The following is a 54,663-nucleotide window of genomic DNA, read 5'->3' as shown; positions in this document are numbered from 1 at the left end:
AGCTGGTCAAGGAAACCGGCATCAAGCCGGACTGAACAAGCCCATGGCTGACTTCCTGCCCCGGCGCCGATTCCTGCCCCTGCTGGGTCTGCCCTTGCTCGCCATGGCGCGGCGTGCGCATGCGGCGGCCGACTTTCCCTCGCGGCCCGTGCGCATCATCGTGCCCTTCACGCCCGGGGGCTCCAGCGACATCCTGGCGCGCGCCGTGGGGCTGGAGCTGGGTCAGTCGCTGGGTCAGCCTGTCATCGTGGAGAACGTTCCGGGCGCGGGTGGAACTTTGGGCTCCGAGCGTGCCCTGCGCTCGCCGCCCGACGGCCACACCCTCTTCATGGGCCACACCGGCACGCTGGCGGTCAACCCCTGGCTGTACCCGCAGCTCGGCTTTGACCCGCTCAAGGCGTTCGCGCCCGTGGCGCTGGTGGCCCGGGTGCCCAACGTGCTGGTGCTCCATCCCTCGGTGCCGGCCGGCAGCCTGGCCGAGCTGGTGGCTTACTCGCAGTCGCACCCCGAGCGGCTGGCCTATGGGTCGGGTGGCAATGGCAGTGCGGCCCACCTGGCGATGGAACTGCTCAAGCTGCAGACGGGGTTGAAGGCCTTGCACGTGCCCTACAAGGGCACGGCACCCTCGGTGAACGACCTGCTCGCGGGCCAGGTGCAGATGCTGTTCACCGGTGTGCCGGCGCTGCTGCCGCACATCAAGGCCGGCAAGATGCGGCCCCTGGCTGTGTCGGGCCGCCAGCGCCTGGTGCAACTGCCCGAGGTCCTCACGGTCGGGCAGTCCGGTGTGCCGGGCACGCAGGGCTTCGAGGCCGACCAATGGTACGGACTGGTCGCCCCCGCGCGCACGCCGACCGAGGTGGTGCAGCGGCTCAACGCGCGCACCAACGATGCCCTGGGGGCGCCGGCTGTGGCCCAGCGCCTGGGCAGCGAAGGGGCCGAGCCGACACCGGCCACGGCCCCGGCGTTCGGCGCCCTGATCGCCAGGGAAAAGGCCCGCTGGGAATCCGTGGTCAAGGCCGCCGGGGTGAAGGCCGAGTAGGGTAGCGCAGCCTTTCGATCACCCGGTTGTGTCTGCGGTCTCGCATTCCGCCGCCTTGATGTCGCCCAGCGGTGACAGCAGTGCCGGATCGAACACGCGCGGTGCCAGGCCATCGCGCAGGCGCTGCGGCCAGTCGGGGTTGGCGAGCGCGCCGCGCCCCAGGGCCACGAGGTTGGCGCCATCGTCCAGCGCGCTCGCGGCCCGCGCGGGATCGTGCAGACCGCCGTTGGCGATGAGGGTGACACCCGGCGCATGGCGGCGCGCCAGGTGCACCAGGCTGGCGCCCGCATCGGCGAAGGCCGGTCGCCAGGCCTCGAACTCGGTGACGTGCAGGTAGTCCGCGCCCGACTGCGCGAGGGCGCTGAACACGGTGGCCGCACCGGCCTCGGCCTCGGGCCACCGGTGGCTGAAGTCATTGACCTTGCCCTGCGAGATGCGCACCCCGACCGGCGAGGTGGTGCCCAGCTCTTGCTTCACGCCCTGCACCACCTCGCAGGCCAGCCGCACGCGTTGGCCGATGGCGCCGCCCCAGCCATCGCTGCGGGTGTTGGTATGGCCTGTGAGGAACTGGTCGAGCAGGTAGCCATTGGCGCCGTGGACCTCCACGCCGTCGAAGCCGGCCACCTCCACGGCAAGCCGTGCCGCCTGGCGAAAGCCGGCAATGGCCTCGGCGATGTCGGCCTCGCTCATCGCCACGGGCACCGCGTAGGGGCCTTCGCCGCGGTACAGCGCCATCTGCTGCCCCAGCGGGCGCACGGCCGAAGGCCCTGCCGTGTGGCTGCGGAACCGATTGAACTGCGACAGCGCGCCCGCATGCATGAGCTGTGCGAACACGCGCCCGCCCGCCGCGTGGATGGCCTGCACCACGGGGCGCCAGGCCAGGGCCTGCGCGCGGTCGCTCAGCCCCGGCTGGTGGGCATAGCCCTGGGCAAAGGCCTGGTCGGTGTAGATGCCTTCGGTGACCACCAGGCCGAAGCCACCCTCTGCAAATCGCGCGTAGTAGCGCGCCATGCGCTCCGTGGCCTCGCCCGTTGGCGTGGCGCTGACGCGTGTCATGGGTGCGACCACCAGGCGGTTGGGCAGTTCCAGGCTGCCGAGGCGGACGGGCGACAGCAGGCGCGTCATGCCTGCGCTCCAGGGAGGGTGGCGATGGCCTCGATCTCGATCATCGCGTCGGGCGAATACAGGCCCGAGACCTCGACGATGGTGTCGGCCGGGTAGGGCGCAGAAAACCATTTCCGGCGCAGCTCCACGATCTTCGGAAAGTGCGCCATGGAGGTCAGGAAGATCGTGACCTTGGCCACATGACGCAGGTCCGTGCCGGCGGCCTTGAGAACGCGGTCGAGGTTTTGGAAGGCCTGTTCGGCCTGGGCATCGAAGTCGCCCTTGCCGACGATGGCGCCATCGTCGCCGATGGCCGCCTGGCCCGAGACGAAGACCAGGTTGCCCAGCGCAATGGCCTGGGACAGCAGGAAGGGGGCATAGGGGTCGGGCTGGGTGTGGACTTGCGTGAGTGGCATGGTGGTTTCCTTGATGGATGAACAGGATTGGGTCATGTGCCGCCCGAAGGCGATGACATGCCGCCAGTTTCTTCAAAGGAGTGGCACTCGACAAAGGTTGATTTCTCAGGCAACGGATGAGTAGAACTAAACTGTCACTATGCGCAGACTTCCCCCCTTGGGTGCCATGCGGGTGTTCGAGGCCGCCGCGCGGCGGTTGAGCTTCAAGGACGCGGCCGACGAGCTGCACGTCACTCCCACGGCCGTAAGCCACCAGATCAAGCTGCTGGAGGAGCACCTGGCCGTGCGCCTGTTCGAGCGCGGCACGCGCCAGGTGTCGCTGACGGCTGCAGGGCACCAGCTGTTTCCGGTGCTGCGCGATGGGCTGGACAACTTCGAGCGCGCGGTCGAGCGCGTGCGCCGCACCGAGGGCCAGGTACAGACGGCCACGCTGTCATCGACCGTGGCCTTCATGGCCAAGGTGTTGGCGCCGCGCGTCGGCTCGTTCAGCGCACAGCACCCGGGCTGGGCCCTGCGCCTGGATGCCAGCCACCGGGTGGTGGACCTCGACACCGAGGCCGACGCTGCCATCCGCTACGGCAGCGGGCGCTACGCCGACATGGTGGTGGAGTCCCTGTTCCAGGACCGCTTTGCCCCCGTGTGCACCCCCGCCCTGGCGGCAGTGGCGCTGCGCGACCTGGGTGCCGTGCCGTTGGTCCATTTCGAGTGGGGCCAGGCGCCGCGCGACGAATCCCTCGCGCCGGTCTGGCGCACCTGGCTGCAGCGGGCAGGGCTGGTCGGCGACGCGCCATCGGATGCGGGGCTGTCGTTCACCGAAGAGATGCATGCCGTGCAGGCCACCGTGGCGGGCCAGGGCGTGGGCCTGCTCAGCCTGACGCTGGTGGCAGACGAGCTGCGCTCGGGCGTGCTGGTCCAGCCCTTCGATCTCGCGGTGGACAGCTACCGCTACGACCTGGTCTACAGCCCACGCGCGGCCGACCGGCGGGCCACGCAGGTGCTGCGCGAGTGGGTCCATTCCCAGTTCGGCAACCTGTCTTGACAGGTTTTCAGCGCAGCCCCATGTAGCTGGTCCACTTGCGCTCGTAGCCGTTCTTCTCGAACTCGTCGGCCATGAAGTCGATGAAGGAGCGCACCTTGGCCGACAGGTGCTTGCGGCTCGGGTAGGCGATGTTGATCTGGATGCGCGGCAGGTCCCAGTCGTTGAGCACGGGCACCAGCCGCCCGGCCACGATGTCGTCGTAGACGATGTAGCTCGGCTGCACCAGGATGCCCAGGCCGCTCAGCGCCGCGGCGCGCAGCACCTGGCCATCGTTCGATTCGAGCAGGCCCTGGATGGCCACGACGCAGCTGTCCGCGTCGCGGGTCAGGCGCAGCTCGTGCGCGTGGTTGGCGTACACATAGATCAGGAAGTCGTGCGCAGAGAGTTCGCTCGGCGACTGGGGCATGCCGTGCGACGCCAGGTAGGCCGGCGAGGCGCACAGCACCCGCCGGGTGGAGGCCAGCTTGCGGATGGTGATGCTGCTGTCGGGCTCGAACTCGCGGTTGCGGATCGCCACGTCGATGCCGTTCTCGATCATGTCCAGGTAGCGGTTGGCCGCCTCGATGTGCACGCGCACCTGCGGGTACAGCCGGTGGTACTGCGCCAGGCGCGGGGCGATCAGTTGCATCGAAAACGACAGCGAGGCGCTGACGCGCAGCACCCCCGAGGGCTTGAGCGTGCTGGAGTTGATGGCCGTCTCTGCGTCCTGCAGCTCGGCGAGCACGGCGCATGCGCGCTCGTAGAACTCCTGGCCCTCGCTCGTCAGGTACAGCCGCCGGGTGTTGCGCTCCACCAGCCGCGCCTTGAGCCGGCCTTCAAGCGATGCCAGGTGGCGGCTGGCTGCGGGGTTGGACAGCCCCAGCGCCTCGGCCGCGCCGCCCATGCTGCCCACTTCGGCGACCTTGATGAACAACTCCAGCTCGGTAAGGCGGTCCATATTTTCATTTGACGGAAATCTTCATTCCATTTTGACCTGTTTATATTGTTTTGTGGAAATCATAAAGTCCGGTCTCACAGCCAGCGAACACCACGGCGGAGACAGGAACCATGCGCAACCTTGACCAGGACAACATCACCCAGGCGGTCATCGCCAGCTTTGCCGGCACCGCCGACCCGCGCCTGAAGCAAATTCTCATCAGCCTGGTGCAGCACCTGCATGCCTTTGCCCGCGAGGTGGAACTGACCGAGGACGAGTGGTTCAAGGGCATAGCCTTCCTCACCCGCTGCGGCCACATCACCGACGACAAGCGCCAGGAGTTCATCCTGCTGTCGGACGTGCTGGGCCTGTCCATGCTCACCGTGGCCATGAACAACCACAAGCCCGAGGGCTGCACCGAGGCCACGGTGTTCGGCCCCTTCTACGTGAAGGACGCGCCGCAGTACGAACTGGGCGCTGACATCGCCAACGGCGCCAAGGGCACGCCCTGCCAGGTGCGCGGCACGGTGCGTGGCACGCGGGGCGAGGCCATTGCCGGCGCCACGCTCGATGTCTGGCAGTCCGACGACGACGGCCTGTACGACGTGCAGCACGAGGCGCTGGAGCAGGCGCAGGCGCGCGGGCAGCTGCGTGCCGACGGCGAGGGCCGCTACCACTTTCGCTCCATCGTCGCCGTGCCCTACGCCATTCCGCACGACGGGCCCGTGGGCGCCATGCTGCAGGCCACCGGCCGCCACCCCTGGCGCCCGGCGCACCTGCACTTCATGGTGAAGGCGCCGGGCTACGAGACGCTGATCACCCACGTCTTCCGGCAGGACAGCGACTACCTCGATTCCGACGCGGTGTTCGGTGTGCGCCAGTCCCTGGTCTGCGACTGGGCCGTGCAGCCCGATGGCAGCTACCTGCTCGCGTACGACTTCGTGCTCAACCCGGCGAAGGCGGGGGTCCCTGCATGAACCACACCAGCTCCACTGCCATCCGCCACATCGTGATGTGGAACGTGCAGGGCGACACGCCCCCCGAGCGCCAGCACAACATCGAGCGCCTGTGCGCCAGCTTCGCCAGCCTCAAGGGCCGCATCCCCGGCCTGCGGCACCTGGAGATCGGCGTGGACGTGAGCCGCACCGGCTACGCCTGCGACGTGGTGCTCTACAGCGAGTTCGATTCGCCCGAGGCCCTGGCCGCCTATGCCGAGCACCCCGAGCACCTGCGCGTGCGGGCCGAACTGGGCGCCATGCGCACCGCGCGCTACCAGGTGGACTACCCAGTGGCTGCGGCATGAGTGCCCCGCCGGAGAACCACCCCATGCACGACTTCGTCTACCGCCACCAGTCGCCGCGCACCGTGTTCGGCGCCGGGGCGCTGGCCCACCTCGAACGCGAGATCGATCTGCTGGGCGCGCGGCGCGCCCTCGTGCTGTGCACGCCCGGGCAGGTGGCGCAGGCCCGGCAGGTGGCAGACCGCCTGGGTGCGCGCGCAGCCGGCGTCTTTGCCCGGGCCGAGATGCATGTGCCCATCGAGGCCGCACGGGCGGCGCGTGACGAGGCGCGCCGGCTGGGGGCCGACTGCGCCGTCGCCATCGGCGGCGGCTCCACCATCGGCCTGGGCAAGGCGATTGCGCTCGACTCGGGCCTGCCCATCCTGGCCATACCGACCACCTACGCGGGCAGCGAGATGACGCCGATCTACGGCATCACCGAAGCCGGCCTCAAGACCACGGGCCGCGATGCCCGGGTGATGCCGCGCACGGTGATCTACGATCCCGAGCTCACGCTGTCGCTGCCCGTGCCGCTGAGCATCACCAGCGGCATCAATGCCATTGCGCATGCGGTAGAGGGCCTGTATGCAGAGGACGGCAACCCCGTCATGGACCTGATGGCCGAAGAGGGCATCCGCGCCTTGGCCCGGGCGCTGCCGGCCCTGCACCGTGACGGCAGCGACGTGCAGGCGCGCGGCGATGCCCTGTACGGCGCCTGGCTGTGCGGCAGCGTGCTGGGCAATGTCAGCGTGGCCCTGCACCACAAGCTGTGCCACACCCTGGGCGGCAGCTTCAGCCTGCCGCACGCCGAGACCCACACCGTGGTGCTGCCGCATGCGCTGGCCTTCAACCTGGGCCATGTGCCGGCTGCGGCCAAGCGCATCGCACGCGCCCTGGGTTGCGTAGCGCCTGGCGACGTGGCCGGCGCGCTGTTCGACCTGGCGCAGGCCGCGGGGGCGCCCGTGGCCTTGCGTGACCTGGGCCTGCGAGAAGCCGACCTCGACACGGCCTGCGACCTGGCCCTGACCCAGCAGTACCCCAACCCCCGGCCGCTGGAGAAGGGCGCCGTGCGCCATCTGCTGCAAATGGCCTACGAGGGGCGAAGACCCGCGCCATCGCCGTAACGAACAAGCATTCCACAGGAGACAAGCATGACAACGAAAGCAACCCAACCATCTCCCCGCCGCCACCTCATGGGGCTGGCGCTGCTCGCGCTGGCGCAGTGCCTGGCCACCCCGGCCCTGGCGCAAGACAAGTACCCGAGCCGCCCCATCAAGGTGATCGTGCCTTTCCCGGCGGGCACAGCGCCCGACGTGATGGCGCGCTTCTGGGCCGAGCGGTTGTCCAAGGCCGTGGGCCAGGGCGTCATCGTCGACAACCGGCCGGGCGCCAGCACCATCGTCGGCACGCAGCAGTTCGTGGCTGCGCCGGCCGACGGCTACACCTTCCTGTACACCGCCAGCGGCACGATCTCGATCAACCCCTATGTCTACAGGAAGCTGCCCTACCAGGTCGGCGACCTGGTGCCGGTGATCCAGACCCTGTCGATCCCGCTGGTGATCACCGTGGCCAGCAGCTCGTCCTTCAAGACCCTGCCCGACCTCATCAAGGAGGCCAAAGACAAGCCGGGCAAGGTGAGCTATGCGTCCTACGGCGTGGCGACGGCGCCGCATGTGTCCATGGCGCATTTCGCCAACAGCGCCAACGTTGCGATGAACCACGTGCCCTACAAGGACGGCGGGCTCAACGACATCGTGGGCGGCACGGTGGACACGGCCTTCAGCCCCATTGCCGACGTGCTGCAGTTCATCCGCACGGGCCGGGTGCGGGCGCTGGCCGTGTCGAGCCGCCAGCGCCTCGAATCCCTGCCCCAGGTGCCCACCGTGGCGGAGACCTTCCCGGGCTTCGAGGGCGACTCCTGGCATGGCATCTTTGCCCTGAAGGGCACGCCGCAGGCCGCCATCGACATGGTGGCCGCCGCGTCGCAGAAGATCGTGGCATCCGACGAGTACAAAAAGTACCTGGGCAGCATGGGCCTGGTGCCCATCGGCGGCACGCCCGAGGCCTTTGCCAGTGTGCTGCAGGTGGACGGCAAGCGCTGGGTCAACGTCATCAAGGGCAACAACATCACCCTGGACTGAGGGGGGCTTGCTCAGGCGTGGCCGCGGTCCGCTGCGGCCGGACGCTGCGCCAGCCCCTTCCAGGTGACGGGCTGCCACAGCGCCAACTGCGCCAGCGCCGGGCTGGTGTTGACCAGGTCGGCGATCGAGTAGCGATCGAGCTCGCGCAGGAAGACCTCGGTGGCCTGCCGCAGGGCCACCTCCAGGCCGCAGCCCCCGGTCAGCACGCAGTGGTTGTCTTCGCCCATGCATTCCACCAGTGCGAAGTCGGCCTCCAGCCGGCGCACCACCTCGCCGAGCGAGAGCTTGCGTGGGTCGGCCGCCAAGCGCATGCCGCCGTTGCGGCCGCGCACCGTGTCCACCCAGCCGGTCTTGCCCAGCGCCTGGGTGACCTTCATCAGGTGGGCCTGCGAGATGCCAAAGGCCTCGGTGATGTCGGCGATGGTGACCAGGGCCTCGGTGCGCGAGGCCAGCACGAGCAGCACGCGCAGGGAGTAGTCGGTGAACAGGGTCAGGCGCATGGGGCAGGGCAGGGTGGCATTGCGCCGGATTGTGTCAGTTGGCGTGCTGCACGGCTGTGGTGCCGTCCAGCGCATCGGCAAACCCGTGGTTCACATCGCGGTGGCCTGCCTCGTCGGCACGCACGGCCAGCACCACGTCGCGCAGCCGGGCGTCGGCCGGCAGGTTCCAGTAGGCGATGGCCAGGGCCGGGGCGGGGATGTTCTCCACGCGGCCTGCGTCGATCTCCTCCAGGTACAGGGTGTAGCTGACCACGGCCTGTTCTTCGAAGTAGCCCACCAGCCGGTGTGCGGTGCGCGACGAGACCAGGTACAGCGCAAAGAAGAAGACGAAGAACACGGCCTGGGTCAGCAGCACCACGGCGCGCTCGAACCCGTTGGGCTTGGCGATCTGCACGAAGGTCATCAGGTGCATGCGCTCGTTCTCGGCTTCGTCGAGCAGGGTGCGGATCCAGCCTGCGTCGTCCACCATCCAGCGCAGACAGCGCAGATGCACGAGCATGCCGCCCACCATGCCGGGAACGGCGGCTACGGTTTCCAGAACAATGGCGCGGTTGCCGTAGCGCTTGGCGAAGAAGGTGTCGGCCAGAAAGCGCAGCGCGAGCGTGATGGACAGGGCCACGCGGTCAGAGAAGCCGGTGGCGGCGTGGTGCGAATCGAGGTTGTCAGCGAGGTCGTTGTCGTGGGTCATGGTGCATTCCAGTAGTGGCGCTGGGATCGAGTGGCCAAGGTTCTGGGTGGTTTGCTGCCTACCGCGCCGCGTAAACATATATTTAATATATATGTTTTTGGGGGCAATGTCAATTCAGCCGACCTGTTGCGCCAGGCTTGCCGCGGTATCCCGGCGCCGTTGCTCAGGTCTTGGGCCGCAGCCGCGCCAGCAGCGGTGCGCCGAAGAGGTTGACGAACAGCCCCAGCATCAGCAACGCGCCGCCCGCGAAATGCACCGGCTGCAGTGTCTCGCCAAAGGCCAGCCAGCCCGTCGTCAGGCCCACCAGCGGCACCAGCAGCGTGAAGGGCGCCACGCGGTTGATGGGGTAGCGCGAGAGCAGGAAGGTCCACACCCCATAGCCGAACAGCGTGGCCGCCCAGGCGAGGTAGGCCACCGAGGCGAAGGAAGCCAGGCCGAAGCCCTGCAGTGCGGTCGAGATGGCGGCAGGCCCTTCGATCAGGACCGAGAGCGCCAGCAGCGGCAGCGGTGGCACCAGGCTGGCCCAGACCACGAAGGCCAGCTGGTTCATGGGCCCGTGCCGGCCCACGGCCCGGCTCACGATATTGCCGCAGGCCCACATGGCGGCGGCGGCCACCGTGAGCAGAAAACCCAGCAGCGGCATCGAGGCGCCATGCGCGCTGCCGATCAGCACCAGCCCCCCGGCCGCGAGCAGCAGGCCGGCCAGCTGGTTGCCCTGCCAGCGCTCGCGCAGCCACAGGGCCGTGAGCACCAGCGTGAAGAACGATTGCGACTGCAGCACCAGCGAGGCCAGCCCCGAGGGCATGCCCACGTGGATGGCGCTGAACAAAAAGGCGAACTGCCCCACCGACATGGTCAGCCCGAAGGCCAGGTACAGGCGCAGGGGCACCTTCGGCGCCTTGAAGAACAGCAGCGCCGGAAAGGCTGCGAGCATGAAGCGCAGCGCCCCCAGCAGCAGCGGCGGCACGCCGGCCAGGCCGACCTTGATGACGGCGAAATTGACACCCCAGACGAGGATCACGAGCAGCGCGAGCACCAGGTCGCGCGGGCGCAGGGCGGCGGGCGCGCTCATGCGGCGGACCTTGGACAGGCTGAACAGAGGGGGTGGGGCAGGGGAGTGATTCGGCAGGGCATTCCCGAATCTTAGGCCTTGCCCGTGTCCAGCTCCATGCACGCGGGGGACAACCGGGCGTCAGAATCGGACATTCCAGCGCCGCTTGGTGCCCGCGCTTTCAGGGCGCATCGATCACGATGGCCCGGAAGTCGTTCACATTGGTCAGCGTGGGCCCGGTCACCACCGCATCGCCGAGCGCGCCGAAGAAGCCATGGCCATCGTTGCGTGCCAGGGCGTCGGCCGGCCGGATGCCCAGGGCCTGCGCGCGCTGCAGCGTGGTGGGCGTGAGCTGGGCACCAGCGATCTCTTCCTGCCCATCCACGCCATCGGTGTCGCCAGCCAGCGCATGGATGCATGGGTGGCCCTGCAGCGCCAGTGCCATGGACAGCAGGCATTCCACATTGCGCCCGCCGCGCCCGTCGCCGCGCACGGTCACGGTGGTCTCGCCGCCAGAGAGCAGCACGCACGGCGCCGCAAACGGCTGCTGGCGCTGCGCCACCTGCAGCGCAATGCCGCCCAGCACCCGGCCCACGTCGCGCGCCTCGCCCTCCAGCGCATCGCCCAGGATGCAGGGGGTGTAGCCTGCCTGGCGCGCCACCTCGGCAGCAGCCTCCAGCGCCATCTGCGGGGTGGCGACCATGCGCACGTCGCTGCGGGCCAGGTGGGGGTGGTCCGGCTTGGGCGATTCGCCCCGGCCCGATTCCAGCACCTCGCGCACGGCGGGCGGCAGCACGATGCCGTGGCGGCGCACGATGTCCAGCGCATCGGCACAGGTCGTGACGTCGCCCACGGTAGGGCCGGAGGCGATGTTGGCGGGCGCGTCACCGGGCACGTCCGACAGCAGCAGGGTCAGCACGCGCGCCGGGTGGCAGGCCAGCGCCAGCCGCCCGCCCTTGATGGCCGAGAGGTGGCGGCGCAGGCAGTTCATCTCGGCGATGGTGGCGCCGGACTGCAGCAGCGCGCGGTTCACCTCCTGCTTCATGGCCAGGGTGATGCCGGGCAGCGGCAAGGGCAGCAGGGCCGAGCCGCCGCCCGAGATCAGGCACAGCACCAGGTCGTCCGCGCGCAGCCCGGCCACGAGGTCGAGCATGCGCTGCGCCGCCGCCATGCCGGCGGCATCGGGCACGGGGTGGGCGGCCTCCACGATCTCGATGTGGCGGCAGGGCACGGCGTATCCATAGCGCGTGACGACCAAGCCCGAAAGCGGTCCATCCCAGTGCTCTTCCACCGCCCGCGCCATGGCGGCCGATGCCTTGCCCGCGCCGATGACGACCAGGCGGCCCGAGCCCAGCGACGCAGGGGAGGGCAGGTGCGGCGGCACGCACAGGGCAGGCTGGGCGCTGGCGATGGCCGCGTCGAACATGCGGCGCAGCAGGTCCTGCTGCGGGGTGGGCGGCCGCATTTCAGCGGGCGGCCGGCTGGCCGATCTCGAAATTCGCCATGGCTTCGAGCGCACGCACCAGGGCCGAGTGGTCCCAGGCCGCCCCGCCATGCGCCACGCAGGTGTTGAACAGCTCTTGCGCGGTGGCGGTGTTGGGCAGGGCCACGCCCAGGGCGCGTGCGCTGGCCAGGGCCAGGTTCAGGTCCTTCTGGTGCAGCTCGATGCGAAAGCCGGGGTCGAAGGTGCGGCGCAGCATGCGCTCGCCATGCACTTCGAGGATCTTCGACGAGGCGAAGCCGCCCATCAGCGCCTGGCGCACGCGCGCCGGGTCGGCACCGGCCTTGGCGGCGAACAGCAGGGCCTCGGCCACGGCCTCGATGTTCAGCGCCACGATGATCTGGTTGGCCACCTTCGCGGTCTGCCCGTCGCCGTTGCCGCCCACCAGGGTGATGTTCTTGCCCATCAGCTCGAACAGCGGCCGGACGCGCTCGAACGCTGCATCCGGGCCGCCGACCATGATGGACAGCGTGGCGTTCTTCGCGCCCACCTCGCCGCCCGAGACAGGCGCGTCAAGGTAGTCGCAGCCCAGGGCGTTGATGCGCTGCGCGAAGTCCTTGGTGGCAATCGGCGAGATGGAGCTCATGTCCACCACGGTCTTGCCCTTGCTGAGACCGGCCGCCACGCCGGTCTCCCCGAACAGCGCTGCCTCCACGTGCGGCGTGTCCGGCACCATGGTGAAGACGACGTCTGCACGTTCGGCCACGCCACGCGCGGTGACGCACTGCGTGGCCCGGCTTTCGGCAATGGCCGGCGGCACGCGCCCGCGGGTGTGCACGAAGAGCTGGTGGCCGGCCTGGATCAGGTGCTGCGCCATGGGCGCGCCCATGGTGCCCAGGCCGATGAAACCGATCTTGAGGGAAGTGGTGGTCATTGGGAGATGTCCTTGCAAGTCATGGTTGGGTAAGGGCTTCGCGCCAGCCCAGGCCAGCCTCGGTGGTGGTGGCGGGCTTGTATTCGCAGCCGATCCAGCCCGTGTAGCCGATGGCGTCGATGTGCTGGAACAGCCAGGCGTAGTGGATCTCCCCGGTGCCCGGCTCGTTGCGGCCCGGGTTGTCGGCCAACTGGATGTGGCCGATGCGCGCCAGATGTTTCTGCAGCGTGGCGGCCAGCTCGCCCTCCATGCGCTGGGCGTGGTAGATGTCGTACTGCACGAAGGCGTTGCTGGCATCCACCTCGTCCAGCAGGCTGAGTGCCTGGGCCGTGGTGTTCACGAAGAAGCCCGGGATGTCATGGGTGTTGATGGGCTCGACCAGCAGGCGCAGCCCGGCCTGGCGCAGCTCCTGCGCGGCAAAGCGCAGGTTCTCCACCAGCGTGCGGCGCAGCAGCGCCGGGGACGCATCGACCGGCGCCTTGCCGGCCAGGCAGTTGAGCTGGTTCACGCCCAGGGCCTGGGCATAGGCAATGGCCTGCGCCACGCCGTCGCGGAACTCGGCTTCGCGCCCCGGCAGGCAGGCGATGCCGCGCTCGCCCGCGCCCCAGTCGCCCGCAGGCAGGTTGTGCAGCACCAGCTGCAGGCCATGGGCGTCGAGCTGGGCCCGGATCTCCTCGGCCGGCCAGGCGTAGGGGAAGAGGAACTCGACGGCCGTGAAGCCGGCGCGCGCGGCGGCACCAAAGCGGTCGATGAAAGGCAGCTCGGTGAAGAGCATGGTCAGGTTGGCGGCAAAGCGGGGCATGCGGGTGTCTCCTTGAATGTTGTTCAGTCGAGCAGGCCGGCGAGTTCCAGGCCGGCGCGGCCACCGGGGTGGCGGCAGTCGATGGCCTCGAACTCGTTGACCTTGTCGATCTCGGTGCCCATGGCGATGTTGGTGACCTTCTCCAGGATCACCTCCACGACCACCGGCACGCGGTGCTCGCGCGCCAGGGCCAGGGCCTCGGTGAGGGCGCCAGCGATCTTCTCGGGGTCGGTCACGCGCAGCGAGCGGCAGCCCAGGCCCTGCACCACGGCCTGGTGGTCCACGCCGTAGCTGCGCAGGTCGCCTTCGCCCGGCGCCACGTTCTGGTTCTCGAAGGCCAGCTGCACGCAGTAGTCCATGTCGAAGCCGCGCTGCGCCTGGCGTATCAGGCCCAGGTAGCTGTTGTTGACCAGCACCTGCACATAGGGCAGGTTGAACTGCGCCCCCACGGCCAGTTCTTCCATCAGGAACTGGAAGTCGTAGTCGCCCGAGAGGCCGACCACCGTGCGCGTGGGGTCAGACGCCACCACACCCAGCGCAGCCGGAATGGTCCAGCCCAGCGGGCCGGCCTGGCCGCAGTTGATCCACTGGCGCGGGCCGTAGACCTTGAGGAACTGCGCGCCCGCGATCTGGCTCAGGCCGATGGTGCTCACGTAGATGGTGTCGCGCGGCAGCACGGCGTTCATCTCCTCGTACACGCGCATGGGCTTGATCGGGGTCTCGGTGAAGTGCGACTTGCGGTGCATCAGCGACTTGCGCTCGGCGCAGCGGCCGGCCCAGTCGCTGCGGTCGGGCAGGCCCCGGGCCTCCTTGCGCTCACGCGCCACCTGCACCAGCAGTTGCAGCGCGGCGCGCGCATCGCTGACGATGCCGAAGTCGGGGTTGAAGACCCGGCCGATCTGGGTGGGCTCGATGTCGATGTGTACGAACGTGCGCCCCTTGCAGTACACCTCGGGCGAGCCGGTGTGCCGGTTGGCCCAGCGGTTGCCGATGCCCATCACGAAGTCGCTGGCCAGCAAGGTGGCGTTGCCGTAGCGGTGGCTGGTCTGCAGGCCGCACATGCCGGCCATCAGCGGGTGGTCGTCGGGCAGGGTGCCCCAGCCCATCAGCGTGGGGATCACGGGCACGCCGGTCAGCTCGGCAAACTCCACCAGCAGGTCCGAGGCATCAGCGTTGATGATGCCGCCGCCGGCCACGATGAGCGGGCGCTCGGCGGCTTCGAGCATGTCCAGCGCCTTTTCCACCTGCCTGCGCGTGGCGGCGGGCTTGTAGACCGGCAGCGGCTCGTAGGTGTCGATGTCGAACTCGATCTCGGCCATCTGCACGTCGAAGGGCAGGTCGATCAGCACCGGCCCGGGCCGGCCCGAGCGCATCAGGTGGAAGGCCTGCTGGAAGGCGCGCGGCACCAGGGCCGGCTCGCGCACCGTCACGCTCCACTTGGTCACGGGCTTGGAGATGGACTCGATGTCCACCGCCTGGAAGTCCTCCTTGTACAGCCGGGCACGCGGCGCCTGGCCGGTGATGCACAGGATGGGAATGCTGTCGGCGATGGCCGAGTACAGGCCGGTGATCATGTCGGTGCCGGCCGGCCCGCTGGTGCCCACGCACACGCCGATGTTGCCTGCCCGGGCGCGGGTATAGCCCTCCGCCATGTGCGAGGCGGCCTCCACGTGGCGGGCCAGGATGTGGGTGAGCGACTGGCGCTCGCGCACCGCCGCATAGAACGGGTTGATCGCAGCGCCGGGCACGCCGAACAGCTGCGTGATGCCCTCTTTCTCCATCACCAACACGGCGGCCATGGCGGCCTTCATTGTTGCCATCGGGGTCTCCTGTCAAGGGGTTTGAAAACTGATGGACTGGATGCTCCCCGCATTGGCCAAAGCCCGGAACCCGCATCCAGGGCATTAGCGTTATTCCCTTTTGGAATGCAATCGGCCGCCAGGCGCTGCCGATAATCGTTTCCATGGATCGCCTTCTCGGAGTCAAACTGTTCGTGCGTGTGGTGGACCTGGGCTCGTTCAGCAAGGCCGCCGCCGAGATGGGCGTGGGCCAGCCCTCGGCCACCAAGCTCGTGGCCCAGCTCGAAAAGCAGCTCGGTTCGCGCCTGCTGCACCGCAGCACGCGCGGCGTGTCGCCCACCGAGATCGGCCGCCTGTACTACGCGAAGTGCAAGCTCATCACCCACCATGTCGAAGAGGCCGAGACCGTGGCCGCGCTGCTGCAGTCCCAGGTGCAGGGCGGGCTGCGCATCAGCACCTCGGTGGCCTTCGGGCGGCGCGTGCTGGTGCCGCTGGTGATGCGCTTCATGCGCGAGAACCCGCGCCTGCAGATCGAGCTGGTCTTCGAGGACCGCTATGTGAACCTGGTCGAGCAGGGCATCGACGTCGCCATTCGCATGGGCCGGCTGGCCGATTCGACACTGGGCGCGCGCTACCTGGGGCTCAACCCCTGGGTGCTGGTGGCGTCCGGCGACTACCTGGTGCAGCGCGGCACCCCCGCCGAGCCGGCCGACCTGGCGTGCCACGATGCCCTCATCTACAGCACCGCACAGGGCGATGCGCGCTGGCACCTGGGCAACGGCTCGGGCGCGGCGCTCACGGTGCCGGTGGCCGGGCCGCTGCGCTCCAACAACCTCTCGGCCCTGCTGGCCGCCGCGCGCGGCGGCATGGGCATCGCGGCGCTGCCGACCTACGTGGCGCACGGCTCGCTCGAGGGCGGCGCCGTCGTGCCGGTGCTGCCCGGCTGGACCCTGCCGCCGCAGGAGATCCATGCCGTCTACCCTTCGCCGCGCATGGTGCCTGCCAAGGTGGTGAGCTTCATCGAATGGCTGCAGCTGCAGATGGGCGAGTGCTGGTGGGCTGTGCAGGGCGGCGATCAATCGCCCTGAAGGGCCCTGGAAAAAGCGCTACGCTTGCAGTCCCTTCACCGATTTGCTGCGGGCCACCGCCGTTTTCCGACCATGCGCGAGACCATCCAGACCCTCGAACCCTCCATGATCCGCGAGGTCGCCAACGCCGGCCTGGGGCGCGACGACGTGCTGGCCTTCTGGTTCGGCGAGAGCGACGAGGTGACCCCCGAGGTGGTGCGCAACGCCGCCATCGAATCGCTGCAGCGCGGCGAGACCTTCTACAGCCACAACCTGGGCCTGCCCGCGCTGCGCGAGGCCGTGGCCCGCTACACCAGCGCCCTGCATCCGGCGGTGGATGCAGGCCGCATCGCCATCACGTCCGGCGGGGTCAGCGCGCTGATGCTGGCCGTGCAGACCCTGGTGGATGCGGGCGACGAGGTGGTGGTGGTCACGCCCGTGTGGCCCAACCTGGTGGCGCAGCCGGTGATATTGGGTGCGCGCGTGCGCACCTTGCCGCTCACGGCGGCGGACGGGCAATGGACCCTCGACATCGAGGCCCTGTGCCGCGCCGTGACCGTGGACACCCGCCTGCTCATCGTCAACGCGCCCAACAACCCCACGGGCTGGACGCTCACGCGCGCAGAGCAGCAACGCATCCTGGACCACTGCCGCAGCACGGGCACCTGGATCCTGGCCGACGAGGTCTACGAGCGCCTGTACTACGAACCCACGGCCAACCGCTGCGCGCCGAGCTTTCTCGATATCGCCAGCGCGGACGACCGGCTGGTGGTGGCGCACAGCTTTTCCAAGAGCTTTCTCATGACCGGCTGGCGCCTGGGCTGGCTGGTGCTGCCGCCCGTGCTGGTGGACGGCATCGCCAAGGTCATCGAGTTCAACACCTCGTGCGCCAGCGTGTTCACCCAGCGTGCGGGCCTGGCCGCGCTGGAGCACAGCGCCGAGATCACGCCGCGCGTGGTGGCCCATTTGCAAACCTGCCGCGACACGCTGGTGCCGCTCTTGGCCCAGGTGCCGGGCGTGAAGGTGGCGGCGGCGCACGGCGGCATGTACGCCTTCTTCCAGATCGAGGGCGTCACCGATTCCCTCGCACTGGCCAAGCGCCTGGTGACCGAGGCCGGCCTGGGCTTGGCACCGGGCAATGCCTTTGGCGCCGAAGCCCAGGGCTGGCTGCGCTGGTGCTTTGCATCCAAGGACCCGGCGCGCCTGGTCGAAGGCGTGCGGCGGCTGCGGGCCTGGCTGAAGGCCAACCCACACTGAGAGAATTCTTACTGGGCGTCCGCCTGGGCCGAGGGGTGCGCCTGCTGGAAGGCCGGCAGTGCGGCGCAGCGCTCGTCGATGGCCACCAGCGTCGGGTAGGGCGACAGGTCCACCTCGAAGCGGCGGGCGTTGAAGATCTGCGGCACCAGGCAGCAATCGGCCAAGGTAGGCGTGTCGCCAAAGCAGAAGCCGCCCGCTCTGCCTGCGGCAGTGATCTCGGCCTCCAGCGCCTCGAAGCCCTGGGCGATCCAGTGCTTGATCCAGTCGCTCTTGGCCGCGTCGGCCACGCCCAGGGTGCCGGTCAGGTACTTGAGCACCCGCAGGTTGTTGATCGGGTGGATCTCGCAGGCGATCACCAGCGCCAGTTGCCGCACGTAGGCACGGTCGGCGAGGGCGCTGGGCAGCAGCGGCGTGGCGGGGTATTTTTCTTCCAGGTACTCAAGAATGGCCAGCGACTGGCTCACGCGCATGCCGTCTTCGCCGAACACAGGTACCAGGCCCTGGGGGTTGATGGCCTTGTACTCAGGCTTCAGGTGCTCGCCGCCATCGCGCACCAGGTGCACGGGGATCTGGGTGGCTTCGAGGCCCTTGAGGTTGAGCGCGATGCGCACCCGGTAGGCGGCCGAGCTGCGGAAGTAGGTGTAGAGAATGCGGTCCATGGCAGAGATGATAGTGCGCGGCTTTCAGGCCAGGGCCAGGTAAACCCGTCCAGCTTCGATGCGCACGGGGTAAGTGCGCACGGCATCGGTCACGGGCTGGCAGGTGGGTGCGCCGCTGCGCACGTCGAACTTGCCCTGGTGCAGCGGGCATTCGATCTCGTGGCCATCGAGAAAGCCGTCGCACAGACGGGCGTGGCCGTGGGTGCACAGGTTGTCGGTGGCGTAGACGGTGCCGTCCACGCCGTAGAGCGCGATGTCGCGGCCCTCGACGGCCAGGCCGATCACGTCGTCCTGCGGCACCTCGTCGAAGGCGGCCGCATCGGTCCATTGCAGGGTGGTGGTGTTGTTCATGGCTTGGACTTTCTAGATCGGGTAGATGATCGAGTTGGGGATCATTTCGCTGTCGTAGACGACGAGCTTCTTCGCGAACTTCAGGCCATCGGGCGTGCGCACCACCTCGTCGATGTAGCGGCCGGCGTTGAACACCGTGGTCGCTTGCGACAGCTTGGTGCGCAGCACGGCGTAGTTGGCCTCGCAGTGGATGCGCTCGCCGTCGAGGGTGCGCACCACCGGCGCGCCGATGATGTGGCGCTGGTAGTAGGGGTCGTGGAACAGCGTCTCCTTGATGCCGTAGACCCGGTCCCGCAGCATGCCCTTGCTCTCGAACGACAGGGTGGCCAGCGGAAAGCCGCGCTCGTGGTTCTCGCGCGGCTGCAGGCGGTAACTGCAGTCCTCGGTGAAGAAGCCGGGCCACAGGTCCCAGTCGCCCGAGTCGACGGCGCTGGCGTAGTCGGCATAGAGCTGGGTCAGGGCGTAGTAGGTGGCGAAGTCCATCTCAGCCCCCCTCTTCCTGCGGTGGAGCATCGTCTTCCATCACTTCACGCCAATATTGGTACATGCCGCGGATCAGGGTCTCGGTCACCATGTGGTCGGTGTCGCCCACCTCGCGCCCGCCCAGTTCGGCCAACGCGCGGTGAAAAGGCTTTTGCTCGAAGCCCTGCTGCGAAAACTCGATCACCTCGCCATCGTCGGCCGAGACAAAGCCCGCCGGGCCGAACAGGTTGGCCTGGCGCAGGCGGCGCTGAGTCATCTCGGCTGTGTCGTCCTCGAAGCCGAAGTGCGTCCACACGAAGTCGAAGGCGCCATGGCCTGCGGGCTGGATGTGGCGCGTGGAAACGCTGTTGACCTGCTGCTGCAGGATCACGCTCGGGAACAAGGTCATCATCACTGCCGTGGGCCCGCCCCACCAGGGCTCGGGCACGATGTCCAGAAAGCGCGGGTCTTCAAGCTGCATGCTTTCCTTGAAGCTGGACACCTGCGTGACCTGGCCGGCCTTGCCCGCCTGGCCGCGCGTGGAGACCATGGCCGCATGGCGGTGGCGCGCGTCCATGGTGAGCTCGCTCTTGTTGTCCGCGCGCCAGAGCCCGAAGGTCACGAACCAGGTGTGCAGCAGGCCGGGGTGGTAGGGGTCCTTGATGTTCTCCTGCATCAGCTTCCAGTTGCCCGGAATGCGCTGGCGGTTGTAGCCCAGCAGGGTGAGCTTGCGGCCGTTGAACAGGCGGTCGAAATACGCCAGGATCTCGGGGCCGAGGAAATCCTCGAACGATTCCACCCCATGGTCGAACGAGGCGAACACCACGCCGCCTCGCGTGGCCACCTTGAGCTTGTTGAGCCCGTGGTCGGCGGGGTCGAAGTCCGCCGGCATGCCGCCGTGGACCTTGCCATCCTGCTTCACGCCGCGGCGAAACGGCACGCCCTGCAGGTCGCCCTTCAGGGTGTAGTTCCACTGGTGGTAGGGGCAGACCAGCTCCTTGCGGTTGCCCGAGCGCTCGCGGCAGAACTGCATGCCGCGGTGCGCGCAGACGTTCTCGATCACGTTGATGCCGCCCTCGGCATCGCGCACCATGACCACCGAGCGCTCGCCGATCGCCGTGCGCTTGAAGTCGCCCGTGTGCGGGATCTCGGCCTCCAGGCCCACATAGCACCAGTGTTTCTGGTAGAAAAAGCGTTCGAGCTCCTTGCGATGCAGGTCTTCGTCGGTGTAGACCTTGAAGGGTATGCGGCTCGTGCCCGGGCCCTCCCACCGGGCCTGCGCCGGGAAGATGGTGTGGGGTTCGCTGCTCATGTTCGTCTCCTTGGTTCTTGGTAGGGCCGATGCCGCGGTGTCACAGCCGCTCCTCGCGCCACAGCCCCAGGGCCTTTTGCACGGGGCGGTCGGAGTAGGAAAAGAGGATGCTGTCGGTGCGCGCGCGCAGCGTGAATGTGTGCCAGGAGGGCACGACGAACACGTCGCGCTCCGCGAAGCCAAAGCCACGTCCGTTGATCTCGGCCTCGCCGCTGCCTTCGAGGCACACATACACCGTGCCATCGGTGCAGCGGTAGGGGCGGGTAGTGAAGCCAGTGGGCAGGCGCTGTGCAAAGGTGCCCATGGTGGGCATGGGCGATGCCCCGGTGGCGGGGTTCACGAAGCGCTGCTTGAAGCCCAGGTGCGCATCGGGTGCGCCCTGGGCAATGGCGAGCAGCGCCGCACGCGTCTGCGCGTAGGGGTAGATGAAGAGGCGCGTCGGCTCGCCCGTGCGCTGCTCTTCATCGACGGGCAGCATGTTGGCACCGTAGCGGGCCAGGGCATCGCCCTCGGGCCGCACCACGCCCTGCGAAGGCGCGGCAGACTTTTCGGCAAAGCCCGCGTCCAGAAAGCGCACCAGCGGGATGTCCAGCCCGTCGAGCCAGACCACGGGCTCGCTTCCGAGGTTGCCATGGTCGTGCCAGGTCCAGGCCGGGGTGATGATGAAGTCGCCGCGGTGCATGGTCACGCGCTCGCCGTTCACCGATGTGTAGGCCCCCTCGCCATCAAGCACCAGGCGCAGGGCCGACTGCGTGTGGCGGTGCGCGGGCGCCACCTCGCCCGGCAGAATGAGCTGCAGGCCCGCATACAGCGACTGCGTGATGCACGACTGGCCACGCAGGCCCGGGTTCTCAAGGATGAGCACGCGGCGCTCGGCCTCGGCCGCGCTGATCAGCGTGCCCGCCTCCATCACCTGCGCACGCACTGCCGCGTACGACCAGTGGTGTGGCACGGCCGGCGAGCGCGGCTCTGGCGGCACCAGTGCGCCCAACACCTCCCACAACGGGGTCATGTTGTCACTGCCGATGCGCTCGTAGTAGGCCTTGCGCGCGGCCAGGGTCTCGGCGCTGTGGTGGGCGGGGTGGTTCATTGCTTCAGTTCTCCATGGCAGGTCAGGTGCCCCTGGCATAGAAGGCGTCCGCGTGGATCTGGCTTGGCAGCACGCCCATGCGGCGCACCAGCAGCGACGTGGCCTCCACCATCGGTGGTGCGCCGCAGAGGTAGGCGCGAAAGCCGGCCAGGCTCTGCCAGTCCTGCGCGATGGCATCGGTGACCAGGCCCGTGCGGCAGCCCGCCGCCCGGCCCGAGGCCAGCACGGTGTGCACCCTGAGGGCAGGGTGCTCGCGTTGCAGCGCGGCCAGCCACTCCAGACCATAGACGTCGCGCTCGGAGCGCACGCCAAAGTACAGGTGCACCGGGTTGCGCATGCCGGCAACCTGGGCACCGCGCACGATGGACAGGATGGGCGCCAGGCCCGTGCCACCTGCCACGCAGAGCATTGGGCCGTCGTGCCGGCGCCGCAGGTAGGCCGAGCCCAGCGGTCCGCTCACGCGCACCGCATCGCCCACCTTCAGCTCGTGGGCGATGTAACCCGTCACGCGCCCTTCTGGCACCAGCCGCACATGGAACTCCAGCTCGCCATCACCGGCCAGGCCCGCCATGGAATAGGGGCGTGCATGTGCGGGCGTGAACTGCAGCTGCGCATACTGCCCGGGCGAGAAGTCGAGCGGCTTGGCCGGCTGCAGGCGCACGCGCTTGATGTCGTGGGTGGCGTCGTCGATGGCGACCACCGTGGCCTTGAGGGTGCGCGCGGTGTGCACCACCACTTCGTCGGGCTCGGCGATCTCCACCGTGCAGGGCTCGGTCACGAAGGTCTGGCAGGCCAGCACATAGCCGGCATCGCCATCGGTGGCAGCGCCCAGGGGGCGCTGGGCCTCGCGGCCCGACTCGAGCACGTCGCCCTGCACCACCTTGCAGCGGCAGGTGCCGCAGCGCCCGGCCATGCAGCTGTACGACACGGGCACGTCGTTGGCGCGCAAGGCCTCCAGCAGGTTCACGCCAGGGGCGACGTGCAGGGTGCGCCCCAGGGGGCGGACGTGGATTTCCATCGTGCGTTGTCTCTTGGTTTGGAATCGCGGCGCTCCCTGTGGGAGTCATGGCCGCGATGATCCGGGCCACTCGAAAATCAGTCAACGCGATGGGGTGAATGTTGAATATCATTGAAATCAATATTTATCGGGGCAGGCCATGGAGCTCAAGGACATCGATCTCAATTTGCTGGTGGTCTTCAACCAGCTGCTGGCCGAGCGCAAGGTCTCCAAGGTGGCCGAGAACCTGGGCCTGGGCCAGCCCGCCGTGAGCAATGCCCTGGCACGCCTGCGCCGGCAGTTTGACGACCCCCTGTTCCTGCGCACCGCCAGCGGCATGCAGCCCACGCCGTTCGCCGAGCAGCTGGCCGAGTCGGTGGGCTATGCGCTGGGCATGATCCATGGCGCGGTGAACGCGCGCAACGCCTTCGACCCCGCCGGCAGCCAGCGCAGCTTCACGGTGGGCATGACCGACATCGGTGAGATCTATTTCCTGCCGCAGCTCATGCAGCGCATCGGCGAGCTGGCGCCGGGCGTGGTGATCAGCACGGTGCGCAACACGGCGGTCAACCTCAAGGACGCAATGGAGGCCGGCCAGGTGGACCTGGCCATCGGCCTCCTACCGCAGCTCAAGGCCGGGTTCTTCCAGCGCCGGCTGTTCGAGCAGGACTACGTGGTGCTGCTGCGCCAGGGGCACCGACTCGCGCAGCGCAGGCCGCTGCGCGCAGCGGACTTCTTTGCGGCCGAGCATGTGGCCGTGGTCTCGGCCGGCACCGGCCACGGACAGGTGGACGAGATCCTGGACAGGCACTCCCCCGAGCGGCGCGTGAAGCTCAAGGTGCCGCACTTCGTGGCCATCGGCCACATCCTGCAGTCCACCGACCTGATCGCCACCGTGCCCGAGCGGCTGGCCGAGCGCATGGTGGCGCCATTCGGTCTGGCGGTGCGGCCCCACCCGGTGAAGCTGCCGCGCATCGCCATCAACCTGTTCTGGCACGCCAAGTACCACAAGGACCCGGCCAGCCAGTGGCTGCGCACGCTGGTCTTTGACCTGCACTCGGACTATGCGGGGCAGGCGGGGCCTGCAGCCTAAGGCAACACTGAACAAGTCCCTCACGCGCCGCGCGCCTCGCTTTGGGCGGTCTGCGGCGTTGCAAATGCTCGCCATAGCACGGGCTATGGCGGTGCTTTGCGCCTGGCAGCCCATCCCAAATCAAGGCACGCGCCATCGCCAGGACTTCTTCAGTGTTGCCCTAAGCGGTGGTGGCCACCACACGGTGGTGTTCAGACGATGCGCAGCTTCAGGTTGGGGAAGCGGTCGATATGGATCTCGATCTCGTCGCCCTTGACCACCGGGCCCACGTTTTCGGGCGTGCCCGAGTAGATGATGTCGCCGGGCTTGAGCTCGAAGGCGCGCGACAGGCGGCTGATCTGCTCGGCCACCGACCAGATCATGTGCTGCAGCGTGGCGCTCTGCTTGGTGGCACCGTTGACCTTGAGCCAGATGTCGCCATCCTTGATGTGGCCCACCTGGCTCACCGGGTACAGCGGCCCCACCGGGGCGGACTGGTCGAAGGCCTTGCCGATCTCCCAGGGCTTCTTCTGGTCGCCCATTTCACGCTGCAGGTCGCGGCGCGTCATGTCCAGGCCCAGCGAGTAGCCGAACACGTGGTCAAGCGCGCTTTCCACCGGAATGTCCTTGCCGCCCTTGGCCAGGGCCACCACCAGTTCCACCTCATAGTGGTAGTTCTTGGTCAGCGTGGGGTAGGCATGGTCGGCCACCACGCCGGGCTTCACGAACTGGATCGCGTCGGCCGGCTTCTGGAAGAAGAAGGGTGGTTCGCGCGTGGGGTCCGAGCCCATCTCGCGCGCATGGGCCGCGTAGTTGCGGCCGATGCAGTAGACGCGGCGCACGGGGAACACCTGGTCGCTGCCCACGATGGGGATCGTGGTCTGCGGCAGGTCGAAGGGGGTGGGGGCCGTTTTGCTGGCGCCTGCGGGCAGTGCGCAGCCGGCCACGGCGCCGGTGGCGATGAGGGCGGAGTGGGTCAAGATGTTGCGTCGAGGTTGGTCCATGGTGCTTTGTCTCCTGTTGGCNTCGTACTGCCTGCGACGCAGCGCCTAGCCAGAACCGCTTCGCTGAGTTTTGTTAGCCGCTCTTGTTGTGGTCGATAGCGATTGTTGGAGCGCCCGGCACGCTCAACTTGTACGCATCTACGATCAAACCGGACGGGGCCCACACTGCGACAGCCGCTACCATGGGTGCATGCCCGCCTCGTCCCGACCGAACGCCCACGCACGCCTGTACGGCATGCAGGAGCGCGCCGAGCACCTGGATTTCGACATCCGCTTTCAGGGCGCGCGCGACGTGCTCAGCCGGCCGCACCGGCACGAGTATTTCCAGATCCAGGTGAGCCTCGAAGGGGGCGATCGGCAGGTGGTGGGCACGGCCACGCGGCCCTTCGGCGCGGGCACGCTGAGCTTTGTGTTGCCCTACCGCATGCACGTGGTGCCTCACCCTGCAGGCGCACGCTACGCCATCATCAACTTTGACCAGCGCTTTCTCTGGCCCGAGCTCGACGTGCCCGCGCTGGACCTGGAGGACGTGGGCATGGCGCAGCACCCGGAGTTGGCACCTTTCCTGTTCCAGGAGGCGCTGGACTTCGCCTTCGGGCCCGAGGATTTCGCGCAGATCCGCCAGTGGCTCGATGTGCTGGTCGTCCACAACCAGCCGCGCACACTGGGCTCGGCGGCCAGCATCCGCGGCATCCTGCTGCAGTTGCTGGGCCTGGCCTGCGCGCGCTTTTCCAGCGAGCTGCATGCGCAGGCCGCGCGCCACCACCGCCGAGGCGGCGTGCAGCATGACGCCCTGCAGCGCGCGCTGCGCCACCTGCGCGAGCATTCGCACGAGGACATTGCGCTCACCGACACGGCCGCGGCCGTGGCGCTGTCACCCAACTACCTGGCGCACCTGCTCAAGAAGCAGACCGGCCGCACCTTCACCGAGCTGCTCACCGAGCGGCGCCTGGAGCATGCGCGCGAATTGCTGGCCGGCTCCGATACGCTGATCCGCGAGATAGCGCACCAGAGCGGCTTCCACGACGAAGCCTATTTCAGCCGACGCTTCCGTCAGGAGGCCGGGCTCACGCCGCGCCAGTTCCGCCAGCAGGCCAGGCTGCAGGGGTGAGGACGGGTAGCGGGTGCCCCGTGCGCTCACCCAGCGCGCGCAATTCGGCCAGCAGGCCGGCTGGCAACGGTACCCCGTCGCGGCGGCGCTGCAGCTCGCACTCGGCCTGGCGCTGGCCCGGGTAGCGGGCACCGGTGCCGCCGGCCTGCAGGTAGGTCTGCATCCAGGCGGACACGCTGGCGTCGAACGCCTCGCGCCCGGTGGCCAGCGCGGGGTTGATCACCAGCGCAAAGGCGCTGGCGTTGGCGGCGGATCCGGCCGTGCCACCGGCAGCATTCGGCGCGGAGGTGATGCCGCCCATGCTGGCCGCCAAACACTCGACCAGCATGGCCAGCCCCAGGCCCTTGTGGCCGGCGATGGGCTGCATCGCGCCCTGCAGCGCCAGTACAGGATCGGTGGTGGGCTGCCCATCGGGGCCGAGCGCCCATTCTGGCGGGATAATGTCCTGGCCCTCGCGCACGGCCTGCGCCACATGCCCGCGCGCCACCACGCTGTTCGCCATGTCGAACACCAGGGGCGCGCGGCCCGCCAGCGGCAGCGCAAACGCCAGGGGGTTGTTGCCGATCACCGGGCCGCTGGCGCACGGCAAAGCCATCACCGGCGGCGTTCGCTGGCACAGGAAGGCGAAGAACCCCTGCTCCGCCGCGGCCGCCACATAAACCGCCAGCGCTGCCAAGTGGCCGGTGGCCCGGATGTGGCAGGCCACCAGGGGCTGTTGGCGCGCCCGGGCCATGGCCTGCTCCAGCGCGAAGCTGGCCACCACCTGGCCCAGGCCGCCGTCGCCATCGCAGCGTAGCCAGCCGGCGGCCGCGCCAGCAGCACCCATGTCGGCATCGATGCGGGGCATGGCGTGGGCATTCACCTCGCCGCTGGTGAGCTTGTCCACATAGCCCGGCAGGCGCGAAATGCCATGGGTGTCGATGCCGCGCAGGCTGGTGCGTACCAGCAGACCGGCGGTGAGGGCGGCAGGCTCCTCGGCCACCCCGAAGCCCATGAGCACCCGCGTGGACCAGGCCTGCAGCGCGCCGCTGTCCAGGGTGTTGGCGGCTTCAGGGCTTGCCGGCATTGAAATGCTTGCGCAGGCCCTGCCAGCAGCGGTAGTAGTCGTCCTGCAGCTGGGCCGATTGCAGTGCCTGTGCGGTGGGGCGCTGCACGCAGCGGGTCTCGAACATGAAGGCCATGGTGTCCTTGATGGCGTGCGGCGCCGACAGGTCGGCGTTGCTGGCCTTCTCGAAGGTCTCTGCGTCGGGGCCGTGGCCGGTCATGCTGTTGTGCAGGCTGGCGCCGCCGGGCAGAAAGCCCTCGGCCTTGGCGTCGTAGACGCCGTGCACCAGGCCCATGAACTCGCTGGCGATGTTGCGGTGGAACCAGGGCGGACGGAAGGTGTCCTGCATCACCAGGGTGCGCGGCGGGAAGACCACGAAGTCGATGTTGCTCACGCCCGGCGTGTCCGAGGCGCTGTGCAGCACCAGGAAGATCGACGGGTCCGGGTGGTCATAACTGATCGAGCCGATGGCGTTGAAGCGCCTGAGGTCGTACTTGTACGGCGCGTAGTTGCCATGCCAGGCCACCACGTCGATGGGCGAATGCTCCATCTTCGCCGACCACAGGTGGCCCATGAACTTGGCCACCAGCTCGTGCGGCGCGTCGATGTCCTCGTAGGCCGCATGCGGCGTGAGGAAGTCGCGCGGGTTGGCCAGGCCGTTGGAGCCGATGGGGCCCAGGTCGGGCAGGCGGAAGTTGGCGCCATAGTTCTCGCAGATGTAGCCGCGCGCCTCGCCGTCCGGCAGTTCCACGCGAAAGCGCACGCCGCGCGGAATCACCACGATCTCCTGCGGCTCGGCGTCGATCACGCCCAGCTCCGTCACGAAGCGCTGGCGGCCCTGCTGCGGCACGATGAGCATTTCGCCATCGGCGTTGTAGAACACACGCCGCTCCATCGACCGGTTGGCCGCGTACAGGTGCATGGCCGCGCCGTTCTGGGCGTGCGGGTCGCCGTTGCCGGCCATGGTGACGATGCCCTGCACGAAGTCGGTGGGCTCCGTGGGCATGGGCAGCGGGCTCCAGCGCAGCTGGTTGGGTGGCGTGGGCACGGCGTCGAAGGCGCTCACGATGCGCCCGTCGTCGATGCGCTCGAACGGCGTATGCATGGCCGACGGGCGAATGCGGTACAGCCAGGAGCGGCGGTTGTCCGCACGCAGCGCCGTGAAGGCCGTGCCGCTCAGCTGCTCGGCATACAGGCCATAGGGGCAGCGCTGCGGCGAGTTGCGGCCCACGGGCAGGGCGCCCACAAGCGCCTCGGTGGCGAATTCATTTCCAAAGCCGGACTGGTAGGGGGTGCTCATGGTGTGTGGCGTGCAGGGTGGGCAAGGTGGGGCTGCGGCATCCCCGATGGAGGCGCCTCGCAGGCCATTGTGGAGCGGGTTGCGTGCAGGTTTCCTGCGTGCCCGGCATACCGGCCCTGGCGGCCGGGTCAATGCCCGGCGTTCAACGAACTCACTCGACCGTCACGCCCGCCTTCTTCACCAACCGCGCATAGCGCTCCTGCTCGGTCTTGAAGAACTGCAGCGAGGCCTCGGGCGTCATGGGGTTGATGATGTTCTCCTGCTTGGCCATGGCTTCTTTGGTTTCCGGCATGGCGAAGGCCGCCACCACGGCGGCATGCAGGCGCTTGACCTCGGCGGGTGGCAGCTTGGCCGGGCCCACCACGGCGAACCAGCCGGCCACGTCCACGTCGGGGAAGCCCTGCTCGGCCATGGTCGGCAGGTCGGGCAGCGAAGGCACGCGCTGCTTGCCCATGATGCCGATGGCACGCAGCGCGCCGCTCTTGAGTTGACCTTGCACGGCGGGCAGCGCCACCACGCCGATCTCGACCTGGCCACTCATCATGTCAGTGACCATAGGCCCCACGCCCTTGTAGGGAATGTGGCGTACCTCCACGCCCGCCGCCTCCATGAACATGGCGCCCGCCAGGTGGATGATGGTGCCGTTGCCCGAGGAGGCGTAGTTGTAGCCATCGGGCTTGGCCTTGAGCAGGGCCTGCAGCTCCTTGGCGTTCTTCGCCGGAATCTTGGGGTTGACCACCAGCACGAAGGGCGTGGCACCCACCACCGTGATCGGCGTGATGTCGCCGATGGCATCGAACGGCATCTTCTTGAACACGCTGGGGTTGACCACATGGTTGTTCGACACCACGCCCAGCGTGAGCCCGTCGGCCGGCGCACGCACGATGACCGAGGCGCCGGTGATGCCGCCTGCGCCGGGCAGGTTCTCGATCACCACGCTCTGGCCGCCCAGCGCCTTGATCAACTGCGGGGCGGCCGCGCGCATGATGGTGTCCACCCCAGAGCCGGCGCCCACGGGCAGCACCATGCGGATGGGCTTGTCGTTGGCGCGCACGGTGGTGGCGGCGGCGCCGCACAGGGCCAGGCCGGCCAGCCAGAGGGCGGCGCGGCGGTGGGGCTGGAAGGAAATGGCGGTGGCTTGCATGGTGCTTGTCTCCTTTGGTTCTTGTCGGTTTGCGAAAAAGGGGGTCAGGCCGGCACGCGGCTGGGCAGGCCGGCGAGGATTTCCTCGGTGTGCTCGCCCACCTTGGGCAGCGGGCGGCGCACGCCGGGGCGGCGCCCGTCCATGCGCAGGGGCAGCAGCACCACGTCGGTGGTGCCGCCGTCGTCGGTCTGCATGGGCACCAGGCCGCCGCTGGCCTTGAGGTGCGGGTCGTCCATCAGTTGGTCGGGTCGCACGATGGGCGCGTAGGGGATGCCGGCCGCCTCCAGCCGGGGGGCCAGTTCCTGCACGCGGTGGTGCTGCAGGATGGCGCCGAGCTTTTGCAGCAGGGCCGGGCGCACGCCCACGCGCAGGGTGTTGGTGGCCAGCGCCGGGTCGGCCGCAAGCTCGGGCGCCTCGATCACGCGGCACAGCGTGAGGAACTGCTTGTCGCTGACCGCGCCGATGAACAGCTGCTCGCCATCGGCCAGCATGAACACGTCGTACACGCTCCAGGCCGACACGCGCGAGGGCATGGGCGGCGGCGCCTCGCCGGTCATGGCGAACTGCTGCATGTGCTGTGACGACAGAAACACGCAGTTCTCGAACAGCGCGCTCTGGATCTCCTGGCCACGGCCGGTGAACTCACGCTCGCGCAGCGCGGCCAGCACGCCGATGGCGCCGAACATGCCGCCCATGATGTCGTTGACCGAGGTGCCCGCGCGCAGCGGCCGGCCCACGGGCCCGGTCATGTACGACAGGCCGCCCATCATCTGCACCACCTCGTCCAGCGCCAGCCGGTTCTCGTAGGGGCCGGGCATGAAACCCTTGTGCGTCACGTAGATCAGGCGCGGGAAGCGCTGCGACAGCGTCTCGTAGTCGAGCCCGAAGCCGGCCATCAGCCCGGGGCGGAAGTTCTCCAGCACCACGTCGCACTCGCCCGCCAGCTCGGCTGCAGTCGCACGGCCGTCTTCGGTGCCGATGTCGATCACCACGCTCTTCTTGTTGCGATTGAACGATCGGAAAAAGCCGATCCCGAGGCCCGGCAGCTCGCGCGTCTTGTCGCCGCCGGGCGGCTCGACCTTGATGACCTCGGCCCCCAGGTCGGCCAGCACCATGCCGCAGGTGGGGCCCATGACCATGTGGGTGAATTCGAGGACGCGGATGCCCGTGAGGGGCAGGCGGGGTTCTGGGGTAGGGCTCATGGCGGGTTCCTTCGGGCTGTGCGGTTCAGGCAGCTATCGCTGCCTGGGGAAAGGTCTTGGGCAGGCCCGCGCGCCACAGGGTGCCGTGCAGCGTCTCGCCGGCCAGCCACCCGGCCACCTGGCCGCGCAGGTCCAGCAGCCGGGCGATGTCGATGCCGGTGGCGATGCCCATGCTGCCGAGCATGTAGGCCAGGTCTTCGGTCGATACGTTGCCGCTGGCGCCGGGGGCGTGCGGGCAGCCGCCGATGCCGGCCAGGCAGGCGTCGAAGCGGGCTACGCCCACGTCCAGCGCTGCAGCCACATTGGCCAGGCCCAGGCCGCGCGTGTCGTGGAAGTGCCCGCACCAGAATCGGTCGCCCGCCAGGCGCACGGCGTCTTCGAACAGGTCGCGCACCATGGCCGGGTCGGCGTAGCCCACGGTATCGGCCAGGCTCACGCGGTCGGCGCCGGCGTCCAGCAGGGCCTGCATCAGGCGCAGCACCTCGCTCTTGGCGACATGGCCTTGCAGTGTGCAGCCGAAGGCCGTGCCCACGCCGCCCTCGATCAGCGTGCGCGAGCCGGCGGCGTCGCGCGCGGCGCGGATGCGCGCCACCTCGGCCACCACCTCGTCGGGCGTCTTGCGCAGGTTGGCCAGGCTGTGCGCATGGCTGGCCGACAGCGGCACGATCATCAGGTCGGCACCGCCCGCGATGGCGCTCTCGGCGCCGCGCAGGTTGGGCACCAGCACCGAGGCGAACAGGCCCGGCAGGGTCTTGGCAAAGGCCAGCAGCTCGGCCGTGTCGGCCAGCTGCGGCAGCAGCCGGGCGGGCACGAACGAGCCCACCTCGATCTCGCGCTGGCCGGCTGCGTGCGCGGCGCGTATCCAGGTGCGCTTTTGCTCGGTGGGGAGGATGGTGGCAATGCTCTGCAGGCCATCGCGCAGGCCGACTTCGCGGATGACGGCAGTGCGCGGCAGGCGCTCGCTCGTGGGGGGCATGGGGTGTCTCCAGGGTGGGGCGCACTGCAATGTGGGCTCTCGGATGGGACTGTAGGCATTCCCGATCCATCGATAAAGCGGTATTCTGGAAGCAATAGCGTTCCCGTTGGGAACGGCAGCAGCCCCCACCCCCATGCGCGACCTGGACCTGACCACCCTGCGGCTGTTCGTGGCCGTCTGCGAGGCGCGCAACATCGCCCGCGCCGCACAGCTGCACCACATCGTGCCCTCGGCCATCAGCAAGCGCCTGGCGTTGCTGGAGCAGACCGTGGGCAACACCCTGATCGAGCGGCGCCGCCGGGGCGTGGTGCCCACGGGGGCCGGCGAGATCCTGCTGGAGCATGCTCGGGCCATGCTGGCAGCGGCTGACCGCGCGGGGCGCGACATGGCGGCCTATGGCAACGGCATCACGGGGCAGGTGCGCATCCTGGCCACGGTGTCGTCGATCGCGGAGTTTTTGCCCGACGACATTGCCTCTTTCCTGCAGGTGCCCGCGCACCGCGACATCCGCATCGACATCGAGGAAGCGGTCAGCAGCGAACTGGTGCGCGGCCTGCGCGAAGGGGTGGTGCCCGTGGGCGTGTGCTGGGATGCGGCCGACCTGGCCGGCCTGCAGACGCGCAGCTACCGGCGCGACCACCTGGCCATCGTCACGCCGCTGTCGCACCCGCTGGCCCGGCGCAGGCGCTGCGCGTTCGAGGACACGCTGGGCTTCGACCAGGTGGGCCTGCCCGCATCGACGGCGGTGCACACCATGCTGGCGCGGGCTGCGGCCATCATCGGGCGGCCCATCAATTACCGGGCGGTGGTCAGCACCTTCGATGCGTCGATGCGCTGCGTGCGCGCCGGCCTGGGCATTGCGGTGGTGCCGCGCGAGGTGGCCGAACCGGTGGCCGCCAGCCTGGGCATTCGCGTGCTGCCGCTCACAGACGACTGGGCGCAGCGGCGCTTCGCCATCTGCTTCAACGATGAAAAGCGCTTGTCACCGGCCGCACGCATGCTGGTCGAGCACCTGCACCAGCTGGCCGTGGCCGCTGGCGGCAAGTCTTCATGAGGCCTGTGGGTACAGCCCGCGCACGCGGGCGAACAGGCGCACCAGCCCTAACAGGGCATCGATGTTCGGCGAGGGCTCGGCCACCCGGTGCCCGATCTCCTGCACCGCCGCGACGATGGCGTCGATCTCCAGTGCACGGCCGGCCTCCACGTCCTGCAGCATCGAGGTCTTGAAGGCGCCGAGTTTGCGCGTGAGGGCATGGCGCTCTTCGGGGCTTTGCGCAATCGGGCAGCCAATGCGTGCGCCGATGCGGCCGGCCTCCTGCATGGCGGCGGTGCAGAAGCCGCGCACCAGCTCGTCGTCGAGCAGGCGGTCCACCGTGGCACCGGTGATCGCCGACACCGGGTTCATGGTCATGTTGCCCCACAGCTTGTACCAGATGTCGTAACGCACGTCGGCCGAGTGCGTGGCCTCGAAGCCTGCGTGGTTCAGCAGGTCGGCCACGCGCTGTACGCGCTCGCTGCGCCCGCCACCGGGCTCGCCGATGACCAGGCCCCGGCCCATCTTGTGCTGCACCAGCCCGGGCGCGGGTGTGGAGGTGGCGGCGTGCACGACGCAGCCCACCACATGGTGCAGGGGAATGGCGTTGGCGATGCGGCCGCCGGGGTCCACGCTGGCCAGCGGCTCGTCGCCCCAGCCCGGCACGCCCTGGCAGAACCACCAGGGGACGCCGTTCATGGCCGGCAGCACCAGCGTCTCGGGCCCCAGCAGCGGCGCAATGCCCTGTGCCACGCTGGCCAGCGCCGGGCCCTTGACGGCGATGACCACCAGGTCCTGCACGCCCAGGTCGGCCGGCCGGTCCGTGGCGTGCGCGGGTGCCTGCACCAGCCCTTCCGCACTCTGAAGGCGCCAGCCGTGGTCCTTGAGCGCGGCCAGCGTGGCGCCGCGCGCCACGGCACTCACCTGGGCACTGCCGGCTGCCGCCAGTCGGGTGCCGATGAATCCGCCGATGGCGCCCGCGCCGATGATGCAGACCTTCATGGATGTTGCCTCTGTAGTGGATGAGGCGCGCGAGTCTGCACGGCTTTGCGGCGCCACACAATCAATGCTTTCTGATCGATTGATTAGCGCAGCTCAACAGTGGCCTACCCTTTGGCCATCTGCGCGAGCATCAGGTCCAGGTTCTGCACGGCCGCGCCCGAGGCGCCCTTGCCCAGGTTGTCGAACACGGCGGCCAGCAGCAGCTGCCCATGCTGCGCGTTGGCGAAGACCGACAGGCGCAGCTGGTTCGTGCCATTCAGCGCCTCGGGGTCCAGGTGCTCGGTGGATTCGGCCTCGGCCAGCCCCGACACCTCCACATGGCGCTGGCCTGCATAGTGCTGCGCCAGGGCGTGGTGGATCTTCTCGGCGGTAGTGCCTGCGGGCAAGCTGCGCAGATGCAGGGGGATGGTCAGCACGATACCCTGGCGGAAGGCGCCATAGGCCGGCAGAAAGAAGGGCCGCGCCGACAGGCCCGCATACCGTTCGATTTCTGGCGTGTGCTTGTGCGCCAGGCGCAGGCCATAGACCTGGAAAGCCGGCGCCTGCGCGCCCGGGGCCTCGTGCTCCTGCACGCGCGCCCGCCCACCGCCGGAGTAGCCCGACACGGCGTGGATCGCCAGGGGGTGGTCGGCAGGCACCAGGCCGGCCTGCACCAGCGGCCGAAGCAGCGCGATGGCACCCGTGGGGTAGCAGCCGGGGTTGGTCACGCGTGTTGCACTGGCGATGCGTTCGGCCTGGCCGGCATCCATCTCGGGAAAGCCGTAGACCCAGCCGGCATCGGTGCGGTGGGCCGAGCTCGCGTCGATCACGCGCACAGCCGGGTTGGTGACGGAAGCGGCCGCTTCGCGCGCGGGCCCGTCGGGCAGGCACAGCACGGCAATGTCGCAGGCGTTGATGGCCTCGGCGCGGCGCGCCGGGTCCTTGCGGTCCTGCTCGGGCAGGGTCAGCAAGCGGAGGTCGGTGCGGCCCTGCAGGCGCTCATGGATCTGCAGGCCGGTGGTGCCCTGGTCGCCATCGATGAAGACAAGCGGTGTGGTGTTGCTCATGCGGGGTGCTCCTGGTGTGTGCCAAATGGGGGATGCGTGATCTTCAGCCGCTGCGTAGAATTTGAAAAGTTGAATTTCACAACCATCAGCATCAGGATTTCTGAACGATATGCGTGAACTGAACCTCGACCGATTGCGCACCCTCGTCACCATCGCCGACCTGGGATCGTTTGCCGAAGCCGCGCGCGTGCTGCACCTGGCGGCGCCCACGGTGAGCCTGCACATGGCCGACCTGGAGGCGCAGGTGGGCGCGCCGCTGCTGCTGCGCAAGCGCGGCGAGGTGCGCGCCACCGGCGTGGGCGAGGCCCTGGTCGAGCGTGCCCGGCGTCTACTGGCCGATGCCGATGACACCCTGGCCATGGTGCAGCGCCAGGTGCAGGGCCTGGCCGGCAGCGTGCGGCTGGGGGCCTCCACCGGCGCCATCGCCCACCTGCTGCCGCAGGCGCTGGAGGTGCTGGGCCAGCAGCACCCGGACATCGACGTGCAGGTGGCGGTGCTGACATCGCACGACACCATGGCCCGCCTGGCCGGCGGCACGCTCGATGTGGGCCTGGTGGCGCTGCCCCAGCCGCCGGTTCCCGGCGTGCAGGTGGAGCCCTGGCGGCGCGACCCGGTCATGGCCTTCGTGCCGGCGCAATGGCCGGCGCCCACGCGGGCCACGCCGCACTGGCTGGCGGGCCAGCCGCTGATCCTCAACGACGAGGGCACCAGCCTCTCGCGCCTGACCGGCGAGTGGTTCGCGTTGGCCGGCGAGCAGCCCAGGGCACGCATAGAGCTCAACTACAACGATGCGATCAAGAGCCTGGTGGCCGCCGGCTATGGCGCCACTCTGCTGCCGCAGGAGGCTGCGGTTGCCACGCCGCCCGACCTGCGCATCCGCATGCTGGCCCTGCGCCCGGCGCTGTGGCGACCCCTGGGCCTGGCGCACCGCGCCGGCGCGATGGAGAAGGCCACGCAGCATGTGCTGGACGTGCTCTGGCAGCAGCGCCAGGCGTGATCGAAAGAGGCGGGAAAGTGAAATGAAAAAAGCCCAGGCGCTGCATCTGCATCGCCTGGGCTTCCGATCCGAAACCTGGAAAGACTGCTCCAGGAAGGGCCGATCAGGCCGTTGCGTCCTTGAGCTTCTTGAGCGCGCGGGTCTTGATCTTCACGGCAGCGGGCTTGGCGGGGAACCAGCGCTCGGCACCGGTGAAAGGGTCCTTGCCGAAGCGCTTCTTCTTGGCGGGCACTTGCTGCAGGCCGATCTTCAGCACGCCAGGCAGCGTGAATTCGCCGGAGCCCTTCTTGTGCACGGAGCCCAGGATGGCGGCTTCGAGCGCTGCCAGCACGGCCTTGGTGGCCTTGGGTTCCACGCCCGACTGCTCGGCCAGGTGGGCCACCAGGGTCGTCTTGTTGAAGGCGGTCTTGATGGGCTTGAGCGCTGCAGGCGTTGCTGCGGCGGCGGGTGCAGCCTTCTTCGCTGCGGGGGCTGCGGCCTTCTTGGCAGCGGGCGCTGCCTTCTTGGCGACAGGTGCTGCGACCTTCTTGGCCACGGGCGCTGCAGCCTTCTTCGCTGCGGGTGCTGCCTTCGCGACAGCGGTGGTTTTCTTTGCAGTTGCCATGATGTTTGTTCTTCGTTTCAAAGTTGCAAGGTGCCCCCCTGCATGTGCGGGGAGGTGCGCGATTTTAGAAGCACTGCGCCCACAAGCGCTATAGGACAAGACCGCAGAACCTCAGCGGCCTTTGGATAGCGTGATTTTTACAACGGCTGCAGCGCTCCGCTGCACGCCTTCAAGCGGGCAGGAACTCCGATGGCGGGCGCCCCAGTCGCTTGCGGAACATGGTGGAAAAGGCACCGGGGCTTTCATAACCGAGGTCCAGCGCGACGGCGGTCACGGCATCGCCGCGCGACAGGCGCGACAGCGCTGCCAGCAGGCAGGCCTGCTGGCGCCACGCGCCGAACGACATGCCGGTCTGCAGTCGAAAGAAGCGCGTGAAGCTGCGCTCGCTCTTGTGCAACTGCCGCGCCCAGGCATCGGGCGCTGCGTGGACCTGCGGGTTGTGCAGAAAGGCTGCGCACAGTGCCGCCAGCGCAGCCTCTCGCGGCATGGGAGCGAAGAAGGGCAGGGTCGGTGCGCGCTGCAACTCATGCAGCATCAGCTGCGCCAGGGCGCCATCGCGCCCGCTCAATTCATACTGCGCCGGCAGCTCGGCCGAGTCCAGCAGCAGCTGGCGCAGCAGCGGCGAGACCTGCAGCACCTCGCATTGCGAGGTGGTTCGGGGAACGGCCTGCGGCTCGATGTAGAGGCTGCAGGTGCTCACGCCCACCATGCGCACGCGGTGCGGCTTGCCCGCCGGTATCCACACGCCGCTGCTGGTCGGCACGACCCAGGCGCCATCGTCCGTGCCGACTTCCATGATGCCCGTGGCGCCGTAGAGGAACTGCGCGCGCCGGTGGCTGTGCGTGTCGAGCAAGGTGCCTGCGGGGTAGTCGGTGGCGATGGCCAGGACAGGGCGGTCCACGGCATCGACGGTGTGCAGGGGCGTATTGCGCATGCTCCAGGGTGCTTTGGCTGAAATGCAAACATTATTGACCTGGCGGCGAAAGCCGGCCAGGCCACCGCAGCCTAAGCTGGCATGGTGTTTTTTTGCAATGGAATGCGCGCATGGAGTTCTACCTTGTCCTGGCCGTGTTCGGCACCCTGGCCGGAGTCACCACCGTGCTCTTCGGCTTCGGTGGCGGATTCGTCGTCGTGCCCGTGCTGTACCGCACGCTGCTGCACATGCACGGTGCCGACAGCCCACTGGGCCAATCGGCCATGCAGGTGGCGGTGGCCACCTCCACCTGCGTGATGATCGTCGGTGCGGGCCTGGCCACGCGGCGCCACCAGCGGGCGGGCAACGTGGATTGGGCGCAGGTGCGGCCGCTGCTGGCTTTCATCGCCGTGGGCGCGATGGCGGGGGCGGCTGCCGCCACGGTGCTGCGCAGCGACTGGGTGCGCTGGACCTTCGTGGCCTACCTGGCGCTCACCATCCTCGACGGGCTGCTGCGCCCGGGCTTCATCCGGCCGCGTGCCGCGGTGGCGACGCCGCAGGACGGGACGCGGCCCTCGGGCCCGGTCACGGCCTTGCTGGGGTTGGCCATCGGTGCGGTGGCGTCGTTCCTCGGTGTGGGCGGCAGCGTGATGACGGTGCCGCTCATGCGCCGGCGTGGCGCGCCGATGGTGCAGGCCACGGCGGCGGCCAACCCGCTGTCGCTGCCGGTGGCACTGGCGGGCACCGCCACCTACGTGTTGCTGGCCTGGGAGCAGGCCGCCCCGCTGGGTGCCTGGCATGCGGGCTTCGTGGACCTGCGGGTCTTCGCGGTGCTGGTGGCCGGCTCCTGGCTGGGCATCCGCCTGGGCGGGCGATTCGTGGGTCGCCTGCCCGACGGGCTGCACGCCAAGGTCTACCTGGCGCTGCTCGCGGTGGTGCTGCTGGCCATGCTCATGCGCTGACGATCACGTCCGCGCGTCGCGGTGCGGCATGCAGGGCATGCACGTCCTCCTCGCGGTGGGCGAGCACCGCGCCCTGGTTGATGTAGCCCTTGTCGGTGATTTCGCCCGCGTCCGCATCGGGCGGCGTGCGCATCACCAGCGCCCGCGTGGGGCACTGCGACGAGCCCGCGCCCGCATCGCGCCGGGCCTGCATCAGCGCACGCAGCGCCTGCGTGAGCCGCGGGCCATCGGCCGCGCCGGCGGCTGACGGGAACACCAGCATCCCCACCTCATCGCGGTCATGGCCGGTGAGCACGATGTCCTGCACCAGCGGCGCCAGTTGCGAAACCAGCTCCACGCGCAGCGTACCCACCGACACCCAACTGCCGGTGGACAGCTTGAAGTCCTCGGCCACGCGGCCGTTGAATACCACGCCACGCTCGGGCCGTTCGGTGTCGGCGAGGGTGCCCGCATCGCCGATGCGGTAGAAGCCGTCTTCGTCGAAGGCTGCCGCCGTCTCGCGCGGCGCATTGCGGTAGCCCGGGAACACCGACACGCCCTTGACCCGCATCTCCAGCTTGCCGCCATTGGGCACCAGCTTGAGCGTGAGACCGGGCAGCGGCGCGCCGATGCAGCCCGCGCCCTGCAGGCGCCAGTGCGCCGTGGTGATGGCCGGGGAAGTCTCGGTCGCACCCCACGAGGTGGTGAGCCACAGCGGCCGCGCGGGCCGGGCGCGCGCGGCCACGGCTTCGAGCCGCTGCCAGGTGGAGGGCGCGAGCGCCGCCGCCGCATAGAAGGCCAGGCGCAGGCGCGAGAGCACCTCGGCAGCCAGGGCCTCGTCGGCCTCCAGGTAGGGCAGCAGCATGTCGAAGCCGCGCGGCACGTTGAACAGCAGCGTGGGCCGCACCTCGCGCAGGTTGCGCACGGTCTTCTCGATCAGGCCGGGTGCGGGCCGCCCTTCGTCGATGTAGAGCGCGCCGCCGTGGCACAGCACCATGTTCAGGTTGTGGTTGCCGCCGAAGGTGTGGCTCCAGGGCAGCCAGTCCACCAGCACGGGTTTCTCGTGGCCGAGAAAGCGCCAGGTCTGCGCCACCATCTGCTGGTTGGCGCAGAGCATGCGGTGGGTGTTGATCACCACCTTGGGCCGCCCGGTGGAGCCCGAGGTCAGCAGGTACTTGGCGTGGTCATCGGGCGCGATCGCCTCGAAGGCCTGCGCCACGGCCGGTGTTTCCCGTGCAGCGAGCAACTGCGCAAAATCGAGGGCGCCGGGGCATTCCTGTGCATGGCGGCTGAAGACCCGCACGGCGTTGCCGGAGTAGCCCGCCAGGGCCGGCGCATAGGCGCGGGCATCCGACGCATAGACCACGCACGGCCCCAGCGCCGCCAGCATGCTGTGCAGGCGCTCCGGGTCGCGGGAGCGTGCGTAGGCGCTCGACAGCGAGCACGGCGTGCGGCCGATGTGCATGGTGGCCAGCATCAGCACGGCATGGTCCACCGCGTTGTCCGAGAGGAGGGCGACCGGCTGCCCTGCGGGCAGGTCCATGTCCAGCAGCGACTGGGCCACGGCACCCACGGCCTGGCGCAACTGGGCATAGGTCAGGCGGCGCCAGTCGTCGCCGCTGTCGTCGCGCTCGGCAAGCGCCAGGGCGTCGGGTGTCTCGCGTGCCCAGCGCTCCAGCCACTCGCCCACGCAGCGCGCGTAAGGGCCCAGCGGCTCGGGCGATTGCAGGGTGAAGGCGCCGTCGGCCAGGTGCGTGAGCACGGTGCGGGGTGAAGCCAGTTCGGCGGGGTCATCGACGAAATCGGGGTGCATCGTGTGGTCTCTGGTGTCGTGCTTGTGTTCAGTCCAGGTGGCCCGACGACTGCTTGGCCCGGATCAGGTCCAGCAGCAGGGCATCGCGCGTGCGCGCCAGGTCCTCGGTGCTGCGCTCGCCCAGCTCCTCGGCCACGCCCTGCGCCACCTGCTGCTTCAAGGCCTCGGTCATCGCGGGCGTGCCCAGGTCCTGCCACCAGCTCTCGATGGGGCCGCCCAGGTGGGCCAGCACATGGGCCACGCCACCCGCGCCGCCCGAAAGGTGCAGGTTCATGAACGGGCCCATCAGCGCCCAGCGCAGGCCGGGCCCCTGGGCAATGGCGGTGTCGATGTCGGCGACCGTGGCCACGCCTTCGTTCACCAGGTGAAAAGCCTCACGCCACAGCGCGGCCTGCAGCCGGTTGGCAATGTGGCCCTTGATCTCGCGGCGCACGTGGATGGGGCGCTTGCCGATGGCGGTGTAGAAGGCCATGGCGCGTTCGATGGTCTCGGGCGAGGTCTTTTCACCACCCCCGACCTCCACCAGCGGAATCATGTGCGGCGGGTTGAACGGGTGGCCCAGCACCACGCGCTCGGGCCGCGCGCAGGATTGCTGCATGTCGGTGACCGAGAGGCCTGACGAACTCGACGCCAGGATGGCATGCGCTGGTGCGGCGGCATCGATCTGGCGGAACAGCTCGGCCTTGAAGTCGATGCGCTCCGGCCCGCTCTCTTGCACGAAGTCGGCCGTGGCCACCGCGTCCTCCAGCCGGGCGTGGAAGGCCAGGCGTGCCAGGCTGGCGCCTGGCGCCAGCCCCTGGCGCTCCAGCATGGGCCAGTGCACGGCCACGGTCTCGCGCAGGCGTTCCTCGGCACCGGGCGAGGGGTCGGTGGCGTCCACGTCCAGCCCGCGCGCCAGGAAGTAGGCGGCCCAACTGGCGCCGATCACGCCCGTGGCGACCACGGCAACGCGCTTTACGCTTGAATCCATGGGGTGCGTTCCTCTCAAGACTCTGCCGTGAAGCCGATCTTTTTCACGAGCGGTCCCCAGCGTTCGAATTCGGCATGCTGGGAGGCCGCCATTTCTGCTGCGGTGGAGCCCTGGGCGATGAGCCCGACCACGGCCAGGCTGTCGATGACCGACTTTTCCTTGATGGCTGCGTTGATGGCGGCATTGGCGGCGGCCACCGCAGCAGCCGGCGTCCTGGCCGGCGCGTAGAAGCCGAACCATTCCTCCGTGGTCAGTTCGGGAAAGCCCTGCTCGGCAAAGGTCGCGACTTCCGGCGAGAACGGCGAGCGTGCCTTGCCCGAGGTGGCGATCAGCCGCAGCTTGCCCGCCTTGTGGTTGGGAATGAAGTCACCGCTCGGGGTCACCATCGAAGCGATCTGCCCGCCCACCACGTCCGTGACGCCGGGGATGGAGCCGCGGTAGGGCACGTGCTTCAAGTCCACGCCGTTGTTCAGGCCCAGCAGCGCGCCGATGAAGTGCGGCGTGGAGCCTGCGGCGGGCGAGCCGTAGTTGGCCTGGCCGGGGTTGGCCTTGGCCCAGGCCAGGAAGTCCTTCACGTTCTTCACCGACGCCGGCACCAGCGGCCCCACGGCCAGGCCATGGTGCATGATGGCCGCGATGGACACCGGCACGAAGTCCTTGACCGGGTCGTAGCTGAGCTTGCTGTAGATGTGCGGGTAGATCGAGGTGCACGAGAACGGCGACAGCGTGAGCACGCTGCCGTCGGCGGCGGCACCCTTGAGTGACTCCAGCGCGATGCGCCCGCCAGCGCCGGGCTTGTTTTCCACCACCGCCGCATTGCGCGTGTAGGCCGAGCCCGCGAGCTTTTCGCCCACGCGGCGGGCTACGCTGTCTCCCGAGCTGCCGGCCGGAAAGCCGTAGAAGATCTTGACCTGCTCGATGGTCTGCGCCAGCGCTGCCAGGGGCGACAGCGTGCCCAGCGCGGCTGCGGCGCCCATGTGGCCCAGGAACTGGCGGCGGGTGTTCGTCATCGTCATCATGTTGCTCATCTCTGTCTCCTCGATGGGGTGGGAAAGTCGGGGTATGGTGGAGCGGGAATCGCTGCGGTCAAGCTGGGGCAAACGCGGGGCGCGGGCCGCCCACGCGCGGCAGGCCCATCAGCGCGCGTGCTTCGGTCGGCGTGGCGGGCTCCATGTCCAGCTCGCGGATGATGCGCACGATGCGTTCGGTGAGCTGCACGTTGGTGGCCAACTGGCCATGGCGAAAGTACAGGTTGTCCTCCAGCCCCACGCGCGCATGCCCGCCCAGCAGCAGGGCGGCGACGTTGGCTTCGAGCTGCGAGGGGCCGATGCCGCTCACGCAGAACAGGCTGTTCTTCGGCAGCGTGTCCACCATCATCTGCAGAAAGCGCGGCGAGTAGGGCATGGCGTTCTGGAAGGCGCGGTGCACGTTCATCACCAGGTTGATGAAGTGCGGGCCCTCGTCGTCGTGCCCCTCCTCGATGAGCGTGGTGGTGTCCTGCAGGATGTGCGTGGGGCTGAACACCTCCCATTCGGGCTTGATGCCGCGTGCCTTCATGCCTGCGGCCAGCTCGCGGCCCCGGCTCAGCGGCGTATCCATCAGGATCTCGCGGCCATCGAAGCTCAGGTTCAGTGTGGTGGCATCCAGCGTGCACATCTCGGCGCCTGCGTCCATGCCCTTGATGCGCTCCTCCCACGCAATCTCCCAGCGGCCGCCGGGCAGGGGCTTGACCATGTCGCCGTGCACGCCGCCGCCGGTGGAGTTGTTGAGGACGATATCGCAGCCCTTGGCGCGGATGCGGCTGTTGATGTCGCGGTAGACATCGGGGTTGCAGGTGGCGCCGTCGTCGGGCCGGCGCGCATGGATGGCGACCACGCTGGCCCCGGCGTTCCAGCAGCGCTCCACGTCATCGGCGATCTCGGCCGGCTGGGTGGGCAGGTGGGGGTTCTGCGACTTGTGGGCCATGCCGCCCGTGGGGGCGATGGTGACTATGACTTTGCGCTTGCTCATCGTGGTCCTGGTGGAGAATTGCGGGGTGCTCCGCATTATTTTTTTGGGCACCTTTCCACTCAGTCATCGCGATGACATTTGAGGGCAGGGTATACGCGGGGCCAGTGTCTTCTTCCGGGAGAACCCCACTTTGTCACCCCCTGCGACACGGCCGTCCACCACCAGCCTGCTGGCCGCGTCGGCCTGGTTCCCTCTGCTCGATGCCCCGGCGCAGCAGCGCGTGCTCGACGATGCGCGCGAGGTGAATGTGCCGGCAGGCGGAGCACTGTGCCGCCGCGGCGATGTGCCCCTGCACTGGTACGGCGCCATCGAGGGGTTGCTCAAGTGGTCCGTGACCTCGCCCGATGGCCGCGCCGTGACGCTGGGCGGCCTCTCGGCCGGCAGCTGGTTTGGCGAAGGCACGCTGCTGCGCGCCCTGCCGCGCACGGCCGACATCATCGCCCTGCGCCCCAGCCGCGTAGCGCTGCTGCCGGTGGAGACCTTTGCGTGGTTGCATGCCACAGAGCGCAGCTTCGACCACTTTTTGCTGCGCCAGATCAACGAGCGCATGCACTGGTTCCTGGGCAACTTCACGGCCCACCACCTGCTCGACACCGACAGCCAGGTGGCCCGCGCGCTGGCCGGCCTGTTCCACCCGTTCCTCTACCCCGGCATGGACCGGCACCTGCAGATCTCGCAGGAGGAGATCGCCAACCTCACGGGCGTCTCGCGCCAGCGCTGCAATGCGGCCTTGAAGCGCCTGCAGGAGTCGGGCATTTTGCAGATCGAGTATGGCGGTATCACCGTGCTCGACCTGCCGGGACTCAGGCGCTACGTGGAATAGCTGCTCGTCTGCGCGATGAAGTCCGTGGCTGCGGCGATCACCGCGTCGGGCCGGTCGCGGTGCGGCGAATGCCCGCAGGCGGGCAGCTCCAGCAGCGCGGTGCCCGGTACCCGGCGTGCGATGCCGCGGATCTGCTCCAGCGTGCCGTACTCGTCGTCCACGCCCTGGATGGCGAGCACCGGCGCGCGGATGGAGGCGATCTCGGCCTCGATGTTCCATTGCCGAAAGGGCGGGTGCAGCCAGATGCGGTTCCAGCCCCAGAAGGCCGAGTCCGCATCGTCGTGGTAGCGGCCGAGCCTGGCGGGCAGGTCGGTGTCCCGGTACGCATCGCGCGCGATCTCGATGTTAGCGATGGTCACATCCTCGACGAAGATGTGCGGCGCCATCAGCACCAGGCCGCGCACCACCTCGGGGAAGCGCGCCGCATACAGCAGCGCGATGGACCCACCGTCGCTGTGGCCCAGCAGCCAGGGCGCCTCGGTGATGCCCAGGGCTTCGAAGAATGCGGGCAGCACCTCGTGCGCCTGCCGGTGCATGAAGTCCACGTCCCAGGTCTCATCGGGCTCGCGCGGGGTGGATCGGCCATAGGCCGGGCGCGAGAACACCAGGCCGCGCACGCCCGCAGCGTTGCACAGGCGCTCGGGGAAATCCTTCCACATCGCCACCGAGCCCAGGCCCTCGTGCAGGAAGACGACCAGCGGGGCGCCACGGCGCTCGGGCGCGATCCACTGGTGCTCGATGCGCACCGTGCGGCCGCGCCAGGCGATGCTGGCGAACTCCGTACCAGAGGAGGCTGCCTGCCCCGTCACGCGCGGGCCTCCTTCTCGCGCAGGCGAAAGCGCTGGATCTTGCCGGTGGCCGTCTTGGGCAGCTCTTCGATGAACTCGATGAAGCGCGGGTACTTGTAGGCCGCCAGGCGCTCCTTCACGAAGGCCTGCAGCGCCTGGGCGTCGGCCTGCTGGCCCTGCTTGAGCACCACGTAGGCCTTGGTCTTGGTCAGGCCCTCGCCGTCCTGCACGCCGATCACGGCCGATTCGAGCACGGCGGGGTGCTGCATCAGCGTGGCCTCGACCTCGAAGGGCGAGACATAGATGCCGCTGACCTTGAGCATGTCGTCGCTGCGGCCGGCATAGGTGTAGTAGCCGTCGGCGTCGCGCGTGTACTTGTCGCCGCTCTTGGTCCAGCCGCCCTGGAAGGTCTCGCGCGACTTCTCGCGGTTGGCCCAGTACATCAGCGCCGCGCTCGGGCCGCGGATGTACAGGTCGCCCACCTCGCCGTCGGGCACGGGGCGGCCGTCCTCGCCGCGCAGCTCCACCTCGTAGCCCTCCACCGGCTTGCCGGTGGTGCCGTAGCGCACGTCGCCCGGGCGGTTGGAGATGAAGATGTGCAGCATCTCGGTGGAGCCGATGCCGTCGATGATCTCGCAGCCGAAATGCGCCTTGAAGCGCTGGGCGATCTCGCCCGGCAGGGCCTCGCCGGCAGAAGAGCACATGCGCAGCGCCACGGCCTCGCGCGCCGGCAGCGCGGGCGAGGCCAGCATGCCGGCAAAGCCCGTGGGCGCGCCGAAGAACACCGTGGGGCGGTGCTGCGTCCAGCGGCGGAAGGTGGCGTCGGGCGTGGGCCGCTCGGCCATCAGCACCACGGTGGCACCCACCGACAGCGGGAAGGTCAGCGCATTGCCCAGGCCGTAGGCGAAGTACATCTTGGCGGCCGAGAAGCAAACGTCGTCCTCGGTCAGGCCGAGCACCGGTTTGCCGTAGAGCTCGGCCGTCCACCACAGGTTGGCGTGGGTGTGCACCGTGCCCTTGGGCTTGCCGGTGGAGCCTGAGGAATACAGCCAGAAGCCCGGGTCGTCCGCCGCGGTGCTGACCGGCGCCGCGAGCGGGGTGGCCTGCGCCAGCGCGGCCTCGAAGTCCTGCGCCCCGTCGGGCAGCGGCCCGGTGGGCTGCGAGACGAGCAGGGTGCGCACCTCGTGCGGCGCCCGGCCCATGGCGTCCTGCAGCACCGCCAGCAACGCGCCCGAGACGATGGCCGCCTGCGCGCGGCTGTGGTCCAGCATGTAGGCGTAGTCGTCGGCCGTGAGCAGGGTGTTCACCGCCACCGGCACCACCCCCGCGTACAGGCAGCCCAGGAAGGCCACGGGCCAGTCGCTGCTGTCGTGCATGAGCAGCAGCACGCGCTCTTCGCGGTGCACGCCGGCACTGGCGAGGGCCGCGGCCAGGCGCCGCGCGCGGTCTTCGAGCGCGCCGTAGGCCAGGCTGCCGCGGTCGTCGATGTAGGCCGTGCGCTGCGCGCGGCCCCGGTTCAGCTCGAACAGGTGCTGGGCAAAATTGAAGCGTGGGGGCAGGCTCATGGTGTGTCTCCTTTGGCCCTCTCGGGTCGGGTGCGCGCTAGGGGGCCGCGTCTGTGGTGGTGTCTGTTGTCAAAGTCCCAGCGCGGCCAGCACGCCGGGGCTGGCCTGCACGGCCGTGCGCTGGTGGTAGAAGGCGAGGGCGCGCAGGCCACCCAGTTCGGCGCCGCCACCGGCGCGGCCCGGGCCGCCGTGCTGCGACATGGGCATCACGTTGCCGTGGCCGCTGTGCGCCTGTGCCACGTCGGGCGTGACCACGTGCACGCGGCCATGGCTGGCGGCCACGGCCAGCGCGGTCTGCGCCAGGGCGGTCTCGTCGCTGCCATAGAGCGAGGTGACCAGCGAACCCTGGCCCCGGTGCGCCAGCGCGATGGCATGCGCGCTGTCGCGGTAGGGCAGCAGGGTGGCCACAGGGCCGAAGACCTCCACGTCGTGCACCGCCTGCGCCGCATCGGCATCGCGCGCGCCCAGCAGCACCGGGCCGATGCAGGCGGCCACGGCGGGGTCGGCATCCACCAGTGGCCGGTCGCGCCCGTCGTGCAGCGCGGCTGTCTGCGCCTGCAGCGCGGCCAGGCCTTCGCGCACGGCAGTCAGCTGGGCCCGGCTGACCAGCGAGCCCATGCGCACACTGTCGTTGCGCGGGTTGCCCACGCTGATGCCGGCGAGCTTGGCGCCAATGGCTTCGGCCGCGGCGTCGTACACCTCGGCCGGCACCAGGATGCGGCGGATGGCCGTGCACTTCTGGCCCGACTTCACGGTCATCTCGCGCACCACCTCGCGCACCAGCAGGTTGAAGGCCTCGCTGCCCGCGCCCTCGCCCGGCAGCAGCACGGCGCTGTTGAGGCTGTCGGCCTCGATGTTGGCGCGCACCGAGCGCTGCGCCACCGCAGGGTGCGAGCGGATCACGCCCGCCGTCTCGGCCGAGCCGGTGAACGACACCACGTCGAAGGGCTGCAGCTGGTCCATGAGCCCGGCCGAGCTGCCGGCGATGACCGACAGCGCGCCCGCAGGCAGCACGCCCGCGTCCACCACGTCCTTGACCATGCGCTGGGTGAGCCAGGCCGTGGCCGTGGCCGGTTTGACGATGACCGGCACGCCCGAGAGCAGGGCCGGCGCAGCCTTTTCCCACAGGCCCCAGGACGGGAAGTTGAAGGCATTGATGAACAGCGCCACGCCCTGCGTGGGCACCGAAAGGTGCTGCGACTGGAAGGCCGGGTCCTTGCCCAGCCGGGCTGCATCGCCATCGCGCAGCGCGCGGGCATCGCCCAGGGCGTCGCCCCATTTGGCGTACTGGCCCAGGGTGAAGATGGCGCCGTCGATGTCCACGCCCGAGTCGTTCTTCACTGTGCCGGCATTGGCCGTGGCGATCTCGTAATAGGCGTCGCGGTGGGCCAGCAGCACTTTGACGATGGCGGCCAGCAGCGCCGCGCGCTCGCGGTAGGTCAGCGCGCGCAGCGCCGCGCCCCCTTGCTGGCGTGCAAAGGTGAATGCCTCGGCCAGGTCGAGCCCGGTGGCGTCCACGCGCACCAGTTCGTTGCCCAGCACGGGGTCGAACAGCGGCGTGCCGTTGCCAGTGCCTGCCTGCCAGCGGCCGGCGGCATAGTTGGAGAGAAGTTCGGTCATGGGTATCTATGGAAGAAGATGGGCGAGCGGATTTCAGGTGCGCGTGAACTGGATCTGGCCTTCGGGCAGCAGGTAGAGCACCAGCGCGCGGCCCTGGGTCACGGTGGGGCGGTGGGCGGTGCCGGGGCCGTAGACGCACCAGCCCGCAGGCCGGCCGTCGAAGGTGGCGGCACTGTCGGCCATGGGCATGATCAGGTCGATCTCGCCGTTCGGGTGCGTGTGGTGCGGGCCGGCCAGGTCCTGCATGTCGACCACGTCCACCGAAAAGCGGTGCAGCGCGTCCTCGGCCTTGAACACCCGGCCGTACTTGATGCCGCCGCCCTCGCGCTCGCACAGCCAGCCTTCGGCCACGCCGGTGATACAGGCGTCGCGCAGCTGCGCATAGGTGGCGCTGCCGGCGCCATGGGCTGCGTTGAGCCACTGGTCCAGCGCCGCATCGAGCGGCCGGCCCTCGATCTGCGCGGTGAGGTCGGCCAGCAGGGCATGGAAGGCATCCTTGCTGGAGGGGGTGGTGGCGGGCGTCATCATGGTGGCGGGCTTTCAGGGGAAAGACTGGCTGGGCAGGGCGTCTGTGCGCCGCTTGCCATGGAGAATGATTGCCTTGCAGGATCGCGCGACGTGCAGTATCTTGCGTGCATCGGGACGATAAACCTCTGAATGATCTTCGTCAAGCACTATAGTGCATATTTATCGGGGCTGCCGGACCGCAGACAATCGGGTGGTGTGAACAAGGACGCGCATGAATGAGCAAGACGACGCAGTGCTGGCCGCTGCGCCCATCGACGGCAATGGCGCTGCGGCGCCGGGCGGCGAGGCCCGCAACCCGCTGCTGACGGCGCTGGGCGAGCGCGTGCGCAACTTGCGCGCGCAGCGCGGCCTCACGCGCAAGGCCGTGGCCATCGCGGCCGACGTGTCCGAGCGCCACCTGGCCAACCTGGAATACGGCACGGGCAATGCCTCCATCCTGGTGCTGCAGCAGGTGGCGGGTGCACTGCACTGCTCGCTGGCCGAACTGGTGGGCGACGTCACGACCAGCTCGCCCGAGTGGCTGCTGATCCGCGAGCTGCTCGAAAACCGCAGTGAGGCCGACCTGCGCCGCGTGCGCCTGGCGCTGGGCGAACTGCTGGGCACGGCCTCGGTCGATCCGGCCCGGCACAGCCGCATTGCCCTGGTGGGGCTGCGCGGCGCGGGCAAGTCCACGCTGGGCCAGATGCTGGCCGACGACCTGGAGCTGCCCTTCGTGGAGCTGAGCCGCGAGATCGAGAAGCTGGCCGGCTGCAGCGTGCGCGAGATCCACGACCTCTACGGCACCAATGCCTACCGCCGCTACGAGCGCCGCGCGCTCGAGGAAACCATCCAGATCTACAGCGAGGTGGTCATCGCCACCCCGGGCGGCATCGTCTCCGACCCGGCCACCTTCAACGAGCTGCTGGCGCACTGCACCACGGTGTGGCTGCAGGCCGCGCCCGAAGAGCACATGGGCCGTGTGGCTGCGCAGGGCGACACCCGCCCCATGGCCGCTAGCAAGGAGGCCATGGACGACCTGCGCCGCATCCTGAGCGGGCGCGCGGCTTTCTATTCCAAGGCCGACCTGTCGGTGGACACCAGCGGCAAGAGCCTGGCCCAGGCCTTTCAGGGCCTGCGGTCCGCCGCCAGGCAGTCGATGAACGCTTCCTGAGCGTCTGACCCCGCCGCTCGCGGGGCGGAGTCGCCACATCTTTCGCAACGAAAAAAAGCATTCCAGGCATTGACGCGTCCGTAAACATGCATCATGATGCATGTCATTGAAATCAAAAGCTGCATTATTTTTCTTGTTCTGAGGTTTGCAGCCGCTACTACCGGCCCCACAGGAGACATCCATGACTGCCACAACCACCAGCGCCCCGGCGCGCGTCGACTACCGCACCGAGCCCGGCCAGTACCGCCACTGGTCGCTCAGCGTCGAAGGCGCCATCGCCCGCCTGTCGCTCAACATCGCCGAAGACGGTGGCATCCGCCCCGGCTACAAGCTCAAGCTCAACAGCTACGACCTCGGTGTGGACATCGAGCTCAACGACGCGGTCAACCGCGTGCGCTTCGAGCACCCCGAGGTGCGCACCGTGGTCGTCACCAGCGGCAAGGACCGCATCTTCTGTTCGGGCGCCAACATCTTCATGCTGGGCGTCTCCAGCCACGCCTGGAAGGTGAACTTCTGCAAGTTCACCAACGAGACGCGCAATGGCCTGGAAGATTCGTCGAAGCACTCCGGCCTGAAATTCCTGGCCGCCGTCAACGGCGCCTGCGCCGGCGGCGGCTACGAACTGGCCCTGGCCTGCGACGAGATCCTGCTGGTGGACGACCGCTCGTCGGCCGTCTCGCTGCCCGAGGTGCCGCTGCTGGGCGTGCTGCCCGGCACCGGTGGCCTGACCCGCGTGACCGACAAGCGCCATGTGCGCCACGACCTGGCCGACATCTTCTGCACCAGCGTGGAAGGCGTGCGTGGCCAGCGTGCGGTGGAGTGGCGCCTGGTGGATGCCGTGGCCAAGCCCGCCCAGTTCGCCGCCGCCGTGCAGGACCGAGCCGTCCAGCTCGCTGCGGGCAGCGACCGCCCGGCCGGTGCCAAGGGCGTGGCCCTGACCCGGCTGGAGCGCGAGGATGGTGCCGACAGCCTGGGCTACTCGCATGTGCAGGTGCAGATCGACCGCGCCAGGCGCACCGCCACGCTCACCGTGAAGGCGCCCTCCGGCGCGCAGCCCGCCGACATCGCCGCCATCGAGGCGGCCGGCACGGCCTGGTGGCCGCTGGCCCTGGCGCGCGAGCTCGACGATGCCATCCTCAACCTGCGCACCAACGAACTCGATATCGGCACCTGGCTGCTGAAGACCGAAGGCGATGCCAAGGCCGTGCTCGCGTCCGACGCGGTGATGCTGGCCCACCAGAACCACTGGCTGGTGCGCGAGACCATCGGTGCGCTGCGCCGCGCGCTGGCGCGGCTCGATGTGTCCTCGCGCACCCTGTTCGCGGTGGTGCAGGAGGGCTCCTGCTTCGCCGGCACCCTGGCCGAGCTGGCCTTTGCCGCCGACCGCAGCTACATGCTGGCCCTGCCTGACGACGCCGACCGGGCACCCCGGCTCACGCTCAACGAATTCAACTTCGGCTTCTTCCCCATGGTCAACGACCAGAGCCGGCTGCAGCGGCGCTTCTATGAAGAAGCGGCACCGCTGGACGCAGCGCGCGCCGCGGTCGGCAAGCCGCTCGACGCCGACGAGGCCCTGGCCCTGGGCCTGGTGACGGCCGCGCCTGACGACATCGACTGGGACGACGAGCTGCGCATGGCCATCGAGGAGCGCGCCGCCATGTCGCCCGACGCCCTCACCGGCCTGGAGGCCAACCTGCGCTTTGCCAGCAAGGAGAACATGGCCACGCGCATCTTCGGCCGGCTCACCGCCTGGCAGAACTGGATCTTCAACCGCCCCAACGCCGTGGGCGACAAGGGCGCGCTCAAGGTCTACGGCACCGGCGAGAAGGCCGGCTTCGACTTGAACCGTGTTTGACCCCTCTGCTGAACCATCCAAGGAACAACCATGAGCAGCATCAACTACAGCGAGAAGATCCCCAACAACGTCAACCTCGGCGAAGACCGCACCCTGCAGCGTGCGCTCGAAGGCTGGCAACCCAACTTCATCAACTGGTGGGACGACGTGGGCCCGGACGGTTCGACCAACCACGAGGTCTATCTGCGCACGGCCGTGAGCGTGGACCCGCAGGGCTGGGCCCAGTTCGGCCATGTGAAGATGCGCGACTACCGCTGGGGCATCTTTTTGAACCCGGGCGATGCCAACCGCGAGATCCACTTTGGCGACCACAAGGGCGAAAAAGCCTGGCAGGACGTGCCCGGCGAGCACCGCGCCAACCTGCGCCGCATCATCGTCACCCAGGGCGACACCGAGCCGGCCTCGGTAGAGCAGCAGCGCCACCTGGGCCTCACGGCGCCCAGCATGTACGACCTGCGCAACCTGTTCCAGATCAACGTGGAAGAGGGCCGCCACCTGTGGGCCATGGTCTATTTGCTGCACAAGCACTTCGGCCGCGATGGCCGCGAAGAGGCCGACGCCCTGCTGCAGCGCACCTCGGGCGATGAGAACAACCCGCGCATTCTGGGGGCCTTCAACGAGGCGACGCCCGACTGGCTGGCGTTCTTCATGTTCACCTACTTCACGGACCGCGACGGCAAGTTCCAGCTCTCGGCCCTGGCGGAGAGCGCGTTCGACCCGCTGGCGCGCACCACCAAGTTCATGCTGACCGAAGAGGCGCACCACATGTTCGTGGGCGAGAGCGGTGTCTCGCGCGTGCTGGCCCGCACTGCCCAGGTGATGAACGAGCTCAAGACCGACGACCCGCAGAAGGTGCGCGCCGCCGGCGCCATCGACCTCGGTACCGTGCAGCGCTACCTGAACTTCCACTACAGCGTCACCATCGACCTGTTCGGTGCCGACCAGTCCAGCAACGCCGCCATCTTCTACAGCTCCGGCCTCAAGGGCCGCTACGAGGAAGGCAAGCGCACGGATGACCACGTGCTCAAGGGCCAGACCTACAAGGTGCTGGAGGTCAAGGACGGCCAACTGGTCGAGAAGGACGTGCCCATGCTCAACGCCCTGAACGAGGTGCTGCGCGACGACTTCATCAAGGACTCGGTGGCCGGTGTGGGCCGCTGGAACAAGGTGCTCGAAAAAGCCGGCATTCCCACCCGCCTGGTGGTGCCGCACAAGGCCTTCAACCGCCAGATCGGTGCGCTCGCGGGCATCAAGATGTCGCCCGAGGGCCGGGTGGTCAACGAGATGGAATGGGCCGCCAAGAAGGACGAATGGCTGCCCAGCCCAGAAGACTTCGCCTTCGTCGCCTCGCTCATGGGCCGCGTGGTCGAGCCAGGCCAGTTCGCCGGCTGGATCGCGCCACCGGTGATGGGCATCAACCGCCAGCCGGTCGATTTCGAGTACGTGCGTTTCGGCTGATGGACAAAGAAGCGCCCTCGGCGTATGAACGAGGGCAGGGATGAGGGCAGGCCCCACGAAGACCACACGCCCCATCCCAACCCCCTGGTTGGGGGTGACAAAGGAGAACCAATATGGACATGGCCGTTGAAGCCGGGGTTATCAAGCAGCACCTGATCGACCCGGAAATCTGCATCCGCTGCAATACCTGCGAGGCCACCTGCCCCGTCAACGCGATCACGCACGATGACAACAACTACGTCGTGCGTGCCGACATCTGCAATGGCTGCATGGCCTGCATATCGCCGTGCCCCACGGGTTCCATCGACAACTGGCGCACCATGCCGTTGGTGCGCGCCTATTCGATCGAGGAGCAGCTGACCTGGGAGTCGCTGCCCGCCGAGCTCACGCCTGATGAACTGGCGGCCGCCGGAGTCGATGCCGAAGCGGCGGATGCTCCCATCGCGGCAGACACCCAGGCCGCGCTGGCCACGGCCGAGCCTGGCGTGCAGCCCCAGCCGCCCTTGCACCGTGGCGCCACGGTGCCGCCGTGGTCGGCCGCGCATGCCTACACCAACCTCTACCCGCCCAAGGCGCCGACCACGGCCACCGTGGTCGGCAACTTCAACTGCACCGAGGCGGGCTTCGAGAGCGAAACGCACCATGTGGTGCTGGACTTCGGCAGCCTGCCCTTTCCGGTGCTGGAGGGGCAGTCCATCGGCATCGTGCCGCCCGGCACCGATGCCCTGGGCAAGCGCCACCATGCGCGCCAGTACTCGATTGCCAGCGCGCGCAATGGCGAGCGGCCGGGCTACAACAACCTGGCGCTGACCGTGAAGCGCGTCACCTCCGACCACGACGGCACCCCCGTGCGCGGCGTGGCCTCGAACTACGTCTGCGATCTCCAGGTGGGCGATAAGGTGGAGGTGGTGGGCCCGTTCGGCCATTCCTTCCTGATGCCCAACCACCCTAAGTCGCACGTGGTTATGATCTGTACCGGCACCGGCAGCGCCCCCATGCGCGCCATGACCGAGTGGCGCCGCCGCCTGCGCAAGAGCGGCAAGTTCGAGGGCGGCAAGCTGATGCTGTTCTTCGGCGCACGCACGCAGCAGGAGCTGCCGTACTTCGGCCCGCTGCAAAGCCTGCCCAAGGACTTCATCGACATCAATTTGGCCTTCTCGCGCACCCCGGGCCAGCCCCGGCGCTATGTGCAGGACCTGATGCGCGAGCGCGCTGCCGACCTGGCAGAACTGCTCAAGGACGGCAACAGCCACTTCTACGTCTGCGGCTTGAAGAGCATGGAAGAGGGCGTGGTGCTGGCCCTGCGCGACGTGGCGGCTGACGCGGGTCTGGACTGGGAGGCCCTGGCAGCCACCCTGGCGCGCGAAGGGCGCCTGCATCTGGAGACCTATTGAGGCCTACGTGCCTGTCAAGCTGGCCAAGCCTTCCTGCCGCACCAGTTCCTCGTACCACTGCTGGTAGCCCGCGCTGCTCGGGTGCAGGCCGTCGGCGGCATTGAGTTCGTCGGCGCGCTGCACGAAGGGGTCCTGAGCGCGCGGCTTGAGCAGGCGGATGTAGCGCACACCGCTTTCCAGCGCCACCGCCTGCGCGGTGGCATGCAGGCGCTTGGAGCGGCTGTCCATGAACCACGAGACCGGTGGTATGAAGAGGGGCGCGTGGCCCACATTACCGCAAGGCATCAGCACCACCTGCTTGCCGCGCGCCTTCGCGGTGCGGATCACCTGCTCCATGTGGGCATGCAACTCCTGCTCCGAAGTCAGCCGGATCACGTCGTTGCCACCGGCCAGCACCAGCACCAGGTCGTAGCCCGTACTGGCACGCTCCAGTTGCGCCTGCACATCCTCGAACTTGGCGCCGTTGGCGGCCAGGTTGTCGATCTGCCAGCGCGGGTGCGCCGCGCCGATGCGCCCCGCCAGGCTGTCCTCGGGGCGGGCCGCACCAGTCCCCACCGCCGTGCTGTCGCCGACCACCAGGATGCGCCGCTCGGGCTGGGACGGCTGGGCGGTGTAGGAACGCGATGCCTTGGCCAGGTCCGACGCCGTCATCAGGCGCCAGGGCGCGCAGCCCGTGAGCAGCAGGGCGCCCGCCGCCACGGCGGCAAGGGTCCACCAGCGGGGCCGCAGGCCGTGACAGGGGGGCTGGTGCGCAGTGGTCGGCGAAGGTATGGGCATAAAGAGACTTTGCAGAAGACACGGGTCGATACTGCAGAGTACGTGCCGAAACCATTCCTGGATGTCGGCTGCCTGAAGGCTTGCGCGTAGGACGCGGGGCCACGCCCGGTTGTCCTTGCCCCGTCCGCTGGGCCTGAGGGTCTTATACGGATTTGCATTTNAACTAGGCGGGAGCCGC

General features: G+C 68.9%; 54 protein-coding genes (1 of these 54 only partly in view). 19 read left to right on the top strand and 35 right to left on the bottom strand.

Annotated features, from left to right (window positions below):
- Together ASE28_RS26260 and ASE28_RS26255 are read left to right on the top strand one after the other, a co-directional pair.
- On the top strand, positions 1 to 35 hold the end of the coding sequence (locus tag ASE28_RS26260; protein ID WP_057269106.1) for a tripartite tricarboxylate transporter substrate binding protein. It extends 949 nt beyond the left edge of the window; only the last 35 of its 984 coding nucleotides appear in the window; its start codon lies beyond the left edge, outside the window; it ends in the stop codon at positions 33 to 35.
- 8 nt (positions 36 to 43) lie between these two features.
- Positions 44 to 1,039, top strand: a complete 996-nt coding sequence (locus tag ASE28_RS26255; protein WP_057269105.1) for a tripartite tricarboxylate transporter substrate binding protein — start codon at positions 44 to 46, stop codon at positions 1,037 to 1,039.
- Between the two features lie 18 nt (positions 1,040 to 1,057).
- On the opposite strand, the gene ASE28_RS26250 is transcribed toward ASE28_RS26255, so the two are convergent.
- Together ASE28_RS26250 and ASE28_RS26245 are read right to left on the bottom strand one after the other, a co-directional pair.
- Entirely contained in the window at positions 1,058 to 2,164 is a 1,107-nt protein-coding gene (locus ASE28_RS26250; RefSeq protein ID WP_057269104.1) for an NADH:flavin oxidoreductase, read from the bottom strand.
- Positions 2,161 to 2,559, bottom strand: a complete 399-nt coding sequence (locus ASE28_RS26245) for a RidA family protein (RefSeq protein WP_057269195.1) — start codon at positions 2,557 to 2,559, stop codon at positions 2,161 to 2,163. The genes ASE28_RS26250 and ASE28_RS26245 overlap by 4 nt, the downstream gene beginning before the upstream one ends.
- A 139-nt stretch (positions 2,560 to 2,698) precedes the next feature.
- Between ASE28_RS26245 and ASE28_RS26240 the strand changes: the two genes are divergently transcribed.
- Positions 2,699 to 3,598, top strand: a complete 900-nt coding sequence (locus ASE28_RS26240; protein ID WP_057269103.1) for a LysR substrate-binding domain-containing protein — start codon at positions 2,699 to 2,701, stop codon at positions 3,596 to 3,598.
- Between the two features lie 7 nt (positions 3,599 to 3,605).
- On the opposite strand, the gene ASE28_RS26235 is transcribed toward ASE28_RS26240, so the two are convergent.
- Positions 3,606 to 4,535: a LysR family transcriptional regulator gene (locus ASE28_RS26235; RefSeq protein WP_057269102.1), complete on the bottom strand. Its 930-nt coding sequence runs from the start codon at positions 4,533 to 4,535 to the stop codon at positions 3,606 to 3,608.
- A 110-nt stretch (positions 4,536 to 4,645) separates the two neighbouring features.
- Here ASE28_RS26235 and ASE28_RS26230 point away from each other — a divergent pair, with 110 nt between their 5' ends.
- From ASE28_RS26230 to ASE28_RS26215, 4 genes are read left to right on the top strand one after another with little or no spacing between them, the layout of a single operon-like run.
- On the top strand, positions 4,646 to 5,491 hold the full coding sequence (locus tag ASE28_RS26230; RefSeq protein ID WP_057269101.1) for an intradiol ring-cleavage dioxygenase: 846 nt from the start codon (positions 4,646 to 4,648) through the stop codon (positions 5,489 to 5,491).
- Entirely contained in the window at positions 5,488 to 5,817 is a 330-nt protein-coding gene (locus ASE28_RS26225; protein WP_057269100.1) for a Dabb family protein, read from the top strand. Before ASE28_RS26230 ends, ASE28_RS26225 begins: the two co-directional genes overlap by 4 nt.
- Positions 5,818 to 5,840: 23 nt before the next feature.
- Complete coding sequence (locus tag ASE28_RS26220) at positions 5,841 to 6,917, top strand: maleylacetate reductase (RefSeq protein WP_057269099.1); 1,077 nt, start codon at positions 5,841 to 5,843, stop codon at positions 6,915 to 6,917.
- A 27-nt stretch (positions 6,918 to 6,944) separates the two neighbouring features.
- Positions 6,945 to 7,934 (top strand): tripartite tricarboxylate transporter substrate binding protein, encoded by a 990-nt coding sequence (locus ASE28_RS26215; RefSeq protein ID WP_057269098.1) that lies wholly within the window; start codon positions 6,945 to 6,947, stop codon positions 7,932 to 7,934.
- An 11-nt stretch (positions 7,935 to 7,945) separates the two neighbouring features.
- Here the strand turns inward: ASE28_RS26215 and ASE28_RS26210 are convergent, their stop codons facing one another.
- The 7 genes from ASE28_RS26210 to gcl all read right to left on the bottom strand — a co-directional run bounded on the left by ASE28_RS26210 (position 7,946) and on the right by gcl (position 15,170).
- A complete protein-coding gene (locus ASE28_RS26210; protein WP_057269097.1) occupies positions 7,946 to 8,434 on the bottom strand; it encodes an Rrf2 family transcriptional regulator in 489 nt (162 codons plus the stop codon).
- Positions 8,435 to 8,468: 34 nt separating this feature from the next.
- Positions 8,469 to 9,122, bottom strand: coding sequence for an alternative oxidase (locus ASE28_RS26205; protein ID WP_057269096.1), 654 nt, complete (start codon positions 9,120 to 9,122; stop codon positions 8,469 to 8,471).
- A gap of 163 nt (positions 9,123 to 9,285) precedes the next feature.
- The gene (locus tag ASE28_RS26200) at positions 9,286 to 10,194 is read right to left on the bottom strand and encodes an EamA family transporter (RefSeq protein ID WP_057269095.1); all 909 of its coding nucleotides are present in this window, start codon (positions 10,192 to 10,194) and stop codon (positions 9,286 to 9,288) included.
- A 160-nt stretch (positions 10,195 to 10,354) separates the two neighbouring features.
- Positions 10,355 to 11,638, bottom strand: coding sequence for a glycerate kinase (locus ASE28_RS26195; protein ID WP_057269094.1), 1,284 nt, complete (start codon positions 11,636 to 11,638; stop codon positions 10,355 to 10,357).
- 1 nt (position 11,639) lies between these two features.
- Entirely contained in the window at positions 11,640 to 12,548 is a 909-nt protein-coding gene (gene glxR / locus ASE28_RS26190; RefSeq protein WP_057269093.1) for a 2-hydroxy-3-oxopropionate reductase, read from the bottom strand.
- A gap of 19 nt (positions 12,549 to 12,567) precedes the next feature.
- Entirely contained in the window at positions 12,568 to 13,350 is a 783-nt protein-coding gene (hyi, locus tag ASE28_RS26185; RefSeq protein WP_057269092.1) for a hydroxypyruvate isomerase, read from the bottom strand.
- A gap of 23 nt (positions 13,351 to 13,373) precedes the next feature.
- Positions 13,374 to 15,170 (bottom strand): glyoxylate carboligase, encoded by a 1,797-nt coding sequence (gcl, locus tag ASE28_RS26180; RefSeq protein WP_057269091.1) that lies wholly within the window; start codon positions 15,168 to 15,170, stop codon positions 13,374 to 13,376.
- A 143-nt stretch (positions 15,171 to 15,313) separates the two neighbouring features.
- On the opposite strand from gcl, the gene ASE28_RS26175 reads away from it, so the two are divergent.
- Together ASE28_RS26175 and ASE28_RS26170 are read left to right on the top strand one after the other, a co-directional pair.
- On the top strand, positions 15,314 to 16,237 hold the full coding sequence (locus tag ASE28_RS26175; protein ID WP_057269090.1) for a LysR family transcriptional regulator: 924 nt from the start codon (positions 15,314 to 15,316) through the stop codon (positions 16,235 to 16,237).
- Positions 16,238 to 16,309: 72 nt separating this feature from the next.
- Positions 16,310 to 17,473: a pyridoxal phosphate-dependent aminotransferase gene (locus ASE28_RS26170; RefSeq protein ID WP_057269089.1), complete on the top strand. Its 1,164-nt coding sequence runs from the start codon at positions 16,310 to 16,312 to the stop codon at positions 17,471 to 17,473.
- Positions 17,474 to 17,481: 8 nt separating this feature from the next.
- On the opposite strand, the gene maiA is transcribed toward ASE28_RS26170, so the two are convergent.
- The 6 genes from maiA to ASE28_RS26140 are packed head-to-tail and all read right to left on the bottom strand — an operon-like array spanning position 17,482 to position 22,365.
- Positions 17,482 to 18,132 (bottom strand): maleylacetoacetate isomerase, encoded by a 651-nt coding sequence (gene maiA, locus ASE28_RS26165; RefSeq protein WP_057269088.1) that lies wholly within the window; start codon positions 18,130 to 18,132, stop codon positions 17,482 to 17,484.
- A 24-nt stretch (positions 18,133 to 18,156) separates the two neighbouring features.
- Entirely contained in the window at positions 18,157 to 18,483 is a 327-nt protein-coding gene (locus ASE28_RS26160) for a non-heme iron oxygenase ferredoxin subunit (RefSeq protein WP_057269087.1), read from the bottom strand.
- Between the two features lie 12 nt (positions 18,484 to 18,495).
- Positions 18,496 to 18,966, bottom strand: coding sequence for an aromatic-ring-hydroxylating dioxygenase subunit beta (locus tag ASE28_RS26155; RefSeq protein ID WP_057269086.1), 471 nt, complete (start codon positions 18,964 to 18,966; stop codon positions 18,496 to 18,498).
- A gap of 1 nt (position 18,967) precedes the next feature.
- A complete protein-coding gene (locus tag ASE28_RS26150) occupies positions 18,968 to 20,257 on the bottom strand; it encodes an aromatic ring-hydroxylating dioxygenase subunit alpha (RefSeq protein ID WP_057269085.1) in 1,290 nt (429 codons plus the stop codon).
- 40 nt (positions 20,258 to 20,297) lie between these two features.
- On the bottom strand, positions 20,298 to 21,347 hold the full coding sequence (gene gtdA / locus ASE28_RS26145) for a gentisate 1,2-dioxygenase (RefSeq protein ID WP_057269084.1): 1,050 nt from the start codon (positions 21,345 to 21,347) through the stop codon (positions 20,298 to 20,300).
- 22 nt (positions 21,348 to 21,369) lie between these two features.
- A complete protein-coding gene (locus ASE28_RS26140) occupies positions 21,370 to 22,365 on the bottom strand; it encodes a 2Fe-2S iron-sulfur cluster-binding protein (protein ID WP_057269083.1) in 996 nt (331 codons plus the stop codon).
- A gap of 139 nt (positions 22,366 to 22,504) precedes the next feature.
- On the opposite strand from ASE28_RS26140, the gene ASE28_RS26135 reads away from it, so the two are divergent.
- On the top strand, positions 22,505 to 23,437 hold the full coding sequence (locus ASE28_RS26135; protein ID WP_057269082.1) for a LysR family transcriptional regulator: 933 nt from the start codon (positions 22,505 to 22,507) through the stop codon (positions 23,435 to 23,437).
- Positions 23,438 to 23,628: 191 nt separating this feature from the next.
- Here ASE28_RS26135 and ASE28_RS26130 read toward each other — a convergent pair whose 3' ends face one another.
- Positions 23,629 to 24,420 carry a fumarylacetoacetate hydrolase family protein gene (locus ASE28_RS26130; RefSeq protein WP_057269081.1) on the bottom strand — a complete coding sequence of 264 codons (792 nt, stop codon included), beginning with the start codon at positions 24,418 to 24,420 and terminating at the stop codon, positions 23,629 to 23,631.
- A 190-nt stretch (positions 24,421 to 24,610) separates the two neighbouring features.
- Between ASE28_RS26130 and ASE28_RS26125 the strand changes: the two genes are divergently transcribed.
- Positions 24,611 to 25,531, top strand: coding sequence for an AraC family transcriptional regulator (locus ASE28_RS26125; protein ID WP_057269080.1), 921 nt, complete (start codon positions 24,611 to 24,613; stop codon positions 25,529 to 25,531).
- On the opposite strand, the gene ASE28_RS26120 is transcribed toward ASE28_RS26125, so the two are convergent.
- From ASE28_RS26120 to ASE28_RS26100, 5 genes are all read right to left on the bottom strand, one after another.
- A complete protein-coding gene (locus ASE28_RS26120) occupies positions 25,488 to 26,597 on the bottom strand; it encodes an Ldh family oxidoreductase (protein ID WP_057269079.1) in 1,110 nt (369 codons plus the stop codon). The two genes, ASE28_RS26125 and ASE28_RS26120, sit on opposite strands and share 44 nt — an antisense overlap.
- Positions 26,581 to 27,876 (bottom strand): homogentisate 1,2-dioxygenase, encoded by a 1,296-nt coding sequence (gene hmgA / locus ASE28_RS26115; protein ID WP_057269078.1) that lies wholly within the window; start codon positions 27,874 to 27,876, stop codon positions 26,581 to 26,583. The genes ASE28_RS26120 and hmgA overlap by 17 nt, the downstream gene beginning before the upstream one ends.
- A 151-nt stretch (positions 27,877 to 28,027) precedes the next feature.
- A complete protein-coding gene (locus ASE28_RS26110; protein WP_057269077.1) occupies positions 28,028 to 29,020 on the bottom strand; it encodes a tripartite tricarboxylate transporter substrate binding protein in 993 nt (330 codons plus the stop codon).
- Positions 29,021 to 29,064: 44 nt separating this feature from the next.
- Positions 29,065 to 30,222, bottom strand: coding sequence for a CaiB/BaiF CoA-transferase family protein (locus tag ASE28_RS26105; protein ID WP_057269076.1), 1,158 nt, complete (start codon positions 30,220 to 30,222; stop codon positions 29,065 to 29,067).
- Positions 30,223 to 30,247: 25 nt separating this feature from the next.
- A complete protein-coding gene (locus ASE28_RS26100; protein WP_057269075.1) occupies positions 30,248 to 31,198 on the bottom strand; it encodes a hydroxymethylglutaryl-CoA lyase in 951 nt (316 codons plus the stop codon).
- Positions 31,199 to 31,331: 133 nt separating this feature from the next.
- Between ASE28_RS26100 and ASE28_RS26095 the strand changes: the two genes are divergently transcribed.
- Entirely contained in the window at positions 31,332 to 32,252 is a 921-nt protein-coding gene (locus ASE28_RS26095; RefSeq protein ID WP_057269074.1) for a LysR family transcriptional regulator, read from the top strand.
- On the opposite strand, the gene ASE28_RS26090 is transcribed toward ASE28_RS26095, so the two are convergent.
- A complete protein-coding gene (locus ASE28_RS26090) occupies positions 32,247 to 33,233 on the bottom strand; it encodes a 2-dehydropantoate 2-reductase (protein WP_057269073.1) in 987 nt (328 codons plus the stop codon). The genes ASE28_RS26095 and ASE28_RS26090 overlap by 6 nt on opposite strands.
- 104 nt (positions 33,234 to 33,337) lie before the next feature.
- Positions 33,338 to 34,279, bottom strand: coding sequence for an N-acetyl-gamma-glutamyl-phosphate reductase (gene argC / locus ASE28_RS26085; protein WP_057269072.1), 942 nt, complete (start codon positions 34,277 to 34,279; stop codon positions 33,338 to 33,340).
- A gap of 109 nt (positions 34,280 to 34,388) precedes the next feature.
- Here argC and ASE28_RS26080 point away from each other — a divergent pair, with 109 nt between their 5' ends.
- Entirely contained in the window at positions 34,389 to 35,276 is an 888-nt protein-coding gene (locus ASE28_RS26080) for a LysR family transcriptional regulator (RefSeq protein ID WP_057269071.1), read from the top strand.
- Between the two features lie 103 nt (positions 35,277 to 35,379).
- Here ASE28_RS26080 and ASE28_RS26075 read toward each other — a convergent pair whose 3' ends face one another.
- Positions 35,380 to 35,880, bottom strand: a complete 501-nt coding sequence (locus ASE28_RS26075) for an HU family DNA-binding protein (RefSeq protein WP_057269070.1) — start codon at positions 35,878 to 35,880, stop codon at positions 35,380 to 35,382.
- 169 nt (positions 35,881 to 36,049) lie between these two features.
- Complete coding sequence (locus ASE28_RS26070; RefSeq protein ID WP_057269069.1) at positions 36,050 to 36,814, bottom strand: helix-turn-helix transcriptional regulator; 765 nt, start codon at positions 36,812 to 36,814, stop codon at positions 36,050 to 36,052.
- Positions 36,815 to 36,924: 110 nt separating this feature from the next.
- On the opposite strand from ASE28_RS26070, the gene ASE28_RS26065 reads away from it, so the two are divergent.
- Positions 36,925 to 37,755: a sulfite exporter TauE/SafE family protein gene (locus ASE28_RS26065; protein ID WP_057269068.1), complete on the top strand. Its 831-nt coding sequence runs from the start codon at positions 36,925 to 36,927 to the stop codon at positions 37,753 to 37,755.
- Here ASE28_RS26065 and ASE28_RS26060 read toward each other — a convergent pair.
- The 4 genes from ASE28_RS26060 to ASE28_RS26045 all read right to left on the bottom strand — a co-directional run bounded on the left by ASE28_RS26060 (position 37,745) and on the right by ASE28_RS26045 (position 42,527).
- Entirely contained in the window at positions 37,745 to 39,547 is a 1,803-nt protein-coding gene (locus tag ASE28_RS26060) for a feruloyl-CoA synthase (RefSeq protein WP_057269067.1), read from the bottom strand. The genes ASE28_RS26065 and ASE28_RS26060 overlap by 11 nt on opposite strands.
- Positions 39,548 to 39,575: 28 nt before the next feature.
- The gene (locus ASE28_RS26055) at positions 39,576 to 40,517 is read right to left on the bottom strand and encodes a 3-hydroxyacyl-CoA dehydrogenase NAD-binding domain-containing protein (RefSeq protein ID WP_057269066.1); all 942 of its coding nucleotides are present in this window, start codon (positions 40,515 to 40,517) and stop codon (positions 39,576 to 39,578) included.
- A gap of 14 nt (positions 40,518 to 40,531) precedes the next feature.
- Entirely contained in the window at positions 40,532 to 41,527 is a 996-nt protein-coding gene (locus ASE28_RS26050) for a Bug family tripartite tricarboxylate transporter substrate binding protein (protein ID WP_057269194.1), read from the bottom strand.
- A 76-nt stretch (positions 41,528 to 41,603) separates the two neighbouring features.
- Positions 41,604 to 42,527 (bottom strand): 3-keto-5-aminohexanoate cleavage protein, encoded by a 924-nt coding sequence (locus tag ASE28_RS26045; protein WP_057269065.1) that lies wholly within the window; start codon positions 42,525 to 42,527, stop codon positions 41,604 to 41,606.
- 130 nt (positions 42,528 to 42,657) lie between these two features.
- On the opposite strand from ASE28_RS26045, the gene ASE28_RS26040 reads away from it, so the two are divergent.
- The gene (locus tag ASE28_RS26040) at positions 42,658 to 43,350 is read left to right on the top strand and encodes a Crp/Fnr family transcriptional regulator (RefSeq protein ID WP_057201669.1); all 693 of its coding nucleotides are present in this window, start codon (positions 42,658 to 42,660) and stop codon (positions 43,348 to 43,350) included.
- Here the strand turns inward: ASE28_RS26040 and ASE28_RS26035 are convergent.
- The 4 genes from ASE28_RS26035 to ASE28_RS26020 form a co-directional block, all read right to left on the bottom strand.
- Positions 43,338 to 44,159: an alpha/beta fold hydrolase gene (locus ASE28_RS26035; protein ID WP_057269064.1), complete on the bottom strand. Its 822-nt coding sequence runs from the start codon at positions 44,157 to 44,159 to the stop codon at positions 43,338 to 43,340. The two genes, ASE28_RS26040 and ASE28_RS26035, sit on opposite strands and share 13 nt — an antisense overlap.
- A complete protein-coding gene (locus ASE28_RS26030) occupies positions 44,156 to 45,703 on the bottom strand; it encodes a benzoate-CoA ligase family protein (protein WP_057269063.1) in 1,548 nt (515 codons plus the stop codon). The genes ASE28_RS26035 and ASE28_RS26030 overlap by 4 nt, the downstream gene beginning before the upstream one ends.
- Before the next feature lie 69 nt (positions 45,704 to 45,772).
- Entirely contained in the window at positions 45,773 to 47,323 is a 1,551-nt protein-coding gene (locus ASE28_RS26025) for a 3,4-dehydroadipyl-CoA semialdehyde dehydrogenase (RefSeq protein ID WP_057269062.1), read from the bottom strand.
- 33 nt (positions 47,324 to 47,356) lie between these two features.
- Positions 47,357 to 47,851, bottom strand: a complete 495-nt coding sequence (locus ASE28_RS26020) for a DUF4863 family protein (protein ID WP_057269061.1) — start codon at positions 47,849 to 47,851, stop codon at positions 47,357 to 47,359.
- A 211-nt stretch (positions 47,852 to 48,062) separates the two neighbouring features.
- Between ASE28_RS26020 and ASE28_RS26015 the strand changes: the two genes are divergently transcribed.
- The 4 genes from ASE28_RS26015 to boxA all read left to right on the top strand — a co-directional run bounded on the left by ASE28_RS26015 (position 48,063) and on the right by boxA (position 53,708).
- On the top strand, positions 48,063 to 49,001 hold the full coding sequence (locus ASE28_RS26015) for a helix-turn-helix transcriptional regulator (RefSeq protein ID WP_057269060.1): 939 nt from the start codon (positions 48,063 to 48,065) through the stop codon (positions 48,999 to 49,001).
- A gap of 181 nt (positions 49,002 to 49,182) precedes the next feature.
- A complete protein-coding gene (gene boxC / locus ASE28_RS26010) occupies positions 49,183 to 50,856 on the top strand; it encodes a 2,3-epoxybenzoyl-CoA dihydrolase (RefSeq protein ID WP_057269059.1) in 1,674 nt (557 codons plus the stop codon).
- A 30-nt stretch (positions 50,857 to 50,886) separates the two neighbouring features.
- Positions 50,887 to 52,314 carry a benzoyl-CoA 2,3-epoxidase subunit BoxB gene (gene boxB, locus ASE28_RS26005; RefSeq protein WP_057269058.1) on the top strand — a complete coding sequence of 476 codons (1,428 nt, stop codon included), beginning with the start codon at positions 50,887 to 50,889 and terminating at the stop codon, positions 52,312 to 52,314.
- Between the two features lie 113 nt (positions 52,315 to 52,427).
- On the top strand, positions 52,428 to 53,708 hold the full coding sequence (gene boxA / locus ASE28_RS26000) for a benzoyl-CoA 2,3-epoxidase subunit BoxA (RefSeq protein ID WP_057201677.1): 1,281 nt from the start codon (positions 52,428 to 52,430) through the stop codon (positions 53,706 to 53,708).
- 3 nt (positions 53,709 to 53,711) lie between these two features.
- On the opposite strand, the gene ASE28_RS25995 is transcribed toward boxA, so the two are convergent.
- On the bottom strand, positions 53,712 to 54,485 hold the full coding sequence (locus ASE28_RS25995) for an SGNH/GDSL hydrolase family protein (protein ID WP_057269057.1): 774 nt from the start codon (positions 54,483 to 54,485) through the stop codon (positions 53,712 to 53,714).
- Positions 54,486 to 54,663 lie beyond the last annotated feature (178 nt).

The sequence above is a fragment of the Acidovorax sp. Root219 genome (assembly GCF_001428665.1).
In the GTDB taxonomy this organism is placed as follows: domain Bacteria; phylum Pseudomonadota; class Gammaproteobacteria; order Burkholderiales; family Burkholderiaceae_C; genus Acidovorax.
This window is presented reverse-complemented; position numbering and strand designations above follow the sequence as displayed.

Coding starts and splice junctions, on each gene's coding strand:
- ASE28_RS26160 (WP_057269087.1), bottom strand. CDS start 18,483: ATGAACAACACCACCACCCTGCAATGGACCGATGCGGCCGCCTTCGAC.
- glxR (WP_057269093.1), bottom strand. CDS start 12,548: ATGACCACCACTTCCCTCAAGATCGGTTTCATCGGCCTGGGCACCATG.
- ASE28_RS26080 (WP_057269071.1), top strand. CDS start 34,389: ATGCGTGAACTGAACCTCGACCGATTGCGCACCCTCGTCACCATCGCC.
- ASE28_RS26135 (WP_057269082.1), top strand. CDS start 22,505: ATGGAGCTCAAGGACATCGATCTCAATTTGCTGGTGGTCTTCAACCAG.
- ASE28_RS26170 (WP_057269089.1), top strand. CDS start 16,310: ATGCGCGAGACCATCCAGACCCTCGAACCCTCCATGATCCGCGAGGTC.
- maiA (WP_057269088.1), bottom strand. CDS start 18,132: ATGGACCGCATTCTCTACACCTACTTCCGCAGCTCGGCCGCCTACCGG.
- ASE28_RS26240 (WP_057269103.1), top strand. CDS start 2,699: ATGCGCAGACTTCCCCCCTTGGGTGCCATGCGGGTGTTCGAGGCCGCC.
- hyi (WP_057269092.1), bottom strand. CDS start 13,350: ATGCCCCGCTTTGCCGCCAACCTGACCATGCTCTTCACCGAGCTGCCT.
- ASE28_RS26225 (WP_057269100.1), top strand. CDS start 5,488: ATGAACCACACCAGCTCCACTGCCATCCGCCACATCGTGATGTGGAAC.
- ASE28_RS26205 (WP_057269096.1), bottom strand. CDS start 9,122: ATGACCCACGACAACGACCTCGCTGACAACCTCGATTCGCACCACGCC.
- ASE28_RS26120 (WP_057269079.1), bottom strand. CDS start 26,597: ATGCCGGCAAGCCCTGAAGCCGCCAACACCCTGGACAGCGGCGCGCTG.
- ASE28_RS26250 (WP_057269104.1), bottom strand. CDS start 2,164: ATGACGCGCCTGCTGTCGCCCGTCCGCCTCGGCAGCCTGGAACTGCCC.
- ASE28_RS26045 (WP_057269065.1), bottom strand. CDS start 42,527: ATGAGCAAGCGCAAAGTCATAGTCACCATCGCCCCCACGGGCGGCATG.
- ASE28_RS26235 (WP_057269102.1), bottom strand. CDS start 4,535: ATGGACCGCCTTACCGAGCTGGAGTTGTTCATCAAGGTCGCCGAAGTG.
- ASE28_RS26110 (WP_057269077.1), bottom strand. CDS start 29,020: ATGCAAGCCACCGCCATTTCCTTCCAGCCCCACCGCCGCGCCGCCCTC.
- ASE28_RS26050 (WP_057269194.1), bottom strand. CDS start 41,527: ATGACGAACACCCGCCGCCAGTTCCTGGGCCACATGGGCGCCGCAGCC.
- ASE28_RS26230 (WP_057269101.1), top strand. CDS start 4,646: ATGCGCAACCTTGACCAGGACAACATCACCCAGGCGGTCATCGCCAGC.
- ASE28_RS26090 (WP_057269073.1), bottom strand. CDS start 33,233: ATGAAGGTCTGCATCATCGGCGCGGGCGCCATCGGCGGATTCATCGGC.
- ASE28_RS26210 (WP_057269097.1), bottom strand. CDS start 8,434: ATGCGCCTGACCCTGTTCACCGACTACTCCCTGCGCGTGCTGCTCGTG.
- ASE28_RS26105 (WP_057269076.1), bottom strand. CDS start 30,222: ATGAGCCCTACCCCAGAACCCCGCCTGCCCCTCACGGGCATCCGCGTC.
- ASE28_RS26060 (WP_057269067.1), bottom strand. CDS start 39,547: ATGCACCCCGATTTCGTCGATGACCCCGCCGAACTGGCTTCACCCCGC.
- ASE28_RS26215 (WP_057269098.1), top strand. CDS start 6,945: ATGACAACGAAAGCAACCCAACCATCTCCCCGCCGCCACCTCATGGGG.
- ASE28_RS26055 (WP_057269066.1), bottom strand. CDS start 40,517: ATGGATTCAAGCGTAAAGCGCGTTGCCGTGGTCGCCACGGGCGTGATC.
- gcl (WP_057269091.1), bottom strand. CDS start 15,170: ATGGCAACAATGAAGGCCGCCATGGCCGCCGTGTTGGTGATGGAGAAA.
- ASE28_RS26200 (WP_057269095.1), bottom strand. CDS start 10,194: ATGAGCGCGCCCGCCGCCCTGCGCCCGCGCGACCTGGTGCTCGCGCTG.
- boxB (WP_057269058.1), top strand. CDS start 50,887: ATGAGCAGCATCAACTACAGCGAGAAGATCCCCAACAACGTCAACCTC.
- boxA (WP_057201677.1), top strand. CDS start 52,428: ATGGACATGGCCGTTGAAGCCGGGGTTATCAAGCAGCACCTGATCGAC.
- gtdA (WP_057269084.1), bottom strand. CDS start 21,347: ATGAACCACCCCGCCCACCACAGCGCCGAGACCCTGGCCGCGCGCAAG.
- hmgA (WP_057269078.1), bottom strand. CDS start 27,876: ATGAGCACCCCCTACCAGTCCGGCTTTGGAAATGAATTCGCCACCGAG.
- ASE28_RS26125 (WP_057269080.1), top strand. CDS start 24,611: ATGCCCGCCTCGTCCCGACCGAACGCCCACGCACGCCTGTACGGCATG.
- ASE28_RS26175 (WP_057269090.1), top strand. CDS start 15,314: ATGGATCGCCTTCTCGGAGTCAAACTGTTCGTGCGTGTGGTGGACCTG.
- ASE28_RS26095 (WP_057269074.1), top strand. CDS start 31,332: ATGCGCGACCTGGACCTGACCACCCTGCGGCTGTTCGTGGCCGTCTGC.
- argC (WP_057269072.1), bottom strand. CDS start 34,279: ATGAGCAACACCACACCGCTTGTCTTCATCGATGGCGACCAGGGCACC.
- ASE28_RS26150 (WP_057269085.1), bottom strand. CDS start 20,257: ATGAGCAGCGAACCCCACACCATCTTCCCGGCGCAGGCCCGGTGGGAG.
- ASE28_RS26100 (WP_057269075.1), bottom strand. CDS start 31,198: ATGCCCCCCACGAGCGAGCGCCTGCCGCGCACTGCCGTCATCCGCGAA.
- ASE28_RS26075 (WP_057269070.1), bottom strand. CDS start 35,880: ATGGCAACTGCAAAGAAAACCACCGCTGTCGCGAAGGCAGCACCCGCA.
- ASE28_RS26155 (WP_057269086.1), bottom strand. CDS start 18,966: ATGGACTTCGCCACCTACTACGCCCTGACCCAGCTCTATGCCGACTAC.
- boxC (WP_057269059.1), top strand. CDS start 49,183: ATGACTGCCACAACCACCAGCGCCCCGGCGCGCGTCGACTACCGCACC.
- ASE28_RS26070 (WP_057269069.1), bottom strand. CDS start 36,814: ATGCGCAATACGCCCCTGCACACCGTCGATGCCGTGGACCGCCCTGTC.
- ASE28_RS26030 (WP_057269063.1), bottom strand. CDS start 45,703: ATGAGCCTGCCCCCACGCTTCAATTTTGCCCAGCACCTGTTCGAGCTG.
- ASE28_RS26130 (WP_057269081.1), bottom strand. CDS start 24,420: ATGGACCAACCTCGACGCAACATCTTGACCCACTCCGCCCTCATCGCC.
- ASE28_RS26140 (WP_057269083.1), bottom strand. CDS start 22,365: ATGGAAATCCACGTCCGCCCCCTGGGGCGCACCCTGCACGTCGCCCCT.
- ASE28_RS26065 (WP_057269068.1), top strand. CDS start 36,925: ATGGAGTTCTACCTTGTCCTGGCCGTGTTCGGCACCCTGGCCGGAGTC.
- ASE28_RS26195 (WP_057269094.1), bottom strand. CDS start 11,638: ATGCGGCCGCCCACCCCGCAGCAGGACCTGCTGCGCCGCATGTTCGAC.
- ASE28_RS25995 (WP_057269057.1), bottom strand. CDS start 54,485: ATGCCCATACCTTCGCCGACCACTGCGCACCAGCCCCCCTGTCACGGC.
- ASE28_RS26025 (WP_057269062.1), bottom strand. CDS start 47,323: ATGACCGAACTTCTCTCCAACTATGCCGCCGGCCGCTGGCAGGCAGGC.
- ASE28_RS26020 (WP_057269061.1), bottom strand. CDS start 47,851: ATGATGACGCCCGCCACCACCCCCTCCAGCAAGGATGCCTTCCATGCC.
- ASE28_RS26245 (WP_057269195.1), bottom strand. CDS start 2,559: ATGCCACTCACGCAAGTCCACACCCAGCCCGACCCCTATGCCCCCTTC.
- ASE28_RS26015 (WP_057269060.1), top strand. CDS start 48,063: ATGAATGAGCAAGACGACGCAGTGCTGGCCGCTGCGCCCATCGACGGC.
- ASE28_RS26220 (WP_057269099.1), top strand. CDS start 5,841: ATGCACGACTTCGTCTACCGCCACCAGTCGCCGCGCACCGTGTTCGGC.
- ASE28_RS26255 (WP_057269105.1), top strand. CDS start 44: ATGGCTGACTTCCTGCCCCGGCGCCGATTCCTGCCCCTGCTGGGTCTG.